The sequence below is a fragment of the Kitasatospora sp. NPDC001225 genome, assembly GCF_053597855.1.
In genome coordinates this window covers 1-55,513 of sequence record NZ_JBSFJC010000060.1, presented here as the reverse complement: position 1 = coordinate 55,513, position 55,513 = coordinate 1, and the positions used below count along the sequence as shown (strand labels likewise).

The following is a 55,513-nucleotide window of genomic DNA, read 5'->3' as shown; positions in this document are numbered from 1 at the left end:
CCGAGCGGCCGCCCTGATGAGGGCGGCCGCTCGGGCGGTCGGACAGCCGTCAGTCGGTCAGACGGTCAGCGTCTGGCCCGGGAAGATCAGGTCCGGGTCGGCGCCGATGGTGCGCAGGTTCTTCTGGTACAGGCTGTCCGTGTCGGTGCCGAACTTGGCCGCGATGTCGCTCAGGGTGTCACCGCTCCTGACGGTGTAGCCGCCCGCGGCGGTGTTCTTCGGCGCGACCGGCGCGGACTGCGCCGGCTTGGCCGAGGGCTGCCCCTTGGGCGCCTGCTGCGCGGCCGCCGGCTTGGCGGCGGGCTTGGCCGCGGGCTTGGCGGCCTTCGTGGCCGGCTTGGCGGCGGGCTTGGCCGCCTTGGCCGCCGTACCGCCCGAGGTGTCGGCGACGGCCGGGGCGCCGCCCTTGCCCAGGCCCGCCCTCTGCGAGCAGACGGGCCAGGCGCCCGCACCCTGCGAGGCGAGGACCTTCTCCGCGACGGCGATCTGCTGCGCCTTGGTCGCCTTGTTGGCCTGGGAGGCGTACGCGGTCCCGCCGTACGCGGCCCAGGTGGACGGGCTGAACTGCAGTCCTCCGTGGAAGCCGTTGCCGGTGCTGGTGCTCCAGTTCCCGCCGCTCTCGCACTGGGCGACGGCGTCCCAGGTCGAGGAGGTAGCGGCGGAGGCCGAGGTGGCCGTGACGAGGCCGGCCACCGGCAGGGCCGCGACGGCGGCGCCCGCGAGGACCGCCATCCGCACGCGGTGGCGCTTGGTGGTGGCGGTGGTGTCGGTGGCAGCGGCGGTCTCGTGACGGGGATTCATACAGTTCCTCTCGACAAGTCCCGGGTGGGCATGCGGAACCAGGCCCGGGACATGGGCCGGCAGTCTTTCGCTCACCTCACTCGACGGGCGGCCGGACACGTGTCGGACGTGTCGTGCCGCCCCGGTCACCTCCGCACGCCGACGGCCTGTTCGAGCCGGTCTCGTCGGCGGGCACCGCCCTCATGCCGCGGGTCAGTCGGCGGGCAGTGCGTCGGGGTGAACCCGGGTGGCGCTCGTTGCGCCGCCAATGAAGCTAGGGGGCATCACCCGGACGCAGCAAGCAATTCTTCGACGTCGCAGGTCAGTTGACTGTTACCGGCGGTACGGGTCAAAAAATCATGCCCGATTTGACCATTTTTGACCAGATTTCCAAGATCAAACGGTCAAATTCCGTGCCCTCACTCACACCTGTCCGCCCGAGAAAGCCGTCACACCATCCACGCGGAGGAACCGTCAGCTGACGCACCGTCACCACCGCACCCGGAGTTCCCGGTTCAGCGCCGCCGTCGAGTGGCATCCGTCACGCCCGACACGTACGGCGACCGCGCGAACACCCTCAGCGACGGCCGTCGAGCTCCGCGTCCCGCGCCAACAGCGCCGCCTGGACCCGGTTGTCGCAGCCCAGCTTGGCCAGGATCCGGCTGACGTAGGTCTTCACCGTCGCCTCGCTCATGTGGATCCGCGCCCCCGCGTCGGCGTTGGACAGACCCTCTCCGAGCAGGGCCAACACCTCCAGCTCGCGCGGGGTGAGCACCTCCAGCCGACGCCGCGCCGCGACGGCGCGGGCGGCCAGCGAGGCACTGCGCCCGGAGGCCAGCGAGTCGACGATGTGCCGGGTCGCAGCCGGCGAGAGGAAGGCGTTCCCGCCCGCCGCCGCCCGGACGGCCTGGATCAGCTCGTGCGGCGCGGTGTCCTTGAGCAGGAAGCCGGCACCGCCCTCGGTCACGGCGCGCAGGACGTTCTCGCGCTCCCCGAAGGTGGTGAGGATCAGCGCCCGCGCGCCGGGGGCGACCTTCGCCAGTTCCCCGAGCGCCGTCAGCCCGTCCATCACCGGCATCTGGATGTCCAGCAGCACCACGTCCACCCGGTGCGCCCGCGCGAGCTCCAGCGCCTCCCGCCCGTCGGCGGCCTCCGCGACCACCTCGATGTCCTCGGCGGAACCGAGGATCATCCTGATTCCGGCCCGGATCAGCGGCTCGTCGTCGGCGACGAGGACTCGGATCACGCTGGTCATTCCCCTCGAACGGTGCTGTGGGCTGCGGCACCCATCCTCACATCCCGGCAGGACCGTTCCGAACCACCCCGATCCGGACCACCGTGATCCGAAACCGGCCCGGCCCGCCCGGCCGGGGCACCCGCCCGCGCACGGGGGCACTCAACCGCTGATCACGTACTCCTGTTTCTCCACCAGTGCCCCGTCCCGGAAGCAGAATCGCGCCACGTGCTCCTCGTTCCAGCCGGCGCCGGGCGCCCCGTTCAGGGCGAACCAGCGGCAGTGCGCGCCCTCCGGGATCTCGGGCCCTGTCCCCTTATACGTGTCGGTGATGAAGTCGTTGCCGCGCGGCAGCGTCTGCAGCACCTCGGACTCGGCGGTGCCCACCCTGATCTGGTCGTACATCGGCTGCTGCACGGTCGCGTCGTTGGTGCCCTTGACGAAGGCGACCACGCCCCAGACCGCCAGGCCGAGCACGGTCACCGCGATCGCGACCACCCCGAGGGCGCAGCCCATCGCCGGACTGCGCCGCTTGCGCTCCGGCTCCTCGACGGGCGGCAGGCCGTCCAGCATCCAGTCCTCGGCCCCGTCCGCCGCCGCGTCCTGCTCCTCCCCTTCATAGGGGAGCACCGCCGCCAGCCGGAAGCCCTGCTCCGGCGTGGGCCCGGCGTGCACCATGCCGCCGACCAACCGGGCGCGCTCCCGCAGGCCGGTCAGTCCCTGACCGCCGCTGACGGCCGCGCCCACCCCGACGCGTGCCCCCACGAGCTCCGGCGCGCGGGCGTTGGTGACCTCCACCACCAGCGCGTCCGGCTCGTACCGCAGCGCGACGCCGATCGGCGCGCCTGGAGCGTGCTTGTGCGCGTTGGTGAGCGCCTCCTGCACGATCCGGTACGCCGCGTGGTCGACGGCGGCCGCCAGCGGACGCCGCTCCCCCTCCACGGTGAGGTCGATCCCGGCCCCCGCCGCCCGGGAGGACTCCACCAGCCCCTCGATCCCGTCCACCCCGCCCCGGGCCGGCGCCCCGGCACCCGCCCCGGTGGCCGCCGACCCGGCGGTGGGCACCCCGCCGGCCGCCGGGGCGGTGGCCGGCACCGCCGTCGACTCGTCGTGCAGCACCCCGACCACCTCGCGCAGCTCGCGCATCGCCGCGACCGCCGCCTGCCGCAGCACCCCGACCGCCTCGCGCTGCCGGTCGGTGAGCGTCCGGTCCACCTCCAGCGCGCCCGAGTGCACCGAGATCAGTGCCAGTTGGTGGCCCAGGCTGTCGTGCATGTCCTGGGCGATCCGGTGCCGCTCGCGCAGCCGCGCCTGGTGCACCACCATGACCCGCTCGCGCAGCAGCTGCTCGTTGCGCTCGCGCAGCGCGTCCAGCAGGGCGCGGCGCTGCGCCCGGTAGCGGCCGTAGAGCGCGGGCAGCACGGCCACCAACAGGAAGGCCCCGAACGACAGCGGCAGCAGCAGTTTCGGCGAGAACGAGGCGCCCTCCTTCAGCACGCCCGTCATGGTGAACAGCGCCCAGCCCGCCACGAAGGTGCCGACCAGCGACCAGACCCGGCGGATCCGCGCCCCGGCCGTCCAGCCCGCGCAGACCAGCATCGGGATCGGGCCGACCGCCCAGCCGGCGGCGGCCGCGACGACGACCAGCACGGTGGCCGGCAGTCCCTTGCGCAGCACCCACGCCACCGCGACCCCGACGCCGACGAGCACCGCCTGGCCGGTGTTGGAGAGCAGCTCCATCAGCGCGGCGAAGCCGCCCATCAACAGGGCGAGCAGTGCCTCGCCCACGACCCGCCGGGGCCGCCAGGGCCCCGGCAGCGCCGTCCGTACCACCGTGTTCCAGGCCCGTGCGATCGCTTCCACCCGTCGAGGCTATCGGTCCGGCCGGGTCGTCCGCCGTCCTCCTTCGTCGCCGCCCCCGCCGACGAAAGTCGCCTGGTCGGCCCCGTCCCGTGGCCTGCCCGCCCGGTCCGCACGGCGCGACCGCTCAGCCGAAGGACGTGAGCAGCAGCGCCACGTCGTCCACCCGGCGGGCGGAGCCGACCTCGCGCAGCAGCCGCTCGGCCGCCTGCTCCAGTCCCTCCCCCGCCACCGCCCGGGCCAGCGCGGCCCGCAGCCGGTCCACGCCCTGGTCGATCGCCACCGCCGGGTCCTCCACCAGCCCGTCGGTGTAGAGGGCGAGCACCGCCCCGCTGCCCAGCCGCAGGTCGCTGACCGGGTAGTCGGCCCGCTCGTCCACCCCGAGCAGCGGCCCGCCCGGGACGTACAGCGCCTCGGCCCGCCCGCCGGGGTGGCGCAGCACCGGCGGGAGGTGCCCGGCCCGGGCGATCCGGCCGAGCCCGACGGCCGGGGTGAGCCGGACCAGGCAGCAGCTGGCGAGCAGCCCGGGGTCGAGGTCGAGCAGCAGCCGGTTGGTGCGGGCGAGCACCTCGTCGGGCGGGTCGCCACCGGTGGCGAAGGCGCGCACGGCGCTGCGCAGCTGTCCCATCGTGGCGGCCGCGCCGACGCTGTGGCCCTCGACGTCGCCGATCACCAGGGTGACGTCCTCGCCCGTGACGATCGCGTCGTACCAGTCGCCGCCGATCTCCATGCCCTGGGTGCCGGGCAGGTAGCGGGCGGTGATCCGGATGCCGGGCACCTCGGGCAGCCGGTGCGGCAGCAGCGCCTGCTGCAGGCCGCGCGCAAGGGCGAACTCGGCGTCGTACAGCCGGGCGCGCTCCAGGGCCTGGGCGATGAAGCCGCCGAGCGCGGTGAGCAGGCCGCGCTCCTCCACGGTGAACGGGCGCGGCAGGTCGAAGCCGACGATGCAGGTGCCGACCGGACGGCCGGAGGCGATCAGCGGCAGGAAGGCCCAGGCGCCCATCTCGTCCAGGGCCAGGCCGGGGTAGGTGGCGGCGAGTTCGCGCACCGACTCGAAGAAGACCGGGGTGCCGGTGCGGAGCGTCTCCGCGCCGGGCACCCGGGTGTCCATCGGGATGCCCTCGAAGGCGTCCAGGAAGCCGTCCGGGTAGCCGGTCTGCGAGAGCAGGTGCAGGCGCTGCTCGCGCACCGCGTAGATGGCGAGCTCCTGGCCGCCGAAGGCCGGCAGGAGTTCCTCGGCCACCGCCCGGCAGACGTCCCGGACGGTGACCGCCTCGGTGAGCGCGCTGGCCAGTTGGAGCAGGTGGTGGGTGCCGCCCATCCCCGTGCGGGCGGCGGGCGGCGGCGGGACGGCGGCCGGCTCGGCGGCGCCGGGCGGGGCCTCGGCCGCGACCACCCGGGCGGTGACGCCGTGCGGGTCCGGGTAGAGCGAGAAGGCGAGCCAGCCGTCCGGCGGTCGGGCGGCCAGGAAGGCGGTGGGCCGCTGGGAGAGCTGGGCGGCGCGGTAGCGGTTCTCGTAGAAGGGGTCGGCGAGCCAGGGCAGCGCCTCCCACGGGGGGCGGTGGACCAGGTCCTCACGGCGGGCCCGGAGCAGCGGCTCGACGGCGCGGTTGGCGTAGCCGATCCGGCCGTCCTGGTCGAGCGCGAACACGCCCTCGGGCAGCCGGTCGACGGCGGCCGCGGCGGCGGTCAGGCTCCGGAGGTCCAGCACCGCGCCGACCAGGTGGGTCCGGCCGTCGGAGATCGCCCGGGGCACCCGGGCCCACAGCTCCACCGGGTACGGCAGGCCGTCCGGGCCGAGCACCCGGACCCGGGCGGCCAGCACCTCGCCGCGCTCCAGCGCGATCCGGGCGGCGGCCCGGAACCCGGGCAGGTCTCCGGGGGCGACGCGACGGCCCAGGGCGGCCACCGTGCCGTCGAACTCCCCGGGTCCGAAACCGAAGATCTCCAGGAACTGGGTGTCGGCGGCGAGCGACCCGGTGGCCACGTCCCAGTCGAACATCCCGACCCGGGTGGTCGGCACCGACGGCGGCGGCAGCTCCACCACGGCCGCCTCGCAGCCCGGCTCCACCGACTGCCCGGACTCCGCCAACCCGGCCAGGCCGTCGGCCAGTTGGGCGGCCGCCTCGGCCAGCCGCCGGGCCGCCGGCGCCGCCGGCCCCTCGTCCGAGGCCGGCCACAGCGCGGTCAGCACCCCGAACGTCTCCCCGCCGCGCCCCACCGGCTCGCAGGCGGAGACGAAGTCGTACGGCAGGCCGACCGCGAGCTGCGGGAAGCGCCGCATGGTGTCCTCGGCGTCGGTGAGGACGACGGCGCGCCCGGTCCGGAAGGCGACCGCGACCGGCAGCGGCCCCGCGGCGGCCACCCGCCGGAACGGGCCCATCACCGACAGCGGCACGCCCGCGATGGTGCGCAGCACCAGCGAGCGGCGGTCCCGCGAGCGCAGGTACACCAGCGAGCCGTACGCCCCGGTCGACTCCAGCACCCGGCGCGCGGCCAGGGCGAGCAGCTCGTCGCGCCGGTGGTCCGCCCGCCGGGCCGTCTCCCGGACGGACGGCGGGGCCGCCCGGCCGGTCTCCGCGCCGGCCCCGGGCTCCGGCGGCCGGTCCGGGCCCGGCCGCGCCCCAGGGGCCCCGCCGGTCGCGTGCGGATGGCGCATGCTCTTTTGCTACGCCCGGCCCGCACCGGTGTCAAGGCGAGCCCGCACCAGCCCCGGGCTGCCCCGGGGCCCGCCGTGCACCAGCATGGACGGCATGCCGAGCGAACCCCGCCGCACCACCGTGGTCAACCTCAAGGGCCACCGCGACGACCCCGGGTACCGCGACGTCGTCTACGTCGGCCGCGCCATGCACCGCGGCGGCTGGCACCTTGCCGAGTCCCCGCTGCACTGCCCGTACCGCCCCGGCCCGGACCTCACCCGCGAGGAGATGGTCGCCAAGTACCACGCCCACCTGTTCGCCCACCCCGACCTGCTCGCCCTCGTCCCACCCCTGCGCGGCCACCGCCTCGGCTGCTGGTGCGCCCCGCTCCCCTGCCACGCCGACGTCCTCGCCGACCTGGCCGACCACCCGCCTGCGTGATCCGCTTTCCCCACCTCTTCCACCATTTCGTATGCATAGCTGACTGTTCGATATTCTCCGGGCGGGTGGCGGCGTGGGGCCGCCGGTGGGGAAGCGAGAGCCGTATGCAGTCGTCGTCCGGGGGTCCCGCGAGCGGGACGGCGTGGCAGTGGGACGAGGAGACCGACGGCGGCGGGGCCCCCGAGGACGTGATCGCGGGCGGCGGGGAGCGCGCGCGGCCGAGCCGGCGCCGGCTGCTGCTCGGGGCCGGGGTGCTCGCGGCGGGCGGGGCCGCCTGGGCGTTCGGCCGTTCGGGTGTCGGCGGGGCCTTCCCCTCGCCCGGGCCGACCGGGCCGGTCCCGACCGCGCTGTCCGGGCCGACGCCGCTCTGGACGTACCGCGGCCCGGAGGCGATGACCCCGGAGCGCCTCACCGACCCGCCGAGCCACCCGGTCTACCTCTCCAGGAACGGCCTGCAGGTCCTCGACCACGAGAAGGGCACCGCCGCCCGGCTGCTGGTCTTCGACCCGCCGGCCGCCCGCAGCTGGCCCATCGACGGCGACGTGCTCGGCAAGGTGGTGGTCGGGCCCGACCACCTCTTCACGATCTACGAGGGCCACCTCGACGCCCGGCACTTCACCGACCCGGCCGGCGACTGGAGCCTGCCGCTGCCCGACGAGCTCCAGGGGCAGGTCCGCCTCGCCGGCTACGACCGCCAGGCCCCCGGCATCCTCTACGGCTACGCCTGGGGCCGCCCGCGGTCCGACGGCACCCGCACGGAGAACCGCCTCTTCGCGCTGCGGGTCACCGACCGCTCCCTGCTCTGGTCCGTCCGCACCGAGCAGACGGAGCAGCCGGTCACGCCCGCCACCCACATCGGAGGCGGCCTCCTCGCCTGCCTCCGCTTCCTCGGCGGCCGCGCCGAGGTGGTGGCCCGGGACGCCGCCACCGGCCGCGAGCTGTGGACCGCCCCCGGTGAGGAGGACCTGCGCTGGTGCGTCGCCGGCTCCGGGGGCTTCTTCGTCCCCGACGGCAACGGCGGCGTGCGCAGGCTGCTTCCCGCCGGCGAGCCGGGCTGGACCTACGCGCCCCACCGGGGCGAGTCCTGGCGGGCGCTGCCGCCCCTCGAACACGGCGGCCGGGTGTACGTCCCGTGGGACCAGGGCGTCGTCAGCTGCCTCGACCTGTCCTCCGGCGCGGAGCTCTGGTCCTGCCGGCTGCCGTTCCCGCTGGACCGCCGCAGCCGTCCGCTGGTCGCCAGGGACACGCTGTTCGTCCCGGGTACGGCGGCCGGCGGGGTCAGCGCGATCCACCCCGCGACCGGCGAGCTGGGGTGGACCTTCCACGACTCCGGTCCGGGGAAGGACGTCTGGACCCTCGCCACCGACGCGGCCCACCAGTTCGACGGCACCCGCCTCTACGCGGGCCACGACGACGTCCTGCACGCCCTCCCCCTGAACTGAGCGCCCCCACGACACGGCAGGACGGCCCGATGCAGGTACGCCCGATCTCCCCCGACAACCTGGCCGAGCTGCTCGCCGACCGCATCGCCGCCCTGCCCGACGCCCGCGGCCGGCGCCTGCGGGTGGCCGTGGACGGCGCGCCGGCCGCCCTCCCCGGGGCGCTCGCCGACGCGCTGGTGGAGCCGCTGCGGCTGCGCGGCCACCCGACGCTGCGGGTCTCGGCCGACGGCTTCCTGCGCCCGGCCTCGATCCGGCTGGAGTACGGCCACCAGGACGCGGACGCCTTCCACGACCTCTGGCTGGACGACGGCGCCCTGGCCCGCGAGGTGCTCGACCCGCTGGAGCCGGGCGGCAGCGGCCGCGTCCTGCCCTCCCTGCGCGACCCGGCCACCGACCGGTCGACCCGCGCCCCGTACACCGAACTCCCGCCCGGCGGCGTGCTGTTGCTGGACGGCGCGCTGCTGCTCGGCCGCTGGCTGCCGCTGGAGCTGACCGTCCACCTGGCGCTCGGCCCGGCCGCGCTGGCCCGCCGCACCCCGGCCGACCAGCAGTGGACGCTGCCCGCCTTCGCCCGCTACGAGGCGGAGACCGGGCCCGCCGCGACGGCCGACGTCACCGTCCGGGTGGACGACCCGCGCCACCCCGCGCTGGTCGAGCGGCCGTGACCTCCGGGGCCGGGCCGCGCTGGCAGTACGGGCACCAGAACACCGTCCGGTCGCGCGGCGGCGAGCCCTGGCGCCCGGTGACGACGGGGGTGACGCAGCGCGGGCAGGGCCGTCCGGCCCGGCCGTAGACCCAGTGGTGGTAGCCGGGCCGGGTGTCGCCGGTGGTGATGTGGCCGGGGCGCAGCTTGTTGGCCTCCAGCATCTGCCGGGCGCGCTCCACCAGCCGGTCGGGGTGCGGGAGTTCGCCGACCTCGGTCCACGGCGTCACGCCCGCGACGAAGCACAGCTCGTTCGCGTAGACGTTGCCGATCCCGGCGAGGTTGCGCTGGTCGAGCAGGGCCTCGACGACCGGGCGCCCCGGGCGGGCGAGGAGCCGGCGGACAGCCTCGACCGGGTCCCAGTCGGAGCCGAGCAGGTCGGGGCCGAGATGGCCGACGATCCGCCGTTCGTCGGCGGTGCGCAGCAGTTCCACGACGGGCAGCCGGTAGCCGACGGCGGTGCCCCGGTCGGTGCCGAGGACGGCGCGGATCTGCCACTCCGGGCCGCCGGTCCACCGCTCGCCGGGGCGGTAGACCACCCAGCGGCCGTCCATCCTCAAGTGGGTGTGCAGGGTGAGGCCGCCTTCGAAGCGGGCGAGCAGGTGCTTGCCGCGCGGGGCGACCTCCAGCACCCGGCGGCCGGTGAGGTCGGCGGTGGCGTGCGCGGGCACCCGCAGGTCGGCGCTGGTCAGCGGCTGTCCGGCGAGGGCCTCGTGCAAGTGGGCCGCCACGCGGTAGACGGAGTCACCTTCTGGCATGCCTCCATTCTGGTCCGCGCGGCGGCCCGCCGGGGCACCGCCCCCGGGTGCGCTACTCCGACTGCTCGGCGGCGCCGTGGGCCTCGCGCACCACGACCACCGGGCAGGGCGCGTGCTCGGTGAGGTGGCGGCTGACCGAACCGAGCAGCACGCCGGAGAAACCGCCCAGGCCGCGGCTGCCGACGACGAGCAGCGCGGCGCCCTTGGCGGCCTCCAGCAGCGCCTGGGCGGCGTTGCCGGGCATCACGCTCTCGGTGATCCGCACGCCGGCGTCGTCGCCGGCCACCTTGGCGACGGTCTCGCTGAGGGTCTTCCCGGCGAGCTCCTCGGGGTTGAAGGCCTCGACGGTCGGCACGCCCGCGCCGGCCCAGCCGTAGAAGGCCGGGTACTCCCAGGCGGCGATCGCGTGGACCGTCCCGCCGACGGCCCGCGCGTAGTCGATCGCCCAGCGCAGCGCCTGCTCCGAGGCGGGCGAGCCGTCCACGCCGACGACGATCCGGGGATTGGCACTCATGCCCTTGCTCCTTCGGTTGCTCCTGATCGGTCCCGACCCTCCGAACATAGATCAAATCGGACAAACGGTCGGTATCTGCCACGCCGGAAGCGGCCCGCCGCATTCAATTCCAGTGCGCGCGGCCCGCGACGCCTGCGAGGATCCCCGGATGCCGCACAAGCCCCGCCGCCGCACCGGCGGCTTCGCCGAGGTCCTGGCCGCCCTGCCGCCGAAGGAGGAGCACGAGTACTGGAACCTCGACGACCCGCTCGCGTCGGGCGGCTTCGTGGACGCCGGGGGGCGCTACTGGCGGCTGGCCCGCGGCCCGGTGGACCGGCGGCTGGCGAAGCGGCTGGCGGTCGACGCGGACGAGATGACGCTGGGCCTGTGGGGCCGGCTGCACGAGGCTTCCCCGGGCGTCTTCGTGCCCGCCCTGCTCACCCCCGAGGAGCGGCCGGCCGCCTGGCTGGACGCCTCCGCCCTGGAGTACCTGGCGTACGAGTTCCGGGCCTCCGGCGACCGGACGCTGCTCTACCTCGTGGTGCACTGCTGATCCGCTGTCACCGTCAACTCCGGTAGGCCGCCCAGATGTTGGCCATCCGCTGGACCTGTCCCGGGGTGAACCTGGTCATGCAGGAGTCGTAGCTGTAGTCCATGAAGTTGTGGATCGGGTCGAGCCCCGGGCCGGGGCAGGTGTCCCGGCCCTCGGGGCAGCCGGAGGCGGCGGTGCGTTCGGCCGGGGTGTCCTCCACGTAGTCGCCCGGGGCCCGGCAGCCGTTCTGAAAGGTGTGGAAGAGGCCGAGCCAGTGGCCGATCTCGTGGGTCGCGGTGTCGCCCTCGTCGTAGTGGACGGCGGAGCCGCCCGGCAGCGAGGCGTCGAGCACCACCACGCCGTCGTCGGTCGGGTGCGTCCGGTAGGCGTTCGGGAAGGTCGACCAGCCGAGCAGGGAGTCGCCGAGCCGGGCGGTGTAGAGGTTGAGGGTGCCCTGGTCGCCCTTGCGCAGGGCGGTCTTCATCGCCTGCTCGGCCGAGGAGCCCGGGGTCATGCCGGTGTACCAGGAGGCGTTGTCGCTCCAGTCGGTGCCGACCAGTTCGAAGTGGAACGGGCTCGGGACGTTGCCCTCGCCCTGGCCGCCGTAGCTCTCGTTGAGGTGGTCGATCTGGCCCGCGACGGCGGCCGCGTCCAGCCGCCCCTCGTCGCCGTCGTGGATCACGTGGAAGTAGACCGGGATCGCGGTCGGGGCGGCGGACCGGACCCGGCCGACGCCCAGTTCGGCGAGCCGCTGGGCGAGGTCCGCCTGCATCGCCCGGGCCTGCCGGGGACTGACCGCGTTCGGGTCCCGGTCCGGCCGGCTGCCGGCCGGCAGCCGCGCCGCGACACCGCCCGCACCGACGCCGTCGTCCGGACCGACGCCGTCGTCCGCGCACCGCTCCACCGCCGGAGCGACGGCGGCGCGGTGCGCGGCCGGTGCGGCGAACTGGCTCAGACCGGCCGCGGCGACCAGCGCGGCGGCGCAGGGGAACAGGCGTGGGGCACGCGAGCGCACCCGGGCAGTACGGCGCATCAGCGCTCCTGACAGGGGAGTTGACGGGGTGTAGGCCGCGCCCGTGGCCTGCTCCGGCCGGACCCGCCGGCGCCCGGCGCGGACCCGCCGAGACTACGACGCCGTGAAGTCGATCCCCCGCAGGGCGCGCGCGGCGGCCCGGTCGAGTACCACGGCCGACGCACAGCCGGCCGGCAGCCGTCCGGCCTCCAGGATCCGGCGGCGCAGCCGGGCGACGGCGGCCTGGTGCCGGGCGAAGGCGTAGCGCGAGACGCCGCGCCGGCGCCGCCGCTGCCCGTCCAGCGCCTCGGCCGGGTCGGCGTCGAGCAGCAGCAGGTGCACCCGGCGGCCCTGCCGGGCGGCGGCCCGCACCAGCCAGGCGCGCACCCAGGGCTGGGTGCCGCAGTCGTGCACCGCGAGCGGCCCGCCGTCCAGCACGGCCCGGCGCAACCGCAGGTAGTGGGCGAGCCGGGCCAGCGGGCGGTAGAGCGCGTACGGCAGGCGGCCGGGCAGCCGGGCCGCGTACTCCTCGCGGACCAGCTGGGAGTCGATCAGCGGGGCGCGGACACAGCGGCGCATCAGGGTGCTCTTGCCGCTGCCGGGCAGGCCGGTGACGACCAGCAGGTCCCCGGCCGGGTAGCGCAGGACCGCCGGCCCGGGCCCGCGCAGCTCGTGCCGGGCGCTCGGGTCGTGCGGCGCGTGCGATGCGGACGGGTCGTCCGGCGCGGGCAGGACGACCCGTTCCCCGGCGGTGCGCGGCGGCGGCACCCTCGGCGCCGCCGCCGTCCGCACCGTTCTCGTCCCACTCACCCGGTCTCCCCCCGCCGTTCCCCTTCGAGGAGCATCGCTCATTCCCAAGAACGAGTAAAGGGCGGAGGTCGGAGCGGGTACGGACGACCACGGCCGGGCCCGGAGCGTGGCGGCGTCGAGGCCCGGCGGCGGGTGTCAGCCCAGCTGCGGGGCGATCCGGGAGGCGATCAGCTCCAGGTGGTCGAGGTCGTCCAGGTCGAGGATCTGGAGGTAGAACCGCTCGCTGCCGACCGCCGCGTACCGGCCGATCTTCTCGACCACCTCGTCCGGGGTGCCGGCCAGGCCGTTCTCCTTCAGCTCGTCGACCTCGCGGCCGATCGCGGCGGCCCGGCGGGCGACCTCGGCGTCGTCGCGGCCGACGCAGGCCACCATGGCGTTGGAGTAGACCAGGTCGTCGGCGGAGCGCCCGGCCGCCTCGACGGCGGCGCGGACCCGGCCGAACTGGGCGGCGGTGTCGTCCACCGAGGCGAACGGCAGGTTGAACTCGTCGGCGAAGCGGGCGGCCAGGGCCGGGGTGCGCTTGGGGCCGAGGCCGCCGACCAGCACCGGGACGTGCTCCTGGGCGGGCTTGGGCAGGGCCGGCGAGTCGGTCAGCGTGTAGTACTCGCCGGCGAAGTCGAAGGTGTCGCCGAGCTTGGTGTTCCACAGCCCGGTGATGATCGCCAGCTGCTCCTCCAGCCGCCCGAACTTCTCCTTCGGGAAGGGGATGCCGTACGCGGTGTGCTCGGCCTCGTACCAGCCGGCACCGAGGCCGAACTCGACCCGGCCGCCGCTCATCGCGTCCACCTGGGCGACCTGGATCGCGGTGACGCCCGGCAGCCGGAAGGTGGCGGCGGTCATCAGGGTGCCCAGGCGGATGGTGCTGGTGTCGCGGGCGAGGCCGGCCAGGGTGATCCAGGCGTCGGTGGGCCCGGGCAGGCCGTCGACGTCGCCCATCTTCAGGTAGTGGTCGGAGCGGAAGAAGGCGCTGAAGGCCCCGAGCTCCTCGGCGGTGCGGGCGACCTTGAGGAGGGTGTCGTAACTCGCACCCTGCTGGGGTTCGGTGAAGACGCGGAGATCCATGCCGGCCATTCTGGTACGGACCGACCGGTGATCGGCACAGCGCGTCCGCCGCGCCACGGACCGTTTCCGATCCGGCCGGGTGGGGCGGCAGGGGTGGCCAAGGTCTCAGTACGGAACCGTCACGGGCGCCCGTTCCCGCTCGGAGGGTCGCCTACCGTGGACGGATGTTCGCGACCCCCGACGAGTCCTTCCGGCGCTCCCCCGACGAGCCGGCCGGCTGTCCGCTGCCCGGCATCGTGACGGCCTTCACGCCCCGGCTGGCCGAGTTCGCCTTCGAGCCCGGTTTCGTCGCGGCGGTCGACCAGCACGCGGCGATGCTGCGGGAGCTGCTGTACGCGCAGGGGCCGGAGCTCGCGCCCCGGCCCCTGGACCGTGAGGAGTTGTCGGACTACGCGCTGGGTTTCCTGGACGCGCTCGCCGAGATCGGCTGGCGGGAGCCGGTCGGCCACGACTACGCCGTGATCCGGCTCACCGCGATCTGCTGGCTGGTCCGTGAGCAGGGCCTGCTCGGGGTCTGACCCCCGGCAGGCCCTCCCGGACCGCCCGGTGCGGCGGGCTACCGGTTCTGGTCGCCCTCGATGCCCGGCGCGGGCGGGGTCCCCGGACCGGTCTGGGTGGTCGGCCGAACCGGCTGGTTGGACAGCGCGTCGGAGCGGCCGGCCTGGTAGGCGGTGCCGCGCAGCCGGGCGGTCTCCCGCTCGGCGCCGTCCAGCCACCGCTCCCAGCGCTGGCGCATCGGGATGATCAGGCCGCCGCCGACACCGACCACCAGCACACCGGCGATGGTGGCGAGCGCGGCGATCAGGACCGGCCCGGTGATCGAGGTGGCGATCCCGGCCTGGCCCAGCGCGGCGATCACGCCGAGGCCGACGATGAACGCCCAGACCAGGGTGGAGACCGTCCGGCCGTACGAGGCGCCGGAGAGCGTGCTGCCCACGATGTCGCGCACCGCGTTGGCGATGGCCATCGCGACCACCACGATCACCACGGCGACGATGCCGCGCGGCAGCCAGGCGACGATGCTGTGGATCATCGTGCTGATCGGGTTCGAGCCGAAGACGCCGAACGCCAACTGCAGGGCCATCAGCAGGACGATGTAGTAGACGACCTTGCAGATGATGCCGGTCATGTCGTACTTGGAACCCTGCAGGTGGGCGGCCACTCCGGACCGCTCCGCGACCCGTTCCGAGCCGACCCTGCGCAGCACCCGGTCGAGGATCTTGGCGATCGCCTTGGCCACGAACCAGCCGACGACCAGGATCGCCAGGAAGGCGATGAACTGCGGAATGACCTTGGCGATCTTCGACCAGGCCTCGGTGAAGCCCGACCCGAAATCGACGGACAGTGCGAGCTGCTGAGCCACGGAGTCCTCCACTCGGTGACACGGCGCCACGAGCGGGCGCTTCGGCCCCCCACCCTTCGTGGATAGCAGGCGCCCGCCCCGGCCGCGCGCGCCCGGTGTCCGGGATGGTCCCCTCGGGTGAATGCTCCGGCCGTCCGCACGCGTACAGTGGCGGTCCGGGGGGACGGGCCACGGGGCGGGACGGACGGGACGGTGCGGCAAGTGGGCGGTACGGCGGCGGAGCACGCGGTGGACCACCGGGCGCTGCACTGGCGGGTCCGACCGGAAGCGGCCCGGGCCGCCGTCCTGGTCCTGCACGGCGGCGAGGAGCACAACGTCGCCCGGCCCGGGCGCCTCAACCTCCCGCTGCTGCGGATGCACGGCTTCCTGCGCGCGCTCACCAGGGCGACCGCGCGGGACGGGGTCGCCATCGGCACCGTCCGCTACCGCCACCGCGGCTGGAACGGCGAACGGGCCGACGCCGCACGGGACGCGACCGCCGCGCTCGACGAACTCACCGCGCTGCTCGGGCCGGTGCCGACCGTCCTGGTCGGCCACTCGATGGGCGGGCGCGCCGCCCTCCAGGCCGGCGGACACCCCGCCGTCACCGGCCTGGTCGCCCTCGCACCGTGGTGCCCGCCCGAGGACCCGTGCGACCAACTCGCCGGGCGGGACGTCCTCCTGCTGCACGGCGACCGCGACACCGTCACCCCGCCCGCCGAAACCCGCGCCTTCGCCGCCCGCAGCCGCGCCGCGGGCGCCCGGGTCTGCGGCTACACCGTCACCGGCAGCGGCCACGCCATGCTCCAGCGCCTCCCCGACTGGCACCGCGCCACCACCCGCCTCACCACCGCCCTCCTCGGCCTCCACCCCTTCCCCGCCGAAACCGCCTCCGCCCTCGCCCTCCCACCCGCCTCCCGCGAAGCCCTCACCCTCCCCCTCCCACCCCAGCCCCGCCGCGCCCCGGCCCTCCCGGCCAACCCCTGAGGCACCGAGGCCCCGCGGGCGACGCGGCGGTGAACAAGCACATCGGCAACATCTTCGCCAAGCTGGACCTGCCGGTGGACGTGGACGGCCACCGGCGGGTCCTGGCGGTGCTGCGCTACCTGGGGGCGTGAGGGCCGCGGGGGCGGTGCGGCCGGCTCAGCCGGTGGGCGGCTTGGTGCCGTTGGGCCAGACGCAGGGGGACTCGAAGCTGACGACCAGCGTGGTGGGCCAGTTGTCGCCGTCCGAGATGGAGGCCTTGAAGCCGTTGTCCGGGTTGGTGAGGACGATCACGCCGGGCCTGCTGTCGGTGACCTTGAACCCGGCCACGACGAGGTGGCCGCGGAAGGTGTCGAAGATCGTGTCGTGGTGGTCGGCCGGGATGTCCCGCAGGAAGCGGTACGTCACGGCCTTGACCCGGCCGTCCGGTTCCGAGGGGGCGTCCTTCTTGAAGCACTTCTCCTCGGCGTCCCGGTCGACGACCGGCGAGATCGGCTTCGGGAAGGCGAGGAAGATCTCGGTGAAGTACGTGTCGGTCTTCTGCTTCGCCTGGGCGCTGGTCAGCGGGGCGTCGGCCGAACCGGAGCAGGAGGTGGCCGCCAGCAGGACGACGCCGGCCGACAGGGCCGACCGCACGGCGCGAGCACGGGGGAAAGCAACGGTCACCGCATGATCCTTGAGGGGTTGTGTGGGCTGCCGGGGTCGGGACTGATCCTAGACCGTGTGCCAGAGGGCGGCCGCGAAGACCGCCGTCACCCAGGTCCACAGGACGGAGAGGCCGAGGTGCGCGACCGTGCGCAGGCGGTCGCCGCGCCACAGGCGGGGCGAGAAGTAGGCGAACTCGAAGAGCCAGCGCAGGCCCCAGAAGAGTGTCTGGCCGGCCAGCAGGGCGGTGCCGAGCCGGCCGCCGGCGAGCAGGTCGGGGGCCAGGCAGAGCGGGAGCAGGCCGAGCAACGCGCAGGCGAGGCCGATGAAGAAGAGGTGGGCGTAGGAGACCTGGCGGGTCAGCAGGGTGGTGCCGGCGAGGTCGGCGGGCCAGCCGATGGCGCGGGGCAGGACGGCGTGGACCAGGCCGGCGGTCACGAGGGCGGCGCCGACCAGGCGCAACTGGGCCTCGAGGGTGAGGAGTCCGGGCGTACCGGTCAGTTCGGCCAGTACGGTCAGCTCGGTCAGTCCGGGCGTACCGGTCAGTTCGGCCAGTACGGTCAGCTCGGTCAGTCCGGTCGGCCCGGTCATGAGGCGGGCTTCCGGAGGGCGAAGGCGGTGACCAGGCCGGCGATCCGGCGTTCCGCGGCCGGGTGCAGGCCCGCCTCGGCGGCGTGCCGGAGCCAGGTGGCCCGGGGCAGGAAGTGCCAGGCGCCGGGGCCGTAGACGGCGGTGTTGGCGGCGTCCCGCAGGTGCTCGACCAGCAGCAGGGTGCCGCCGGGGCGCAGGGTGCGGGCGGCTTCGGCGAACAGGGCGGTGCGGTCGGCGGGCCGGCGCAGTTCGTGGGCGGCGAAGACGGCGAACACGGTGTCCAAGGTGCCCGTCGCGGCGGGCAGGGCGTCCGGCCGGGCCGGGATGCCGCCGGGGGCGGGCGGGGCGTGGCGGCGGGCGCGGCGGATCGAGCCGCTGGAGGTCAGCGCCGGGTCGTACAGGTCGGCGAGCCGTCCGCGGGCCCCGGGGTGGCGGGCGGCGAGCGGGCGGCCGGCCTCGTCCAGGCCGGTGCTGATCACCAGGTGGTCGCCGGGGCCGTCGGGCAGCAGGGCGGGCAGCCAGTCGTAGCTGTGGAGCCCGGAGCGGTCGTAGACGCACCAGGTGGCGAGGGTGCCGAGGGCGAGGTACCCGGCGGCGGTGGCGGCGGCCGCCCGGGCGAGCGCGGCGGCGGGGCCGGGCAGCCGGCGGGCCAGCACCCCGCCGGCGACGACCGTGAACGCGCCGGCGGCGTACATCGGCCAGTTGTAGCGGACGACCTCGCGCACACCCGACGGGCGGGGGCCGTCCGGGACGGGACCGGGGGCGGGAGCGGGGACGGAGGCGGCGGGGGCGGTCATCGGGCGGCTCCGGTGAGGGTGCGGCGCTCCCCGGCGTGCCAGCCGTAGTCGAGGCCGGCGACGTGGAAGGCGTTGGCGAGCACCGGCCGGCTGCCGGCCAGCGGGCCGTGGTCGAAGAAGGTGAGCCGGGGCACCTCGACGGCCACCGGGGCGGGTTCCCAGTGGGCGCGGGTGGCCTTGACCACGATCATCGACCGGGTCTGCGGCTCGTACTCGAAGGTGTAGGGCAGCGGGCCGGCGAAGCGGCGCGCGGCGCGGGCGTCCGCGAACGGGCTGCCCGGCGGAAGGGCGGCGGGGGCGCTGCCGAGGTCGGCGCGCACGTGCAGGTCGGCGCGGCCGTCGCCGCTGACCACCTTGAACTCCAGGGTCCCGTCGACCACCCGGGTGCCGATCCGGGCGTGCCGGTAGTGGTAGCGGGAGAAGGCGTTGCCGCCGAGCGCCATCATCCGGCTGTCGGTGTCGGAGCGCAGGATGCGCAGGCCGCGCATGGTGCGGCCGCCGGGGGTCGGGAAGCGGGTGAAGACCCGGTAGCCGGTCAGGATGAAGTCCCGGCCGAGGCGGGCGGGCAGGGCGGCCGGGCGCAGTGCCCGGGCGTCCACGACGGCGGCGGCCACGAAGCCGTGCTCGGTGCCGTCGGGGTCGGTGTAGGTGTCGAGGGCGAGGCCGGGCGGCACCAGCGGGGCGAGCAGGCGGGGCGGCAGGGCGTAGGTGAGGACGAGCGAGTGCGCGAAGCGGGTGCGCATCGCGAAGGGGTGGCGTTGCAGCAGGTGTCGCACGGTCGACTCCGTGGTCGGGTAGGGGGGTTCGGAGCGTGACGGGGCAGCACGGGACCGCCCTTCGCCGCGGGCCGCGGCGGGGTGTTCTCGCGCGTCCTCATCATGGCGCACGACTTTGAACGCGTTCAACTCGGGGGTTGGAGGGGTGGGCGGGGTACGCGAACGCCCGGGGCCCGCGCTGCGCGAGCGCGGGCCCCGGGCGTGGCGGAGGCGGGGTCAGGCCGGGTCGTCCTCGGGATCCGGGGCCGGGACGCGGCCGGCCAGCAGGGCGTGGCCGAGCGCGGTGGGGCGGTGGGTGACGGAGCGACCGGTGCGGTCCTTGGTGGTCAGCCCGGAGTCGGCCAGGACGGTGGCGTGCTCGCTCGCGGAGGCGGTGGAGATGTCGAGATGACCCGCCAGGTCCTTGGTGGAGCAGGGCCCGTGGGCCGCGATGGCCTCCAGGGCGGCGGCCCTGGTCTGGCCGAGCAGCGCGGTGAGGGTGCGACTGGGGGTCGGCTCGGGCTCGGCGCGCAAGGGACCACCGATCCGGGCGGGGTACAGGAGCACCGGCTGCTGGGCCGGGTCCTCGAAACGGGCGATGACGGGTCGGCGGGGGCCGAACACGCACGGCTGGAGCAGCAGCCCCCGGCCGTCCAGGCGCACGTCGTGCCGGCATCCGCCGGCCAGCGGGAAGCTCAGCACCGGGCGGCGCCAGGACACCGTCGGGTGCAGCGAGCCGAGCACCCGGTCCGGCTCGGCGATCCGGTGCCGGCGCCCGTGCTCGGTGGTGACGATGGTCTCGATCTGCCGCCGGTACGGGTCGATCGCCCGGGTCTGGTAGTCGGCGGTGACGTTGCCCAGCAGCCTGCGGGCCCGGCGGTCGCCGGCCGCGACGCCCCGGGCGAAGGCGCTCAACTGCCGCTCCCCGCCGACCGAGCGCAGGTGGTCGCGCAGCGGCGCCTCGGGCGCCTGGGCGGTGGCGCTCTCGGTGGCGCCCGGGTCGCGCCGCACCGCGAGGAACTCCGGGATCGCCGTGGGGGTGTAGAGGTCGAAGAGCAGCGCGGTGCGCGGGTTCCAGGAGGCCCGCAGCTGCTCGCGCCAGGCCTGGAAACGCGGGTCGCGCACCCCGCTGACCAGGGCGTGCACGCTCAGGGAGAGCTCCATCGACATGTCGGGGCGCTCCGCCACCCGGAGCCGCTCCAGGTCGTCCGTACCGAAGAAGATTCGCAGCACGGTCGCGATCGTCGCCCGGATGCGGCACCGCCGCAAGACCGTTCGGCGAGAACCGAATCCATTGCCGGGCGGGAGACCCGAGAGCCGGACCGGACACCCGGCGGGCGCCCGGCGGGCGGCCGTCCCGGGGGGCTTTCGCGCCCGGACGAACCACCCCGGCCCGCTCCCCGCTCCCCCCGCACGAGTGGTTTCGTCCCCCGCCTCGGCCCCGGAGACGGTCGGTGGACGGATGATCGCTTCCGGGGCCGTACCGGGCGGCCAGGGAAGGACGGTTCGGGACGATGGGCACGACGCGGCGTTCGCTGCTGGGCGCGGCGCTGGGCGCCCCGCTACTGGGGTGGCTCACCGGGACGGCGGCCGGTGCCGTTGACGGCGGCACCGACCGCACCGGGAGTCTGGGCACGCTCTCCGACGGCTGGGTGGAGGTGCGCTGGACCCCGGAGGCACAGGCCCAGCTGGACCGCTTCCACGCGATGGTGGACGTCGTCGCCCCGGCGCGCATGGTGCTGGACCAACGGGGCCCGGCGGTCCACCTGCCGATCCGCTCCGCCGTGGGCGACCCGTCCCTCGCCAACCCGCCGAAGGCGCACGGCGACGGGGCGCTGGACGGCGGGGTCTCCGTCCGCACCTCCAAGGGCGACTACCGGGTGGTCAACCTGTCCGGCGCGATCAAGGACGGCCTGGGCTCGGGCCGGTGCGAGGTGAGCGGGGCGGAGATGGGGCACCGCTCGGCCTTCCGCTGCGGCCTCACCGAGGGCAAGCTGACGGCCGATCCGGTGCCGGCCGGGAAGCCGATGAAGGTCCGGCTCAGCGGGGTGCCGCTGCGCCCCACCCAGGAGGCGGTGGACGCGTACACCGCCAACTTCGGCGCGCACCCGGTCACCGTGGACACGGTGCTCGCCTACGTCACGGCCCAGGGGACGTACACCCCTCCTCCGGCCGCCCAGGAGCAGAAGCCGTAGCGGGCCGGTCGTTGCGGGGCGTCCGGGACTGGGCGGGCACGCCGCCGCCGAAGCGCCGCTCGCGCACCGCGTACGCCCGGACCGCCCCGCGCAGCCGGGCCAGGTCGTAGTCCGGCCACGGCGTGGGGTCGAACAGCAGCTCGGCGTAGGCGAGCTGCCAGGGCAGGAAGTTGCTGATCCGCTGCTCCCCGGAGGTGCGGATCAGCAGGTCCACGTCCGGGAGGTCGGGGGCGTACAGGTGCCGGGCGAGGTCGGCCGGGCCGATCACCTCCGGGCTGATCCGGCCCGCCACCGCCTCGGCGGCCAGGCTCCGTGCCGCGGCGGCCAGTTCCTCCCGTCCGCCGTAGTCCACGCAGACCGTCAGGGTCAGCGTGCCGTTGTTCGACGTCAGGCTCTCCACCAGCGCGATCGAGGAGGCGAGCGACTCCTCCACCCGGTCCCGCCGGCCGCACCAGCGGATCCGCACGCCAAGCGCGTGCAGGCCCTCCGCGCTGCGGGTGAGGCCGTCGGCCAGCGAGTCGAACAGCGCGGTCAGTTCCTCGGGCGGGCGGTCCCAGTTCTCGGTGGAGAAGGCGTACAGGCTCAGGTGGCGGATGCCCAGCCGCAGCGCCGCGTTGACCAGGCGCAGCGCGGCCCGCTGCCCGGCCCGGTGGCCGTGCTGCGCGGGCAGCCGACGGGCCTCGGCCCAGCGGCGGTTACCGTCCATGATCACGGCGACGTGGGCGGGCGCGCCCTCGGGAGGCGTGGGCCGGGCGCGGCGGTGGGGCGTGGTGCCGTCGGAGCTCAGCGGGGTGAGGCCCTCGGTCAGGACACGTGAGCGCAACAGGGTCACTTCGTCGTACTGGAGCTGGGCGCCGAGCAGCAGGGTGTGCAGGAACGGGCGGCAGCCGGGGGCGGCGAGCCAGGTGGCGGGCAGGGCCTGCTCCAGCAGGCGGTGCAGGTGCCTCTGCTGGCTCTCGACCAGCTCGTCCAGGGCGGCGCGGCGGTCGGGTCGGCGGTCGGGTCGGCGGTCGTCCTGACTCTTGTCCCGGCCGAAGTCGGCGACGGTCAGGCCGAGTCGGCGCAGGTCGTCCCGCGGCAGGTAGCAGCGGCCGGCCGCGAGGTCGAGCGGGAGGTCCTCCAGGATGTCCGCCAGCTGGCAGGCCTCCCCCAGCGCGGACATCGCGCCCGCCGCCCGCGGGCCCCGCGCGCCCAGCAGCGGGGCCCACAGCTCGGTGACCGTCCCCGCGACGCCCCGCAGGTGGCGGCGCTGGTCCGCGTGGGTCTCGAAGGCGGGCGGGCGGGCGCCGTCGGCCCGGGTGGCGTCCAGGAACTCCTCGACCAGCGCCCGGTCCAGCTCCCAGCGCCGCACGGTGTCGACGAAGGCCCGGCGCAGCGGGTGGTCGCTGCGGCCGGCCGCGAGGTCGGCCAGGGTGTCGGCCCGCCAGCGGGCGAACCGGCGCTCGCGCTCGGCGGGGTCGGCGGCGCCCTGGGTGTCCTCGTCACCGTGGGAGTCGGAGTCGGAGTCGGCAGCGGCGTCGTCGGCGATCCGGTCGGACCGGGAGGCGAAGCCGTTGACGGCGTGGAAGTACGGCCGCACCTCGGGCGGCAGCGTGTCGCTGATCGCCCGCAGCGGGGCCTGGTGGGCGGCCACCTCCCGCTCGCAGAGCCGGTACGACTCCGCCAGCTCCGGCGGACCGCCCACCGCTGCCGCCCCGTTCGCCGCCATGCCCGTTCCCCGCCCCTCTCCGCCACCGCGCACCGTGCGCCGCTGTTCGCCGTGCACCGCTGTTCGCCGTGCACCGTCTGGTCAACGAGGCGGCGGCGGATCGGTGGCGATCCCAGCGGACCCACGGCCCTCGGCCCCGGCTCCGCGCACGGTCCGGTCCGGCCTGGCCTGGCCTGGCCTGGTCCGGCCTCAGCCGAGGTCGGCCGGGGACTCCACCACCACGCCGTACAGGTCGCCGATCGTCGCCAGCGCCGCGCGGTGGACCTGGGCGGCCGTCAGCCCGGTGCCCGCCGAGTCCAGCGGGCGGGTGGCGCAGGCGGCGGCCACGACGGTCGGGCGGTTGCCGCGCAGGAAGGCGCCGGCCGTCGTGAAGGCCACGCACATGTGGGTCATGAACCCGGCGACGACGACGTCCCGGCGGCCGGCGGCGTCGAGCAGTTCGCCCAGCTCGGTGCCGACGAAGGCGTCCGGGGCCTGCTTGACCACCACCCGCTCGCCCTCGGCCGGGGCCACGCTCGGGTGGATCCGCCCGATCTCGGCCCGGATGTCGTACGGGGTGCCCTCGCCGCCGTCGTTGATCACGTGGATCACGGGGGCGCCGGCGTCCCGGGCCCGGGCGAGCAGGTCGGCACCGGCGTCGAGCGCCTCCTGCCAGCCCTCCAGTTCCATCACGCCGCGCACGTAGGTGTTCTGGTAGTCGATCATGATCAGGGTCGAGTCGCCGAGCGCGGCGGGCTGCTCGTCGAGGCCGTTGAGGGTGCGCAGGGTCGTCGTGGGCATGGGGTGCCGCCTTCACGGTCGGGAGTCGGGGATCTCGCAGGTCACACCTGGTGCGGCCGGCTTCGAAAACGCTACGGGCGGCGCTCGAGTGTCGGCAATGTCGCCTAACATGCAGATTCCGACATCGACGGGGAAGAGCGCCCCGGGGAACGAGGGGGCAGACAGTGGCCGCACCGGCTGCGCAACGGCTGATCGTCATCGTGCTGTTCGAGGGCGTCGACCTGCTCGACGTGACCGGCCCGCCCGAGGTGTTCTCCCTGGTCCGCCGGGAGACCGACGACGCGACCGGCTACCGGGTCGTCCTCGCCGCCGAGACGGCGGCGCCGGTCACCACCTCGGCGGGCGTGCGCATCCTGCCCGACCTCACCTTCGACGAGGCCGCCCGGAGCCGGATCGACACCCTGCTGGTGCCCGGCTCGGTCGAGGTGGACGAACGCCGCCGGGTCCGCGCGCTCACCGACCCGGCGGTGGTCGACCGGGTCCGTACGCTGGCCGCCCGATCGCGCCGGGTGGCGAGCGTCTGCGTCGGCGCGCACCTGCTCGCCGCCGCCGGGCTGCTGGACGGGCGGCGCGCCACCACCCACTGGTCCACGGCCGGCCAACTCGCCGAGGAGCACCCGGAGATCGAGGTCGACCCGGACCCGATCTTCATCCGCGAGGGCGAGGTCTGGACGGGCGCGGGCATCAGCGCCTGCCTGGACCTGTCGCTCGCCCTGGTCGCCGAGGACTTCGGTGAGGAGCTGGCCCTGAGGGTCGCCCGCCAGCTCGTCATGTACCTCAAACGCCCCAGCGGCCAGAGCCAGTTCAGCGTCCCACTGGAGCCCGTGTCGACCACCCGGCGGATCGAGGAGCTGCGCCACCACATCCTGCGCAACCTCTCCGGACGGCTCACCGTCCCGGACCTCGCGGCCCACGCCCACGTCAGCGAACGGCAGTTGACCCGGATCTTCAAGACGGAACTGGGCACCACCCCGAGCGCCTACGTCGAATCGGCCCGGGTCGAACTGGCCCGCCACCGGCTGGAGTCCACCGACGCGACGCTCGAACGCATCGCCACCGCCTGCGGGTTCGGCACCGTCGACACCCTGGTGCGCGCCTTCCGCCGCCGCCTCGGGACGACGCCGACCGACTACCGGCAGCGCTTCCGGACGGCTGCCGCACCCACCGCGATCCCCACCACTGCCAGGGCGACCGTCACGGCAGCCGGACGGTGAACTCCGTACGGCCGGGCCGGCTCGCCACCGTCACCGTGCCGCCGTGCGCCCCGACCACGGCCCGGACGATCGCCAGGCCGAGCCCGGTCGAGCCGGTGGCACGGGAGCGGGCCCGGTCGCCCCGGACGAAGCGCTCGAAGACCTGGTCTGCCAGCTCCGGCGCGATCCCCGGGCCGTCGTCCGTGACGCTCAACTCGACCTGGCTGTCCGCCCGTTCGAGCCACAGCTCGACCTCGGTGCCGGGCGGGGTGTGGCTCCGGGCGTTGGCCAGCAGGTTGGCCACCACCTGGCTCAGCCGGTGCCCGTCCCCGCGCACCAGCACCGGCTCCTCGGGCAGGACGAGCCGCCAGCGGTGCTCCGGTCCGGCGGCACGGGCGTCGGCCACCGCGTCGAGGGCGGTCCGGGTCAGGTCCACCTCCTCCTCGGCCAGCGGGCGGCCGGCGTCCAGCCGGGCGAGCAGCAGCAGGTCCTCGACGATCGCCCCCATCCGCAGCGCCTCGGCATCGATCCGCTCCAGCGAGTGCCGCACCTCGGGCGGCACCGGCCCGGGGTGGCGCAGCGCCAGCTCGGCGTGGCCGCGGACCGCCGCGACCGGGGTGCGCAACTCGTGGCTGGCGTCGGCGGCGAAGCCGCGCAGCCGCTCCTCCACCGCGTGGCGGCGGGCGAGTGCGCCGCCGACGTGCCCGAGCATCCGGTTGAGCGCGGCGCCGACCCGGCCGACCTCGGTGCGCGGGTCGTCGTCGGGCACGCGCTCGGCGAGCATCACCTCACCGCTGGCGAGCGGCAGCGCGCTGACCCGCTCGGCCATGCCCACCACCCGCCGCAGCGGGCGCAGCGAGACGCCGACCCAGGCGGCCCCGGCAGCACCGGCTGCGGCGACGGAGATCGCGAAGACGGTGAGCTCCAGGGTCGCCAGCCGCTCGACGGTGTCCTCGGCCGGGCGCAGCGGCAGGCCGCTGACCAGCACGTCGCCGTCCCGCCCGGTGACCGCGCGGACCCGGTAGCGGCCCAGGGCCCGGCCGAGGTCGAGGGTGCGGGCCGGGCCGTCGACGGGCAGGGCGGCCAGCGCGTGCTGCTGGTCGGGGGTGAAGGCGACCCGGTCGTCCTCGTCGCCGGGGCTGTCCACGTCGTCGGCGTCCCCGTCGACCACGCCCGCGGCGGTGACCCGGCCGCCGAGCAGCCGTACGCCGAGGGTGCCGGGGGTCTGGGCCCGGGTGTCGGGGCCGGCGCCCTGGGCGGTGTGCTCCAGGCTCGCGGCGTAGCGTCCGCCGGACTCGGTGAGCTGCTGGTCCAGCCGGTCGACCAGGAAGTGGCGCAGCGCGGCGGTGGTGGCGAGGCCGACGGCGGCGCAGGTGACGACGAGCAGCACCAGCAGTCCGGCGATCAGCCGGGCCCGCAGGGTGCGGGGCACCAGCCGGGCGACGCGGGACCCCAGGCGCTTCGGGTCGCGGGACTTTTGGCGCTTCGCGTCGCGGGCCTGCGCGCCGCTCACGTCGCGGCCTTGATCAGGTAGCCCGCGCCGCGCACCGTGTGGATCATCGGACTGCGCCCGGCGTCCACCTTCTTGCGCAGGTAGCTGATGTACAGCTCCACGATGTGCGCCTGCCCGCCGAAGTCGTACGACCAGACGGCGTCCAGGATCTGCGCCTTGCTGAGCACCTGCCGGGGGTGGCGCATCAGGTGGGCGAGCAGCGCGTACTCCGTGGGGCTGAGCTCGACCGCCTCCCCGCCCCGGGTGACCTCGCGGGCCCGGTCGTCCAGCACCAGGTCGCCGAGCACCAGGGCGTGCGGGGGCGGCTGCCCAGGCACGGCGGGCGGGGCGGCCCGGCGCAGCAGGCCGCGCAGTCGGACCACCACCTCGGCCAGACTGAACGGCTTGGTCACGTAGTCGTCGCCGCCGGCCGCGATGCCGGCGATCCGCTCCTCGACGGCGTCCCGGGCGGTGAGGAAGAGCACCCGCGCCTCGGGCTGCCCGGCGTGGATGCGGCGCAGCACCTCCAGGCCGTCGAGGTCGGGCAGCATCACGTCCAGCACCACGGCGTGCGGCCGCCAGGCCGCGGCGGCCTCGACGGCGGCCAGGCCGGTGGTCGCGCCGCGCGCCTGCCAGCCCTCGTAGCGGACGGCCCCGCACACCACCTCGACCAGGTCCGGTTCGTCGTCGACGACCAGGACCCGCCAGTCCGGGCGGCCGGCGGTCTCGTCCATGGGGGGCTCCCTCGGGCTCGTGCTGCGCGGTGCTCATCCTGACCCGCCCCGATGAGAAAGCGCTGAGACCCCGGAAAGTGGTTCGTAGGCCATCACACTGCCATTGACCTGCATGAACGCCTTCACAGCGGGTCCCGCAAGCCGGCCGACTCAGAGCCGGCTCAGAGCTTGCGCTGCGATCGTGGGCGGCCCGGCGGCCCTCGCCGCCGGGCGCTGAGGAGGTTCCCGATGAGCACTGCCGCCGCACCGACGTCGCGGCCCGGGCCCCGGCCGGCACCCGACCGCCCGAGGCACCGGGCGGCGCCGCGACCGCCGTTCGCCCTCGACCCGCGCGTGGCGCTCGGCCTGGTCGCCGTGGGCGCGCTCGGCGTGCTCGCGCTGTGGTGGACGGGCACCCCGGCGGTGGTCGGCGCGGCCGGCTGGCTGACCGGCGCCGGCCGGATCACCGGACTGCTGGCCGGCTACGCCGCGCCGGTGCTGCTCCTGCTGATGGCCCGGCTGCCGCCGGTGGAGCGCGGGGTCGGGGCGGACCGGCTGGCACGCTGGCACGCCTTCGGCGGGCGGTGGATGGTGGCCCTGGTCTCGGTGCACGTGCTGACGGTCGTCTGGGGCAACGCGCTGACCGACGGGCGCGGGATGGTCGGCGAGGGCGTGGAGATCGTCTTCCACTACCCCGAGATGGTCAAGGCCGCCCTGGGCACCCTGCTGCTGCTCGGCACCGGCGCCGTCTCCGCCCGGATCGCGCGACGCCGCCTCCCGTACGAGACCTGGTACTACCTGCACCTGGCGACCTACCTCGCGGTGGCGCTGGCCTTCTCCCACCAGCTCGCCACCGGCGCCGACCTGGGCGGCGGCCCCGGCCGGGCCGCCTGGTACGCGCTCTACTTCGGGACGGCGGCGCTGCTCGGCTGGTTCCGGCTGCTGCGGCCGTGGCTGCTCGACCGGCGGCACGGCCTGACCGTCGCCGAGGTACGGCCGGAGGGCCCCGGCGTGGTGTCGCTCTTCCTGACCGGGCGGCGGCTGGACGGACTCCGCGCCGAGCCGGGCCAGTTCTTCCGGCTCCAGTTCCAGGCCCCCGGGCTGCGCTGGGCCGCCAACCCGTACTCGCTGTCCGCGCCGCCCCACCCGAGCTTCCTGCGCTTCACGGTCAAGGACCTCGGCGGGCACAGTGCCGCCGTGGCCGCCCTGCGCCCGGGGACCAGGGTGCGCGCCGAGGGCCCGTACGGGGCGTTCACCGGGCGGCGGCTGCGGCGGCGCCGGGTGCTGCTGCTCGGCGCCGGGGTGGGGATCACCCCGCTGCGCGCCCTGTTCGAGACGCTGCCGGGCGAGCTGACCCTGGTCCAGCGGGCCCGGCGGCCGCAGGACGTGCTGTTCCGGGCGGAACTGGCGGATGTCGCCCGGCGGCGCGGTGCGGCGGTGCACGAGCTGCTCGGCTCGCGCGAGCAGGTCGGCGACCTCGGGGCCGCGCTGGCCCGGCTGGTCCCGGACCTCGCCGAGCACGAGGTCTACCTGTGCGGCCCGGAGGCGATGGCCGAGGAGGCCGTGCGCGCGCTGCGGGCCGCGGGGGTGCGGCGGGGGCGCATCCACCACGAGAGCTTTTCGTTCTGAGCCCGTCCGCTCACTGAGTCCTTCCGCCCGCCGAGTCCTTCCGCCCGCTGAGCCCGTTCGCCCGCCGAGTCCTTCCGCCCGCTGAGCCCGTTCGTTCGCCGACTCCGTCCGCCCGCTGAGCCCGTTCGGCTCGCCAAGCACCTGAGGAGCGTTGATTTCCATGCGCCGAGCCGTCGTCACCAGCGCCGCCACCGCGGCCGGGGTGGTGCTGCTGCTGTCCCTCAAGCCGCACGAGGCGGCCGGGCCCGCCCCGGTGATCGGCTCGGGGGCGGGTACCGGTTCCGGTTCCGGCACCGGTTCCGACGTTTCGCAGCCGTCAGAGGCCCCAGCACCCTCCTCTTCCGCCTCCGCCGCGGGCACGGGCGCCACCCGGAAGGTCAGCGGCGACACCGTCAACACCCGGTACGGGCCGGTCCAGGTGCAGGTCACCCTGGCCGGCAGCCGGATCACCGCCGTCGACGTGGTCAAGTACCCGAACTCCGAGCGGCGCGACCGCGAGATCAACAGCTCCGCGCTGCCCGTGCTCAACCAGGAGGCGATATCCGCGCAGAGCGCCGCCATCGACGTGGTCAGCGGCGCGACGTACACCAGCGACGGCTACGTCCGCTCCCTGCAGAGCGCCCTCGACCGGGCCAAGGGCTGAGGCGCCCCGTGCTGCGCCACGCCGAGCCCGTGATGGGCACCGTCTTCTCGATCGCCGTCCGCGACCCCGGCCCCGGCACCGCCGCCGCGCTGGAGCGGATCGCCGAACGGCTGCACCGGATCGACGCGGTGTTCTCCACCTACCGGCCGGACAGCGACATCAGCCGCCTCGACCGGGGCGAACTCGCCCTGGACGACTGCGATCCGGAGGTCCGCGCCGTGCTGGCGGCCTGCCGCGACGTGGCCGCCGAGACGGACGGCCACTTCAGCGAGCGGCCGGGCGGGCGGCTGGACCCGAGCGGCTGGGTCAAGGGGTGGGCGGTCGAGCAGGCGGCCGGCCTGCTGCGCTCCTCCGGCGCCCGGCAGTACTGCGTCAGCGGCGGCGGGGACGTGCAGACCGCCGGCGGCCCGTGGCGGATCGGCATCGCCGACCCCCGGCAGCCGGGACTGCTGGCCGCCGTCCTCGCCGGTGACGACCTCGCCGTGGCCACCTCCGGCACCGCCGAGCGCGGCGCGCACATCCTCGACCCGCACACCGGCCGCCCGACCCGGGGCCTGGCCTCGCTCACCCTGGTCGGCGCCCCGGGCACCGGCATCGCCCGCACCGACGCCTGGGCCACCGCCGCGTTCGCCATGGGCCCGGACCGCGCCCTCGCCTGGGCCGCCCGCCGACCCGGCATCGAGGCCCTGGCCGTCCTGCCGGACGGCTCGAAGCGCTGGACGCCGGGCCTGCCCGGGCACCTCCCGGCGAGCGGTCCGGCGGACTGGCGGGCCGCCGTCGGCTGACCGCGGCCGCCCCGAGAACGCTCGTTCCGCATGCGGAACGCCCGTTCCCGGGAATGCCCGTTCTCGGGAACGGGCGTTCTCGGGAACGGGCGTTCTCGGGAATGCCCGTTCCGGCCTACGCCCGCTCCTGCTGCGCCGCCCGCCAGGCCTCCCAGGCGACCAGCGGCGCGAGGTACGACCAGCGCCGCGAGCCGTCCGGGCAGGTGCCGCCCTCGACCAGCTCGGAGACCGTACGGCGGGTGAAGGGCACCCAGACGGCCATGTCGTGCTCGAAGGTGCTGTGGCAGGCCTCGCGGCGGCGGTCGATCCCGGCCGCGTCGAGCCGGGACCGGACGGTGGCCACCAGCGTGTAGCAGGAGGCCGGCTCGCTCCAGCCCAGCCAGGTGATCACGGCCGGCCCGACGTCGTCCGGCAGCAGCCCCAGCTCCTCCTCCAGCGCCCGCCGGACCAGCCCGTAGAAGTCCTCGGCGGCGCCGGGCTCGTCGCGGTACTTCATCGTCTCGTTGATCCCGACCGTCCACTGCGCCGGGAAGGTGTTGACCGCCAGCGAGCGGCGGAGCAGCAGCAGCCGGCCCAGCCGGTCCCGCACCGCGACGCAGGCGCTGACCATCGTGGGCGGGGCGACGGCCACGAAGCTCGTCAGTCCCTCGTCCAGGGCCGCGCGCAGCAGCCGGGCCGCCGCCGGATCCTCCCGGCCCAGCCGGGTGGTGGCCATGCACTCCGCGTAGTCGCTCTCGGCGATGTCCACCTCGCAGACCCGCGCGCCGCCGTGCTCACCGTGATCGACCGTCAGCCGCGAGATGTACGCCGTCCGGCCCGCCGCACCGGCCGCCCGCTGGCGCGCCACCTCCTCGGCCCACCCGGCCGCGTCCAGCGCGTGCGGGCGCTCCACCCGCCCGCGGTGCGCCGTCACCAGCGTGCCCGGCACCAGCGGCCGGGCCGCGGACCAGGTGATCAGCGGCGCCAGCCCGTCCGCCCGCACGTCGTGCCCCCGGGCCGCCGCCGTCAGGCTCGCCCGCCGGACCCGCGGCACCGGCACCCGGGAGCCGAGCCGGGACCCGCCGAACTTGGCGAAGTCGTACACCAGATTGGTCACCACGCCGAGCAGCAGGGCTCCACCGATCCCCAGCAGCCACTCCATCCCGGTTCCCCCACTTCCGCGATCGATCCGCCCATTGTGGAGGCGCCCCGCGCGGCGGCGGAAGGGCCTTCACCCTCGAGGCGGCCTGCGGAGCGATTCCAGGGCGGTCCCGGGGCCGGTGCTAGGGTGATCGAAAAGTCGACTCGGAGCTCGGAGGCACTGAACAGTCGTGCGGACGCCGAGGATTGACGGGTCCACGGCCCGGCCGACCGTCCGCCCGGGCCGCCCGGGCCCGCGCGCCTTCGCCCGGTCCGCGGCTCGCCGCTTCCCCGCCGCCGCCCGCTACCTCCTGCTCTGCCTCGGCACCGGTCTGGCCGCGCTGGTCGGGCTCTGCCTGCTGCTCGTCGTCCTCGCCCTCTGCCTGGTCGGCGTGGGACTGCCGCTCCTCCCGCCGGCCCTGCGACTGCTGCGCCGCTCCGCCGACTTCCACCGACGCCGGGTCGGCGCCCGGCTCGGCGGCGAGCGGCTGCGCACGCCGTACGGCGACCGGCTGTCCCTACGCGACCCGGCCGTCGGCAAGGACCTGCTCTGGCTGCTCGCCCACGGCACGGCCGGGACGGCCCTGTGCGCCGGCGCCCTCACCCTGTGCAGCCACGCCTTCAACTGGCTGACGGCGCCGGTGTGGTGGCAGCTGTTGCCGGACGAGCGCGGGAAGATCATCCTGCTGACCGTCGACTCCTGGCCGATGGCCGCCGCCGCGGCGCTGGGCGGCGTCGGCTACGCCGCCGTCGCCCTGGTCGCACTGCCGCCGCTCGCCGACCTGCACGCCCGGGCCTCCGGCCGACTGCTGGTCGCCCGGCCCCGCGTCTCGCTCGCCCACCGCGTCCGGGAGCTGACCACCAGCCGGTCCGAGGCGCTGGACGCCCATGCCGCCGAACTGCGCCGGATCGAACGGGACTTGCACGACGGCGCCCAGGCCAACCTGGTGGCCGTCTCGCTCCGGCTCGGCATGATCCGCCGCGCGCTCGACCAACGCCCCGAACAGGCAGCCGCGTTGGTGGACTCCACCCAACTCGTCGCCGAACAGGCCCTGGAGTCGCTGCGCACCCTGGTGCGCGGCATCCACCCGCCGCTGCTCGCCGACCGCGGCCTGGCCGAGGCCGTACGGTCGCTCGCCGCCCGCTGCGCCGTGCCGACCCGGGTCGAGCTGCACAACTCCGAGGCATCCGCAGGCCGTTCCGCCGATCAGTCCGCCGACCCGCCGCCGCGCGCACCGGCCGCCGCCGAGGCCGCCGCCTACTTCGTGGTCTCCGAGGCGCTCGCCAACGTCGCCCGGCACAGCGGCGCCCGCGGCGCCCTGGTCCGGCTGCGGATCACCGCCGCCGCCATCGCCGTCCGGGTCGAGGACGACGGCCGGGGCGGCGCCGTCGAGGGCGCCGGAAGCGGGCTGCCCGGCCTGCGCCGCCGGGCCGCCGCGTTCGACGGCACCACCCGCCTGTCCAGCCCGCCCGGGGGCCCGACCATCCTGGAAGTGGAGATCCCGTGCGGATCCTGATCGCCGAGGACAACGCCCTGCTCCGCGAGGGCCTGGTCCTGCTGCTGCACAGCGAGGGACACGAGGTGTGCGCGACCGTCGAGCACGGCGACGACCTGCTGCCCGCCCTGCTCGACCACCGCCCCGACGTCGCCGTGGTCGACGTCCGGCTGCCCCCGGACTTCCGGGACGAGGGCCTGCGCGCCGCCGTCGAGGCCCGCCGCCGACTGCCCGCGCTGCCCGTCCTGATCCTCTCCCAGTACGTCGAACGCGCCTACGCCGCCGAGCTGCTCGCCGACAGCGCCACCGGCGTCGGCTACCTCCTCAAGGACCGGGTCGGCCGCGCCGAGGAGTTCCTCCAGGCGCTGCGGCGGGTCGCCGAGGGCGGCACCGCGATGGACCCGGAGGTCATCTCCCAGCTGATGGCCCACCGCACCGGCCCCGACCCGCTGGCCGCCCTCACCCCGCGCGAGCGCGAGGTGCTCGCCCTGATGGCCGAGGGCCACAACAACCCGACCATCGCCCGGCTCCTCTTCCTCGCCGAGAGCTCGGTGAACAAGCACATCGGCAGCATCTTCGGCAAGCTCGGCATGCCCACCCCCGACACCGGCCACCGCCGGGTCCGTGCCGTCCTCACCTACCTGCGCACGCTCACCGATTGACGTGTTCAGCCCTCGGCGGCCGCCAGCCGCAACTGCTCCTCCTCGACGATCAGCGCCGCCAGCGACTGCTCCGACACGTCCACCGCCTCCGGCGTCGACTCCGCCACCTCACTGCGCCGCGCGTACTCGTCGAACAGCCGGCCCTTCGCCCGCAGCAGGTCCAGCACCCGCTGGTCGACGCTGTCCGCGGCGAGCAGCCGGTGCACCCGTACCCGGCGGACCTGCCCCATCCGGCGCGAGCGGGCCACCGCCTGCTCCTCCAGGGTCGGTTTGACCTGCGGCTCGCACAGGATCACCACCGAGGCCGCCTGGATGTTCAGCCCCACGCCCCCGGCCTGGATCTGGCAGAGCAGCACCGCGTGCCCGGGCGCGGCGCTGAAGCCGTCCACCACGTCCTGCCGCCGCGCCGACTCCAGCGAGCCGTCGATCGGCCCGAACGCCCGCTGGTCCAGGGCGGTTTGGACGGCCGCCAGGACGTCCCGGAAGAACGAGAAGACCACCACCTTCAGCCCGCCGTCCGCCGCCTCCCGGACGATCTCCAGCAGCCGCTTCAGCTTGGCCGACTCCACCGGGTCCGCGTAACCGGCGCGGCGCATCGCCGGGAAGTTGCCCGCCGCGACGGCCGACCGGTAGGCGGCGAGGTCGGCGGGCGAGAACTCCTCCCACTCGTCCACGTGCACCACCTCGGGCAGCTCGGTGAGCACGTCCTGCTGGTTGCGGCGCAGGTAGGCCGGGGCGACGGCCTTGCGGAAGGCCGCCGGCCCGGCGGCCGCCGAACCCTGCCGGACCAGCGGCACCAGCGCGGGCTGGAGGTACTCCACCAGGGTGCGGAACTCCTCCACCCGGTTCTCCATCGGCGTCCCGGTGAGGAACAGCACCCGCTCCACGCGCTCCGCCCAGGCCGCCACCGCCCGGGAGCGCTGCGCGGCACGGTTCTTGACGAAGTGCGCCTCGTCCACCACGACCATCCCGACCGCGGCCGACTCCGCCACCTCCGACGCCTCCAGGCGGCGCAGCCCGTCGAAGGTCACCACCGCGACCCCGCCGTCCCGGAGCCACTCGGCGAGCGCCGCCTCCCGCTCCGGGCCGTGCACCCGGAACGCCCGCAGGGTGCTGCGCGACTCGACCTCCCGGATCCAGTTGATCAGGACGCTGGCCGGGCAGACCACCAGGAAGTGGGTGCTCCCCCGGGCCCGCAGGTGCGCCAGCACGGCGATCGCCTGCACCGTCTTGCCGAGGCCCATCTCGTCCCCGATGATCACCCGCCGCTGGGCGAGCGCGAACCGCGCCCCGAACGCCTGGTAGCCGCGCAGCGAGACCCGGCAGTGGGCGTCGTCCAGCGGCTCGGCCCGCACCCGGTCCGACAGGTCCTCCGGCAGGAACCCCTCGGCGGCGGCGAGTTCGACCCCGGCCTCCTCGACGATCCCGCCGAGCACGCCGTAGTAGTCGGCCGAGCGGAGCTCGAAGTCCGTCCACGCCTCGACCGGGTCGAGCGGCGGACGCAGCAGGTCGACCGAGGCCTGGGCGAACAGCACCGGGACCTCCCGCGCCGCGAACCCGACCAGCGCCTCCGCCAGGGACTCGACCGCCGCCTGCGCCCGCGCCCGCCGCTCCCGCCCGGCGAACAGCCCGCGCAGCACCCCCCGGGCCGGCCCCGCGGCCGCCACCAGCGGCTCGACCTCGGCCAGGACCCGCTCCGCGGTCTCCCGGGCCCGCCGCGCCTCCGGCCCCGCGGCCACCAGCCGCTGGAGCGCCACGACCAGCGCGGAGCTCATCGCGTCCTGCCGCTCGACGTCCAGCCGCACCGCCACCGTCTGCTCGACCGCCCGGGCGATCTGCCCGGCCGCGGCCAGCGCCTGCGCCGCCGTCTGCGCCCCGACCCCCGGGATCAGCCGCAGCGTGTAGCCGGAGGCCTCCACCACCTGCCGCACCGTCCCCAGCCCGGCCGCCTCCAGCGCCCCGACCCGCAGCCGCCCCTCCGTCACGTCCCGGAGCCGCGCCACCGGGATGGCCCCCAACTCCTCCCGCACCAGCCGGTCCCGCACCCCGACGTACGCCACCCGCACCTGCTCCACGGCCCCCCGGTGGTCCGCCACCACCGCCCCGGCCGCCGCCCGCAACCCCTCCGCCTCGGCCAGGACCACCCCGACCCGCCGCCGCTCCCCCACCACCCGACCCCCGCCTCACTCCGCACACCCAGGACGGCACCATGATCCCACCCACCACTCCCCGCCGTCCTGGCCCACGACCGACCGGCGGCCCCGGTGGACACCAACCCCCTCCACCGAAGCCGCCGGCCCCCGCACCTACGGCTCGGGCGTCACCGCGGAACCCGAATCGCCGCGACCGCCCCGTCCTGCTTCAGCGAGACCGGCCGCCGCCGCTTCCTGAAGTCCCACGACTCCTCGGACCACTCCGACCGCGACGCGTGTGCCCTGCGCCGGCCTTGCTACCGGGCACGGCCGGGGTGCGTGTCGGCGAGGTCGTTCAGGGCCGCGTTGACCACCTGCCAGCAGATGGCCAGGGTGTCGCGGTCCGGCCGGTGGCTCTCGCGAGCCTCGGCCTTGGGGTGGACGAAGTTCCGGTACTCGCGCAGCTCGTGGCTGAACTTCTCGATGTCCGCGCCGATCCACCCGACCCCGTGACACGCCACGATCAGATCGTGGAGGTTGATGCGGTCCTCCGACTTGCGGCCCAGAAGGGAGGGGTCCCGTTCCACGACGGTCTGGACCAGCACACCCTCCATCAACGAGCCGAGCATGATGATCGCCGCGACGTGGGCGCCGTTGGCGTAGCAGGTGCGGGCCTCGTCCAGGCGCCACTGGAGCAGTTCCGCCATGGCCTCGTCGGCGATGAGGTCAGCCATGACGACCTTCAGCTCGGCGGAGCCGTAGTGCGTCGGGTGCGCCAGCGCCGGGTCGCACGACACCAGCCGGGGGCTGCCGCCGGGGTTCTCCAGCCGGTACCCCTCGTGGATGAGGAAGGTGTTGACCGCCGCCACGACCTCGGTGAGCAGGCCGGGCTCCTCGAGGTACTCACGCGGATCGGCCAGCCTGAGCAGCACCTTCTCGATCTCCCCGGGCTGGTCGCGCCGGGCCATCAGCAGTTCGGCCGCCCACTCCCTGCGGTACTGGCCGTCGTACTCGGGCACCTCCTGCCAGCCGGCCCGCTTGAGGAAGGCCGCGATCTCGAAGCCGCGGCGGTAGAGGAGGTCGTCGTCGCCCGCGACGACGCGGGCGAGTTCCTCCAGGGTGTTCTCGTCCAGCGTGCGGTCGTCCTGCCGGCTGTGCGTCTGGGTCATGCCGTTCCTCCGGTCGAATCGGTGTCAGGGGCGGGGGCGGATTCGGCACCGTCCCCGTCGTCGGGGCCCTGTCGCCCCGGCGGCTCGTGGTTCTCCGCGCCTTCGTCGGGCAGTTCGTCGCCCTCCGGCAGTTCCAGTGGCGTCCACGGCCGCGTGTCTTTCGGCGGCGGGGAGGGCCGGGAGTAGTTCGCCGGGCGGATGCCCCGCCGGTCGAGTTCCTCCCACAGGCCCACCAGGGCCTCGTCCGGGTCGAACCTGAACTCGCTCTCCCGGATGCGCCAGAACCGCCAGCCGACCCGTTGGAGTTCACGGTCGCGCTGCTGGTCGTGCCGGATCTGGTCGAGGGTCGAGTGGTAGTAGTCGCCGTCGCACTCCACGCCCAGGCGGCCGCGCGCGCCGATCACCACCAGGTCGATGCGCTTGCTGCCCGCCGGGTACTGGGGCACCACGTGGTAGCCGCGCTCCTTGAGCCGCAGGTAGACCTGCTGTTCGAAGAGGGAGTCGAAGGGCGGGCGCCGGACGTCGGGCAGCACGGCGCCGAGGTCGGCCGCCTCCGCCAGTGCGGCCGGCGGGTTCTGCATGTAGCCCAGGAGGTTGAGCCGCAGGTCCCCGGGTTTGAGCTGGTCCGGCGGCACCGAGTAGAAGAGCCGCATCTGGTCCTGGGCGCGGCTGGCCGCCACGTTGTAGGCCTGCTGCTCGCTGCGCATGCCGCCGGCGATCTTCCGCACCCGGTCGACCACCATCGACAGCAGGATGACGTGCCGCTCGTCGCCCTGGAACTGGGCCGGGGTTCCCACCCGGATGCGGTGGCGCTCCCGGACCGGGGCCGGCAGTCGCTGTTCGATCAGCTGCTCCAGCAGTTTGACCTGGCCGAAGCCCTGGAGCACGATCACGCCCATGGTCTTGTGCTCGTACGCCGGGTCCGCGGCCAGCTCGGCGAGGCAGTCCACGATCGCCTCCGCTTCCTTCGGGTTGCGGATCCGTCCGTCGCGTCCCTCGGTGACCCCGCCCTCGACGTAGTGCGTCAGCAGCGGGTCGAGCCGTTCACCGCCGTACTGCCGCAACGGGATGAGGCCCGGCGGGGTGTAGAAGGTCTCCGAGGACCAGCCGATGATCTCGGGCATGCAGCGGAAGTGCTCCTGCAGGCGAATGGTGGACGGGAAGAACGTCGACAGCAGCTGGTACAGGTTGGAGTGCGGCATGTACAACTGGCGCAGGTGGGCGGGGACTTCCGGCAGGTGCGCGGACAGCCGGTCCTGGATCTGCTGGGTGCGGCCCAGCCCGGTGACCGGTGGCGTGCACTGCTTGTCGTCGCCGACCACGATGATCCTCGGCGCGAGCCAGAGCAGGAACAGCGCGTCCATGCCGGCCTGACTGGCCTCGTCGACGATCACCACGTCGAAGGCGTCCTGCCTGGGCTTGATCATCTCCGCCACCCGCGCGATGGGCATCACCCAGGCCGGCACCGCTCCCTGGGCGACCTGCATCGCGCTGTGGGCGGCCGCCTTGAAGTGGGAGGCGCTCTTGCCCTTGCCCTTGCCGTACGACGCCATGTGCGTGCGGTAGGCCTGGAGTGCCGAGCGCTGCTCCTGGGTCATCCGCACCAGGCAGTGCAGCCGGCCGTGTGCGGCGGCCAGGTCTCCCGTGAGCTCCTCCAACTTTGCCTCGTGCTCGGTGAGTTCACCGTCGAGGCGCTGTTCCCGGCCGGGCGCGCGTTCGTCGTCGATGAACTCGGACGCCTTCGCCCAGGCCCAGGCGTCCCGGAGCCGGGCGAGCCGCTCGTCCCAGGCCGGGTCCTCGGCCTCCGCTTCGAGCCGGCCGGCGAGCGCGGGCGACGCGCTGCGCAGTCCGTCGAGCAACTCCACGCAGCGACGCCGCCGTTGGTCCCGTTGCTGCGCTGCCGCGAGCGCTTCGAGCTCCTTGGTGTACCGGTCGACGTCGCGGTCGCGCAGGGCCTGCGCCATGGCGAGCGCCTCGACCGGCGCGGCCACGCCGTCCTCCCCGCCGCGCAGGAGCCGGTCCCATCGGCCGAGCCGCTCCGCGGCCTCCTCCGCGCGCTGCCTGCCGGCCAGGGCCGCGACGGCCTCGGCGAAGTCCTGCCACGCCTGCGGCCGGGTCAGGTCGAGGTAGACCCCGTGGTGGACCAGGAGTTCGTCGACCTGCTCACGGATCCGGCCGAATTCATCGACCTCCGCGAGGTGTCGGTAGCGCTCGGACAGCGAGGCCAGTCGCACCTCCAGCGGCGCTTCCGGCACTGCCGCACCCACCTGCTCCCAGCGGGCCGCCACGGCGGCGAGGGCCGCGTGCGCGTGCAGATGGGCCAGCACGGCGCCGAGATCGTCGGCGGAGGCCGGCACCTTGCCGTCCACCGTGCAACTGCCGAGGAGTTCCTCGGCCTCCCGCTGCGCCCTGAACGCGAACCGGGTCCGCAGCCTGCGGCCCGCCGACAGCTGCTCCATCAGGGCCGGGATCGTGGCCGCCATCCGGCGGGCGCGATCGGGGACCAGGAGGTCCGGGAGGACCACCGTGCGCAGACCGACCCGGTCGAGGCCCTCGGCCACCTCGGGGAGCACGCGCGCGACGTCGGCGACACGCCGCCAGAGATCGGGGTGGCGCCGGGCCAGCCGGTCCGTCAGCGCGCGCTCCACCCAGCCCTCGTCGCCCCAGCGCGCGGCCTCCCGGTGAACACCCAGACGGTGCAGTCGGTTTCGGCCGGAGCCCAGCAGCTCGGTCAGCCGGTCCGTGGTGGAGGTCTCCAGGGCGGCCAGGACGTTGCGCACCTCGATCGCCGCCGGTGAGAGACCGTTGACGCTCAGCTGGCTCACCGCGAGGGCCGCCGCGACCTGGCCGGACGTCGGCAGCGTCTCCGCCGCCGGGAACACCCCGGACTCCGTCCACTGCCCGGCGCCGTCCCGCAGCAGCGCGAGCAGCTCCTCCGCCTGGACGGGCGAGAGCGGCGGTGCCTCCGGCGCCCGGTTCGGCAGCCTGCCGATCCAGCCCAGCCGCACCGCCTCGTCCTGCACCTTCCGCACGATCGCGGCGAGCGTCCCCGAGTAGCCCGGTGCGACCTCCGGGTGCTGGTAGACCTCCGCCTCCCGCAACGAGACCACCTGCTCGGTCAGCAGCTTGATCCGGCTGCGCACCTCGTACCGGCGCTGGGTCAGCCGCTGGATCTCGTCCCGCAACTGGTCGGTGTCGCCCGCCGCCACCCGATCGCTCAGCGCGTTGATGGTGCGTTCCAGTTCGCTGGCACCGTCCTGGCTGGTGGTGCTGAGCAGCAACACGCACAAGTCCCGGACAGCCGGCGGGAGTTTGTCCCGGAGAACGGTCAGCGGCTGGTCCTTGGCGCTGGTCACGAGCACCCGCTGGCCCTGGGCCAGGAGCGCGGACACCAGGTTGGCGATGGTGTGCGTCTTTCCGGTGCCGGGCGGGCCCTGCACCACCACGCCGGTGTCCCGCTGCAGCCGCTGGAGTACGGAACGCTGCTGGGCATTGGTCTTGCCGGGGAACAGCGGCTCGTCGCCGAAGAGCGCCGGCGCCTGCCGCCCGCCCCAGTTCTGCCGGTCCTCGGGGTTCAGCGATATCACCAACTGCGCCAGCCCGAGCGGGGCCCGGCGTTCGGACACCACGCTCTCCGCGATGCGGTCGTAGAACCTCAACACCTCGTTGCGGTCCCTGGGCCGCTTCAGCAGGGCGGGCGCGAAGGTCAGCCTGGCGCCCTCATCCGGTCCCGCCGGCGGACGCCAGTTGGTGCTGAACGCCACCGGCCTGGGCAGGACCAGGTCCAGCCACTGCGAGAGGCACTCCAGCGCCTCCTCGCTCAACAGGTGGAAGGGCAGCGCGGAGAGCTCCTCGTTGAACGCCGCCGCACGCTCCGGCACCCAGCCGTCGTCCGCGTCCAGGAAGTCCCGGTCCTCCAGCCGGACCGCTCCGCTCTCCGTGAGGCGCACGGTGATCTGCGCGGTCCGCCGATCGACGTGGGTCTCCACCCGCCGTGAGAGCACGTGCCGGTGGATCACCCCGCCGTTCGGTTCCCGCCAGCTCAACAGGCCTGCGGCGAGCACGAGTTCCTGCTGGTCGTCCTGCCGCGCCAACTGCTGGTGCCAGTGGTAGACCTTCTCGTAGAGCTGACGCTGCGACCGCTCGGACCGCTCCCGCTCGGCCCAGATCCGCCAGCGCGCGAGCCACGGCCCGTACGCCCGCAGGACCTCCGCGGCCTCCTTCCGCGCGACGACCGCCTCGTCGCCCTGCCACCCGTCGGCTCCGCCCGCCGCCGGCTCCCCGGTCCGGTACGGACCCTCCTCCGCGAGCGGCGGGTCCTCGGCATCGGCGTCCTGGCACAGCCGCTCGTCGACCCACCCCTCCAGCACCGGCGGCAGTTCCGGCGCCGCGGCCTGCGGAACGTGGTCCAGGATCAACAACGGACGGTCGTCGTCCCCGGACGGCCGGGGCACCTTCGCCGGCAGGTCGGCCAGCCAGAGCGGCCCCCAGGAACGCGTGTCCCGGAGCCGCTGATGGCTGCTCTGCACGACCTCGCGCAGGAATCCGACCAGCGCGGCGGTCTGACCGATGACATCGGGGTCACCCGCATGTCGTCGTGGAACGCTCACCATTCTCCCTTCAGTCGGTGACGAACGTTCCAGCATGGGGGCGGCCTCGGGGACCGGAAGCCGGTCGGGCCAGAGTGGCCGAATTCCCGCCGACCGATGGCCGACTTTCACTCGGCGGAAATTCGGATGGCCATTTCAACGGCACCGGAAAGCGAACGTATTTCCTGTCATCGAACACCTGAAGAGCCGCCCGACCAGGCGGTTTCGGGCATGGAAAATCCCCCGGCGATGCCGGGGGATTGACGAGGAATAGGAACTGTCGGCGACGGTTTTCGTCGCCGCGGACAACCGTCGCGCTAGGCGCGGATGCGGCGGAAGACGGCGATCAGGAGGGCCGCGGCAAGGGCCAGGAGGATGCCGGCTTCGACGAGTTGGATGGGGGTGAGGTGGGCGGCCGGGTGGAAGCGGAGCCAGGAGGCGCTGGCCGTGTTGCAGGTGGTGTTGAGGGCGCAGGAGTCGGTGGTGACGCGGGTGCCGTCGGGGAAGATGACGCCCTGGTCGATGAGCCAGGCGTTGGTGGGCTGGGCGGTGCCCACGGGGGCCACCTGTTCCACGACCGGGTAGAAGAGCGGGCGGGCCCAGACGACCAGGCCGTGGGCGGTGGCGACGAGGGCGCCGGTGGCGAACATCGCGGGGAGGGTGCGGCGGACGAGTTGGCCGACCAGGACGCCGAGGGCCAGGGCGAACAGGGACCAGGCGACCGGGGCGAGGCCGATGGCCGGGTAGGTGAAGAACTGGAACGGCGGGTCGAAGGCGTCCGGACCGTGTGCGATGTCCGTCCACCACACCCAGGTCATCAGGACGGCGATCACGCCGCTGACGGCCAGGACGGCGAGGCCGGGGACGGCGAGGCGGACGGCCAGCCAGCGGGCCGGGCTGACGGACTGGGCGCGGATCAGCCGGATGGTGCCGCGTTCGTACTCCTGGGCCAGCAGCGGGGCGCCGATGAACACGCCGATCAGCAGCGGGAGGACGGTGACGGCGGGCTGGAGGACCTCCAGGTACCAGAAGTTGGGGCGGTTGATCGGTGCGAGGAGGGCCCAGCACTCGGAGTCGGACCAGGAGTCGGGGTAGTAGCAGCCGGTCCGCCGCAGGACGCCGATGATGTGGCGGAGGGCTACGTGGATCCAGACGAGGTCCGCCACCGCGAGGACGAGCAGCACGCCCAGGGTCCAGAGAAGGAAGCGGTTCTGACGGAGCGTCAACCAGATGAGCCCGCGCAGGGCGGGGGTGGCGGGCCGCCGGTCGGCGGGTGCGGAGGTGGGGGCCCGGTCGGGCAGGAGGTCGGTGCTCATGCGGCCACCCCGTTCGGGTCGGGCTTCACGTGGTTCGGGTTGTCGGCGGAGGTGTCGGCAGAGGCCCGGAGGTAGCCGAGCAGCAGGTCCTCCAGGCTCGGACGTTCGCTCTCCCAGTCGCCGTCCACCGGCTCGTCGGTGCGGACCAGGGCGACGGCCCGGCGGCCGCTGACGCGCTGCTCGACCACCGTCTCGGCGGCCAGGGAGGAACCCTGGGCGGCCGGCCCGGTGAGCAGTCGGTGCCCGTCGAGGATCTCCTCCAGGTCACCGGCCAGCCGGACGCGTCCGCGCTGGACGAGGAGCAGGTGGTCGATGACGCCGTCCAGCTCGGGGAGGATGTGCGAGGACAGTACGATCCCGGCGCCGCGCTCGGCGGCGACCGACATCAGCGTGCCCATCAGCTGGTGCCGGGCGAGCGGGTCGAGGTCGGCCATCGGTTCGTCGAGCAGCAGCAGGTCGGGGAGCTTACCGAGGGCGAGGGCGAGGCAGACCCGGGTGCGCTGGCCGCCGGAGAGCGAGCCGATCCGCGCCTTGGGGTTCAACTCGCCCTGCTCTGCGATCTGTTGGGCCACAGCCTCGTCCCACACCGGGTTGAGCTCGCGGCCCATCCGCAGCGTCTCGGCGACGGTGAGGCCCGGGTAGAGCGGCTTGTCCTGCGGCACGTAGGCGACCCGGGCGCGCAGCTCGGGCGCACCGGCGGTGGCGCCGAACACCCGCACTCCGCCCTCGGTGGGCGCGAGTTGGCCGGCGGCGAGGGAGAGCAGGGTGCTCTTGCCCGCGCCGTTGGGGCCCACCACGCCGCAGATCCGCCCGGCCGGGACGGTGACGTCGCAGCCGCGCAGCGCCCAGCCGCCGCGGTACCTCCTGCCGAGGCCTTCGGCCTCCAGGGCCGGCGCCGTCGCGGGCGCCGTGGTCGTCGGGTCGTCCACCCGGTCCCCCCACTGTTCTCGGTTCGGTGTTGCCGGGGAGCCGCAGGCCCCGGTGTCGGGGTTTCGGGCCCCCCGATGTCGGAGCCCCGCTTTCGGCCCCCGGTGTCGGAGCCTCAGACCCCGTCGTCGGAGCCGGGGACCCCGGTGTCGAAGCGCTGCTCCAGGACGGAGGCCATCAGCGCGGTGATGTCCTCGCGCTCCAGTCCGGCCTCCCGGGCCTGGTCCACCCACCCGACCAGGCCCGCCCGCAGCGGCCCGTCCGCCGCCGCCTCCGGCCGGGCGAGCGAGCGCCGGACGAAGGTGCCGAGCCCCGGGCGGGGTTCGACCAGGCCTTCGCGTTCGAGCTCGCGATAGGCCTTCAGCACGGTGTTGGGGTTGATCGCGGTCAGTTCGACCACCTCTCGGGCGGTCGGCAGCTTGTCTCCGGGCTGGAGCAGTCCGAGCCGCAGGGCCTGCTTGGTCTGCTGCACGATCTGCTGGTAGGTGGAGACGCCGCTGCGCCGCTCGATGCGGTACTCGATCACCGGCGATTCAGCCTTTCACTAGTTCAATAGTGGAATGGTGGCGCACGGCGCCGCGCGGGTCAAGCCGGACCCGGGGGTGTCCGGTCTGGAGCTGTCCGGTCTGGGGTTGTCCGGTGCTCGGGGGTCGTCCGGCCCGGGAGGCGGCTCAGGGGCGTTGCAGCAGGAGCAGGCCGTCCTGCTCGACCAGCGGCCGGTAGCCGCGCTCCCGGTAGACGGCCAGCATCCGGGCGGTGTCGGCGGTGGCGCACGGGGCCTGCACGCTCGGGTCGCGCAGGTCGACGGCCACCCACTGCGGGCCAGGGCCCTCCGGCGTCCGGCACACCAGGGTGACCTCCGTCCGGCGGGTGAGCTGGGCCGCCAGCCGGTTGGAGGCGGCCACGGTGGCGTCGTCGGGTATCCGGTGGAGCAGCGCCCGGATCTCGGTGAGCCGGGGCGAGGTGCGCCAGGCCTCGGGCATCACCACCTCGTGCAGCGGGTAGAGCGGCAACGTCACGGCGGCCACCAGGGCGCTGACGGCGAGCCCGCGCCTGGCCCGGCGCACCTCGACGCGGCGGCGCGCGTCACCCCTGCGACCCGCGTCGACCCGGCGCAGGACGTCCACCAGGGCCGCGAACGCGATCGGCATCAGCACCGCGCTGTAGTGGTAACTGACGCCCCAGTAGTGCGAGTTGGAGGAGAAAAGCCGCCAGGCGAGGGTGGGCACGCAGAGCAGCAGGAGCGGTGAGCGCACACCGATGAAGCCGGCGGTGGCGGCGAGCAGGAACAGCAGCAGCCACTTGACCGGCGGCCAGCCGAGCCGCAGTGGCAGTTCCCAGAGCGAGGCCTGCCCGCCCTGCCCGCCGCCGTCCAGCTGCCGCCAGTAGTCGAAGCCCCCGCTCGGGTTGAACGCCGGGAGCACGACGAGCACGGTGAGCGCGGTCGCGGCGAGCCCGAAGGCGGCGAGGGCGAGTCCGGGCAGTGGACTGCCGTGCCGCTCCCGCCGGGCCTGCCAGGCGATCAGGACCCCGACGGCGGCCACCGTCAGCCCGAGGTCCTCCTTGACCAGCAGCAGCGGCAGCGACCAGAGCGCGGCGGCGAGCGGCCGGCGCCGGCCGAGTGCGGTGGCGGCGAAGGCGATCAGCGGGACGGCGAAGGCGATCTCGTGGAAGTCGTCGGCCGCCGCCCGGACGATCCCCCAGGAGGCCCCGGTGGCGCAGCCGACGAGCAGCGCCACCCGCGGCCCGGCCACCTCGTGGGCCCAGCGGGTCAGCGGGACGACGGCCAGCGCCATCAGCAGCGCCTGGGCGACGACGAGGGTGAGCGGGCTCGGGAAGGCCCGGTAGGCGGGGGCGAGGACCGCGATCAGCGGGTGGAAGTGGTCCCCGAGCAGGTGGTAGCCGGGGCCCTTGAGCGGCACGATCGGCGCCTGCCCGTGGGCGTACGCCCGGACGGCCTGCTCGAAGATGCCCAGGTCGTAGGCCTTGGTGAGGCCGCGCCGATGCCGGTTGACGGCGACGCAGGCGTACAGCGCGGCGAACCCGGCCGCCAGGCCCCACGCGAGCGGGGCGGGGCGGCGGGCGCGGGGCGGTACGGACGGAAGAGCGGCCGTACTCGGAACGGCCCGGGACACGGAGGCGGGAGCGGGCATCGGCAAAGTACCCTTTCACTATTCGATTAGTGGAAGGGTGGTGGAACCCCGAGCCTCCGTCAAACCCGGCCGAGCGACGCCGACCGGGCCCCCGGGCTGCCCTCAGAAGCCCGCAACCAACGCCCACGGCCAGCGCCCGCATCCAACGCCCGCGACCAGAACCCCTCAGCCGAAGGGCCCGCCCCGGCTCACTCCCCCCACTCGGAGCCCTTGATCACCTCCACGAAGTCGCCGCGCTCGAAGCCGGGCACGAAGTGCGCGAGCACGTCCGCCTTGACGTTGCCGAAGGTCGTGTCCGGGCGGCCCTTGATGCCGTCGGTGAACGCGGCCAGGATGCGGTTCTTGAAGTCGGGCCGCGGATGGGCCGCGACCACGGCGGCCCGCTGCTCCGCGGAGATCGCGTGGTAGCCGATCCCCAGCACGTCCAGTTCCACGCCGCGGGTGACCAGGGCGATCTCCGGCGCCATGTGCAGCGGGATCTCCGGGGTGGTGTGCAGGGCGATGGCGGTCCAGACCCGCTGCGCCGGCTCGCCGGTGATGCCGTGGGCCGCCAGGAAGCGGCGGGCCTCGTCGGCACCGTCGATCTCGAACCGCTGGTCGGTCCGGGCGAAGCGGCCGGTGAGGCCGAGGTCGTGGAACATCGCGCCCACGTACAGCAGCTCCGGGTCGAACTCCAGCCCCTGTTCGGCGCCGCGCAGCGCCCCGAACAGGAACACCCGGCGCGAGTGGTCGAACAGCAGGGGCGAGGCCGCCTCCCGCACCAGTTCGGTCGCCTCCCGGGCCAGGGCGCTGTCCGGGACGCGCACGCCCGCGATCATCTCGTTCGTCATGGTTCCTCCGCGTTCATTCGTTTCGGGGGCTGTTCGGTCGACTCCTCCACCCTCGCCCGGTGGCGTACGCTGCCGCCATGTCGGTACGGACAGCCGGACCTCGGATTCGGACATGACGCGCCTGGTCGCCTTCCTCGTGTTCGACGGGGTGACGCTGCTCGACGTCAGCGGTCCGCTGGAGGTGTTCCACCAGGCCGGCCGGCTCGGCCACCCGTACCGGACCGTCCTGGTCTCCCCGGGCGGCGGCACCGTCACCGCCTCCAACGGCGTGGCCCTGGCGGACACCGCCGCACCGGAGGACGTCCAGGGAGCACTCGGCCCCCGGGAACCCCTCGACACCCTGGTCGTCGCCGGCGCCGACCACCTGGCCGCCCGGGGCCCGGACGCACCCCTGCTCGCCGCCGCGGAGGGCCTCGCCGGGCGGGCGCGGCGGGTCGCCTCGGTGTGCAGCGGCGCCTTCGTGCTCGCCGCGCTGGGGCTGCTCGACGGCCGCCGGGCCACCACCCACTGGCGCCACGCCACCGCCCTCGCGCTCCGCCACCCCGGGGTGCGGGTCGAACCCGACGCCCTGCACGTCCGGGACGGCCGCTACCACACCAGCGCCGGCATCAGCGCGGGCATCGACCTCGCCCTCGCCCTGGTCGAGCACGACCACGGCGCCGAGGCCGCCCGCGCCATCGCCCGCGAGCTGGTCGTCTTCGTGCAGCGCCCGGGCGGCCAGTCGCAGTTCTCCACCGCCCTGGCCACCCCGCCCGCCCGCAGCGGCCTGCTGCGCGCGCTCACCGACGCCGTCCTCGCCGACCCGGGCGCCGACCACAACCTGCCCGCGATGGCCGCCGCGGCCGCCGTCAGCACCCGCCACCTGACCCGGCTCTTCCAAGCCGAGCTGAACACCACCCCGGCCCGCTGGGTCGAGCGCGTCCGCCTCGACCGCGCCCAACAGCTGCTCCTCGACGGCCACGGCATCACCGCCGCCGCCCGGCTCAGCGGCCTGGGCAGCGACGAGACCCTGCGCCGCGCCTTCGCCCGCCGGCTGGGCACCACGCCCACCGAGTTCCGCAACCGCTTCACCACCACGGCCGCCCCGAACGCCCCGAGCCCCTGACGCCCCCCGCGACGGCGGCCCGGCCCCTCCCGGGGAAGTCCCGCGACCGGACGCTTGACCTTGACGCTACGTCAGGGTTGCAGGCTTGCCGCATGACGAACGAGAGCACCTCCAGCACTCCGCTCCACCCCCCGGTCGGCGGCTTCCAGGAGATCGACGGCCGCCGCCTCTACCTGCACCGCCAGGGCACGGGCGGGCCCGCGGTCGTCCTCCTGCCCGGCGCGAGCGCCATCGGCCTGGACTACTTCGGCGTCCAGCAAGGGGCCTCGCGGTTCACCACCGCCGTGGTGTACGACCGCGGCGGCACCGGCTTCAGCGACGACGCCGCGCTGCCGCGCACCGCCGCCGAGGTGGCGACCGAACTGCACGAACTGCTGCACGCCCAGGGCGTCCCCGGCCCGTACGTCCTGGTCGCGCACTCGCTCGGCGGCGCCTACGCCCACGGCTTCGCCCAGCGCTACCCGCAGGACGTGGCCGGGCTGGTCTGGCTGGACGCCTTCCACCGGGACTGGGACGACTACATGCCCGCCGAGGCGAGCCTGGCCGCCAGCGTGCGGCTGTCGCCCACCGAGGAGCAGCTGCGGCAGGCGCTCCCGGGCATCCGGCAGATGGCCGCGGAACTGCTCGTGGACTTCCCGCCGGACGTCCGGGACGCGGTGGTCGAGTACCACGTGAGCGAGCGCTGGATCCACGCCGGCATCGCCGAGCGCGCCTCGATGGCCGACCTGGCCGTCGAGCTGCGGGCCGGGGCGGACCTGCCCGACGTCCCGCTGATCGCGCTCACCCCGCTGGGCGTCGACCCCGGCCAGCAGGCGCTGATGTCCGAGGAGGCCCTGCGGGCGATGCACGACGGCAAGACGCGGCTGTACGCGGCCATGGTGGACGCCGTCTCGGACGGGGAGCAGCGTATCCTCCCCGACACCGGCCACAGCCAGTTCGTCTTCGAGCGGGCCGACGCCGTGGTCCAGGCGATCCGCGACGTCGTGGACCGGGCGGGCCGCGCCTAGACTTCGACCCCAGCCCCTGGCACCACCCCGGCCGCAGGCCGTCAACACGACAGGAGCGCAACGGTGCTGACGATCAGTCAACTCGCCGCGACCGCCGGCGTGACCGTACGTACCGTGCGCCACTACCACCAGGTGGGACTGCTGCCCGAGCCCGAACGCGACGGCTCCGGCTACCGCCGCTACAGCGCGCAGGCGGCGGTCGACCTCATCCGGATCAGGACGCTCGCCGACGCCGGCGTGCCGCTGGCCCGGATCGACGAAATGCTGCGGGCACGGCCCGAGGAGTTCGCCGCCGCCGTCGCCGAGCTCGACGCCGAACTGGAGCGCCGGATCGAGCAGCTCGCCGAGCACCGCCGCCGGATCGCCGACCTGGCGAGCGGCGAACGGCTCGCCCTGCCGCCCGAGGTGGTCGCCATCCTGGACCGGATGCGCGCGCTCGGGGTCGGCGAACAGTCGGTACGGCTCGAACGCGACACCTGGATCCTGCACCAGGCCCTGGACCCGGAGGCCATGCGCCGGGGCATTCAGGAGAAGAACGCAAGCTTCGACGACCCCGAGACGACGCGGCTGTTCCTGCTCTGCGACCAGTCGCTCGACTGGGCACCGGACGATCCGCGCGTGGACCGGCTGATCGACGACCTGGACGCGTGGGAGGTCGCCCACGGGCGGGACAGCAGCCGGCCCGGGAACCAGGCGGTGATCTTCTCCCGGCTCGCCGAGGCCTCGCCGACCTGGCAGCGCATCCTCGGCGAGATCGCGCACCGCGCCAGACAGCGCCACGCCGCCGACTAGCACCGGGCCCCGGGCCGCACCGAACCGCAGGGCGACGCGCCGGACCGCCGGCCCCGCGCGGAAGCGTTGACGTCGGATTCACGCCAGCCCAACCCCCGGTCGGATTGGTGGACTTCGGGTGACACACCCACCACCCACCGACGGGACCTCCGGCATGCCGACCGGCACCACCCTCAGCTCGACCCAGCCCACCCCGAAGCCGCCCACCCCGAAGTCCCGCCCCCGCAACGGCGGCGGCACCCTCGCCGTCCTCGCCGTGACGACCGGCGTCTTCTCCATCGTCACCACCGAGATCCTCCCGATCGGCCTGCTGACCCCGATCGGCGCCACCTTCCGGATCTCCGACGGCACGGCCGGGCTGATGATGACCCTGCCGGGCATCGTCGCCGCGGTGGCCGCCCCCGTGGTGACCGTCGCGACCAGGCGTGCGGACCGGCGGACGATGCTCTGCGCGCTGCTGCTGGTCCTGACCCTGGCGGACCTGCTCAGCGCCCTGGCCCCCGCCTACTGGGCGGTGTTGGCCGCCCGGGTCGCCCTCGGTCTGGTCATCGGGGCGTTCTGGTCGATCGGTTCCGGGCTCGCCCCGCGCCTCGTCCCGGAGCACCGGCAGGCCCGGGCCAACACGCTGATCTTCTCCGCCGTCCCGCTCGGCTCGGTGCTCGGCGTGCCGGCGGGGGTGTTCCTCGGCTCCGTGGCCGGCTGGCGGGCGGCCTTCCTGGCGATGGCGGCGCTGACCGTGCTCGCGCTGGCCGCCCTCCTGCGGTCGCTGCCGCCGCTGCCCCCGCTGACCGCCACCGGGCTGGGCGTGCTGCGCGGACTGCTGGCCGGCCGGGGCACCCGGACCGGGATCGCGGTGACCTTCCTGATCGTGCCGGCCCACTTCGGCAGCTACACCTACGTCACCCCGTTCCTCACCGGCACCACCCACGCCGGCCCCGGCCTGGTCACCGCCCTGCTGCTGGGCTACGGCGCCGCCGGACTGCTCGGCAACGTCCTGGCCGGCGGCCGGGCGGCCGGGGCACTGCGTCCGGTGTTCGGCACGGCGGCCGTGCTGCTCGCCGCCGCGGCCCTGCTGCTGCCGCTGCTGGGCACCGGCGGTCCGGGCGCCGCCGTCCTGCTGGCCCTCTGGGGCGTGGCGTACGGCGCCGTCCCGGTCTGTTCGCTCAGCTGGTTCCTCGCCGCCGCCCCGCACGCCCCGGAGGGTGCCGGGGTGGTCTTCACCTCGGCGTTCCAGGCCGGCTTCTCGATCGGCGCGCTGACCGGCGGGCTGGTGGTGGACCACTCCTCCCCCGCCACGGTCATGCTGCTCGGCGGGGCGGTCGCCCTGCTCGCCGCGGCCACCGTGTGGCGGTACGGCCACCGGGTGCGTCCCGAGCCGACACCCTGAACACCCGCGCCCCGACCCTGGCCGTCGGCACGGTTCGTGGCGAGAATGCCGGGGTGCCGTCGACCCGCCCGCCCGTCCTGCGGGGTGGGCGGGCGGCGCCGGCCGGGACGGTCCCGGGCGGGTGCGGACGGAAGGACGGCCGGCGGATGGTCGACCAGCAGAGTGACCCGGCGTTCCAGGGGCGGTTCGGCGACTACCAGACCGAGATCTACCTGCGCGGGCTCGGCGGCGTCCTGCCGACACTGCCGATGGCCTTCGCCGAGCTGGAGGCGCGGGCGGGCGCGGCGCTGCCGCCCTCGGTGCTCTCCTACGTCGCGGGCGGCGCGGGCGACGAGGCCACCCAGCGCGCGAACGTCGCCGCCTTCGGGCGGTGGGGCCTGGTGCCGCGGATGATGGTCGGCGCGAGCACGCGGGACCTGTCGGTGGAGCTGTTCGGCCAGCGGCTGCCGACCCCGCTGTTCATGGCGCCGATCGGGGTGATCGGCCTGTGCGCGCAGGACGGGCACGGGGACCTGGCCACCGCCCGGGCCGCCGCCCGGACCGGCGTCCCGATGGTCGCCTCCACCCTGACGGTCGATCCGCTGGAGCAGGTGGCCGCCGAGTTCGGCGACACCCCCGGCTTCTTCCAGCTCTACACCCCCACCGACCGGGCACTGGCGGAGAGCCTGGTCCACCGGGCGGAGGCCGCGGGCTACCGGGGCATCGTCGTCACCCTGGACACCTGGGTCACCGGCTGGCGCCCGCGCGACCTGGCCACCGCCAACTTCCCGCAGCTGCGCGGCCACTGCCTGGCCAACTACACCTCCGACCCGGTGTTCCGCGCCCGCCTCGCCAGGGCGCCGGAGGAGGACGTGCGGGCGGCCGTCCTGGAGTGGGCCGGCGTCTTCGGCAACCCGCTGACCTGGGACGACCTTCCCTGGCTGCGCTCGCTCACCGACCTGCCGATCCTCCTCAAGGGCATCTGCCACCCCGAGGACGTGCGCCGCGCCAGGGACGGTGGCGTCGACGGCGTCTACTGCTCCAACCACGGCGGCCGCCAGGCCAACGGCGGCCTGGCCGCCCTCGACGTGCTCCCCGACGTGGTCGCGGCCGCCGACGGACTGCCCGTCCTCTTCGACTCGGGCGTCCGCTCGGGCACCGACGTCGTCAAGGCGCTCGCCCTCGGCGCCACCGCCGTCGGCGTGGGCCGCCCGTACGCCTACGGCCTGGCGCTGGAGGGCACCAACGGCATCGTCCACGTGCTGCGGTCACTGCTCGCCGAGGCCGACCTCCTGATGGCCGTCGACGGCTACCCCACCCTCGACTCGCTCCGTGCGGACGGCGCGCTGCGCCGGACCTGACGCCGGGTGAAGTCCCGGTGTCCAACGGTGCCCGACCGCGACCTGCGGGGCTTGCCGGGACATTCGGGACGGCCCTACGCTCGAAGGCACAAATCGGTTCCGTACGTTCCCGTACGCTGGGAGGTCCGCCATCATCCGCGTCCTGCTGACCGCCTTCGAACCGTTCGGCCGCGATCCCCTGAGTTCGTCCCTGGAGGCGGGCCGGCTGGTCGCCGCCGGTCCGCCGGCCGGAGTGGCCCTGGAGTTCGCCGGGCTGCCCTGGGTGTACGGCGACTCGATCGCCGAACTGCGCCGGGCGGTGGCCCGGTTCGAGCCGGACCTGGTCATCGCCACCGGCCAGGGCGGCAACCGCCCGGACCTCACGGTCGAGCGGGTGGCGGTCAACCTCGACGACGCCGTCCGCGCTCCCGACCGGAAGGGCAACCAGCCGGTCGACCAGCCGGTCGTGCCGGAGGGCCCGGCCGCCTACTTCTCCTCGCTGCCGGTCAAGGCCTGCGTGGCGGCGGTCCAGCTGGCCGGGATCCCGGCCACCGTCTCGCACACCGCCGGCACCCACCTCTGCAACCACGTCTTCTACGGGCTGGCGCACCTGATCGCCACCGAACGCCCGGAGCTGCGCGGAGGGTTCGCGCGTCTGCCGTACCTGCCGAGCCAGGTGTCCGGCCGGGACACGAGCGCGTCGATGTCGGCGGAGACGGCGGCCGAGGGGGTGCGCATCCTGATCCGCAGCGCCGTGGCCGCCCTCCACTCGCCGCCCGTCGGCACGGTGGCCGGCCCGCGCCGACGGACCTGGCTGCCCCGCCGGGGCGGCTGACCGCCCGGGCCCTCGTCGACCGGACCGGTCGACGAGGGCCCGTCAGCGCGGGCCGGTTCCGTCCACGGAGGCCCGTCCGGTCAGCGCGGGCCGGGGTCGCTGGTGCCGGGGCGGCCGTTCTCCAGGTGTCCGGCCCAGCGGCGGCGGAAGGCCGGGCCGTCCGCGGTCGCGACCGTGACGTCGTACCAGCGGCGGTCGGCGGGCAGCTCGAAGGTGAACCGGGCCGAGGCGCCGGGGCGGAGGGAGCGGCTCTGCTTCGAGCCCTTCGCGTAGGCGTTCTCGGCGGTGACCGTCCGGGCCACCGGCCCGTGGTTGGCGACCGTGACGCGCACCTGGTTCTTCGACGGGTCGAAGCGCGCCACCAGCCCGGCCCGGGCCGTGCCCTCGAACTCCTGCACCGAGCCGTTCGGGCCGTGGGCGGCCAGGTGGTAGTCGCCGGCGCCGGTCAGCGGCCAGAAGTCGGCGAAGGTGTCGCCGGCCGAGACGGTGTAGCGGCGCGGGGCGGCCGTCGGCGCCGTCCGGTCGTAGACGTAGAGCCACGCGCCGACCGAGCCCCGGTTCTCCAGTTCGAGCCGGAACTGCCCGGCGGTGTCCGTCTCCTCCTCGTTGACCCGCAGGTCGTACGGGAGGGCGCGGGCGGGCCGGGTGCCCGGCTCCTGGGTGGGCATCCGCTGCGGCAGCGGCACCTGGTAGGGCTTGCCCTGCGAGGCGATCGGCGCGGGCACCGGGATCCGGACGCGCCGCGCGTCGGTGCCCCGGAAGTCGAGCGCCGAGGTGAGGTCGCCGCAGACCGACCGGCGCCAGGCGCTGATGTTGGGCTCCTCGATGCCGAACCGGGCCTCCAGGAACCGCAGCACCGAGGTGTGGTCGAAGGTCTCCGAGCAGACCCAACCACCGCGCGACCACGGGGAGATGACCATCAGCGGCACCCGCGGTCCGAGGCCGATCGGCTGGAGGCCGCCCGGGTCGGCGCCGGGGACCAGCGGGCTCATCTCGCCCGGGTACTTCGAGAGGTCCAGCAGCTCATCGCCGAGGCTCGCCTCCAGGTCGGCGGAGACCATGCCCGGGCCGCCCGGACGGCTGGCGACCGGCGGCATCGGCGGGACGACGTGGTCGAACAGGCCGTCGTTCTCGTCGTAGTTGATGAGGAAGACGGTCCGCCCCCAGACCTCGGGGTTCGCGGTGAGCGCGTCCAGCACGAGGTTGATGTAGTAAGCGCCGTCGGTGGGCGTCGCGGAGGGGTGCTCGCTGTACTTGTACGGCGGGACGATCCAGGAGACCTGCGGCAGCCGGCCCTGCTCGACGTCGGCCCGGAACTCCTTGAGCGTGTGGTCGGTGGCACCCTTCTCCACCAGCGGACCCGACGCGCCCTCGGCCACCTGGTACCGCTCGAAGAACATCAGCGAGTTGTCGGTGTAGTTGTCCGTCGGCGTGCCCGGCTCGCCCGAACCGCCCTGGTAGAGCTTCCAGCTGACCCCGGCCGACTCCAGGCGCTCGGGGTACGTCGTCCAGGTGTAGCCGTTGGTGTCGTTGCGCTCCCACAGGCCGGGCCCGTTGGGCCGGCGGCCGTACGCGTTGCGCGGGTCGCTGGTGCCGGTCCAGAGGTAGATCCGGTTGGGGGCGGTGTCGGCGTGGACGGAGCAGAAGTACGCGTCGCAGACGGTGAAGGCCTCGGCCAGCGCGAAGTGGTACGGCAGGTCCTGGCGCTTGAGGTGGCCCATCGTCATGACGTCCTGCTTCTGGTTCACCCACTGGTCGTGGCGCCCCTCGTTCCAGGCGAGGTGACCGCTGCTCCAGCCGTGGTCGGTACCGGCCTGGTACTCGGTGGTGTTCCGGGGGTCGATGTACCAGGGCAGCACCTCCTGCTCGGAGGCCGGCAGGCCGCGGTCGTGGTAGCGGCCGGTCTTCACGGCGGCGGCGGGCTGGTGCCAGTTCGGCCGGCCGTTCGGCAGCAGCGTGGGCCGGGGGTCGTCGAACCCGCGGACACCGCGCAGGGTACCGAAGTAGTGGTCGAAGGAACGGTTCTCCTGCATCAGGATGACGACGTGCTCGACGTCCTCGATCGAACGGGTCCTGCCGATCGCGGGCAGCGCCATGGCCTTGGCAACCGCGGGCGGAAAGGCGGCGAGGCCGGCGGCGGCCGCGGAGGCGCCGCCCAGTTGGAGGAAACGGCGCCGGTCGATGGAGGCCACGTGGTGTCCTTCGCGTCGTGAGTGCATGGTCGGACGAGAAGGCTCGACCATAGGGGCCCACGAACCGTCATGTACACGGTCCTCCAGCGAACGCCGCATGATCATTCGACCAACACCCCGACAACGCGAAGAACCCCCATCCGGGACCCGGATGGGGGTTCTTCTGAAGAATTGTTCGGCGGCGTCCTACTCTCCCACAGGGTCCCCCCTGCAGTACCATCGGCGCTGTAAGGCTTAGCTTCCGGGTTCGGAATGTAACCGGGCGTTTCCCTCACGCTATGACCACCGAAACACTATGAAACTGTCAACCGCACACCCGACAAATTTCGGGCGGGTCGTTGTTTCAGAACAACACAGTGGACGCGAGCAACTGAGGACAAGCCCTCGGCCTATTAGTACCGGTCAACTCCACCCCTCACAGGGCTTCCATATCCGGCCTATCAACCCAGTCGTCTACTGGGAGCC

Annotated in this window: 48 protein-coding genes and 2 rRNA genes; 19 read left to right on the top strand and 31 right to left on the bottom strand. The window is 74.7% G+C overall.

Features of this window, described 5'->3' with window-relative positions:
• Nucleotides 1-57: 57 nt before the first annotated feature.
• The 4 genes from ACWDCZ_RS21495 to ACWDCZ_RS21480 all read right to left on the bottom strand — a co-directional run bounded on the left by ACWDCZ_RS21495 (nucleotide 58) and on the right by ACWDCZ_RS21480 (nucleotide 6,533).
• A complete protein-coding gene (locus tag ACWDCZ_RS21495; protein WP_375875726.1) occupies nucleotides 58-801 on the bottom strand; it encodes a LysM peptidoglycan-binding domain-containing protein in 744 nt (247 codons plus the stop codon).
• A gap of 556 nt (nucleotides 802-1,357) precedes the next feature.
• A complete protein-coding gene (locus ACWDCZ_RS21490; protein WP_049652130.1) occupies nucleotides 1,358-2,026 on the bottom strand; it encodes a response regulator transcription factor in 669 nt (222 codons plus the stop codon).
• 150 nt (nucleotides 2,027-2,176) lie between these two features.
• On the bottom strand, nucleotides 2,177-3,877 hold the full coding sequence (locus ACWDCZ_RS21485; protein ID WP_449816673.1) for a sensor histidine kinase: 1,701 nt from the start codon (nucleotides 3,875-3,877) through the stop codon (nucleotides 2,177-2,179).
• Nucleotides 3,878-4,001: 124 nt separating this feature from the next.
• Nucleotides 4,002-6,533 (bottom strand): SpoIIE family protein phosphatase, encoded by a 2,532-nt coding sequence (locus tag ACWDCZ_RS21480; protein WP_449816672.1) that lies wholly within the window; start codon nucleotides 6,531-6,533, stop codon nucleotides 4,002-4,004.
• Between the two features lie 94 nt (nucleotides 6,534-6,627).
• On the opposite strand from ACWDCZ_RS21480, the gene ACWDCZ_RS21475 reads away from it, so the two are divergent.
• The 3 genes from ACWDCZ_RS21475 to ACWDCZ_RS21465 all read left to right on the top strand — a co-directional run bounded on the left by ACWDCZ_RS21475 (nucleotide 6,628) and on the right by ACWDCZ_RS21465 (nucleotide 9,061).
• Entirely contained in the window at nucleotides 6,628-6,954 is a 327-nt protein-coding gene (locus ACWDCZ_RS21475) for a DUF4326 domain-containing protein (RefSeq protein ID WP_449816671.1), read from the top strand.
• A gap of 104 nt (nucleotides 6,955-7,058) precedes the next feature.
• Complete coding sequence (locus tag ACWDCZ_RS21470; RefSeq protein WP_117492878.1) at nucleotides 7,059-8,396, top strand: outer membrane protein assembly factor BamB family protein; 1,338 nt, start codon at nucleotides 7,059-7,061, stop codon at nucleotides 8,394-8,396.
• A 29-nt stretch (nucleotides 8,397-8,425) separates the two neighbouring features.
• Nucleotides 8,426-9,061 carry a nucleoside/nucleotide kinase family protein gene (locus ACWDCZ_RS21465; RefSeq protein WP_117492877.1) on the top strand — a complete coding sequence of 212 codons (636 nt, stop codon included), beginning with the start codon at nucleotides 8,426-8,428 and terminating at the stop codon, nucleotides 9,059-9,061.
• Here the strand turns inward: ACWDCZ_RS21465 and ACWDCZ_RS21460 are convergent.
• Together ACWDCZ_RS21460 and ACWDCZ_RS21455 are read right to left on the bottom strand one after the other, a co-directional pair.
• Nucleotides 9,009-9,857 carry a DNA-formamidopyrimidine glycosylase family protein gene (locus ACWDCZ_RS21460; protein WP_449816670.1) on the bottom strand — a complete coding sequence of 283 codons (849 nt, stop codon included), beginning with the start codon at nucleotides 9,855-9,857 and terminating at the stop codon, nucleotides 9,009-9,011. The genes ACWDCZ_RS21465 and ACWDCZ_RS21460 overlap by 53 nt on opposite strands.
• A 52-nt stretch (nucleotides 9,858-9,909) precedes the next feature.
• Nucleotides 9,910-10,371: a universal stress protein gene (locus tag ACWDCZ_RS21455; protein WP_049659205.1), complete on the bottom strand. Its 462-nt coding sequence runs from the start codon at nucleotides 10,369-10,371 to the stop codon at nucleotides 9,910-9,912.
• A gap of 148 nt (nucleotides 10,372-10,519) precedes the next feature.
• Here ACWDCZ_RS21455 and ACWDCZ_RS21450 point away from each other — a divergent pair, with 148 nt between their 5' ends.
• The gene (locus ACWDCZ_RS21450) at nucleotides 10,520-10,903 is read left to right on the top strand and encodes a hypothetical protein (RefSeq protein WP_049659206.1); all 384 of its coding nucleotides are present in this window, start codon (nucleotides 10,520-10,522) and stop codon (nucleotides 10,901-10,903) included.
• Between the two features lie 13 nt (nucleotides 10,904-10,916).
• Here the strand turns inward: ACWDCZ_RS21450 and ACWDCZ_RS21445 are convergent, their stop codons facing one another.
• The 3 genes from ACWDCZ_RS21445 to ACWDCZ_RS21435 all read right to left on the bottom strand — a co-directional run bounded on the left by ACWDCZ_RS21445 (nucleotide 10,917) and on the right by ACWDCZ_RS21435 (nucleotide 13,766).
• Nucleotides 10,917-11,915: a zinc metalloprotease gene (locus tag ACWDCZ_RS21445; RefSeq protein ID WP_449816669.1), complete on the bottom strand. Its 999-nt coding sequence runs from the start codon at nucleotides 11,913-11,915 to the stop codon at nucleotides 10,917-10,919.
• Between the two features lie 93 nt (nucleotides 11,916-12,008).
• Entirely contained in the window at nucleotides 12,009-12,704 is a 696-nt protein-coding gene (locus ACWDCZ_RS21440; protein ID WP_449816668.1) for an AAA family ATPase, read from the bottom strand.
• A gap of 135 nt (nucleotides 12,705-12,839) precedes the next feature.
• Entirely contained in the window at nucleotides 12,840-13,766 is a 927-nt protein-coding gene (locus tag ACWDCZ_RS21435; RefSeq protein WP_049659071.1) for an LLM class F420-dependent oxidoreductase, read from the bottom strand.
• A gap of 164 nt (nucleotides 13,767-13,930) precedes the next feature.
• Here ACWDCZ_RS21435 and ACWDCZ_RS21430 point away from each other — a divergent pair, with 164 nt between their 5' ends.
• On the top strand, nucleotides 13,931-14,284 hold the full coding sequence (locus ACWDCZ_RS21430; RefSeq protein ID WP_049659067.1) for a DUF6401 family natural product biosynthesis protein: 354 nt from the start codon (nucleotides 13,931-13,933) through the stop codon (nucleotides 14,282-14,284).
• Between the two features lie 38 nt (nucleotides 14,285-14,322).
• On the opposite strand, the gene ACWDCZ_RS21425 is transcribed toward ACWDCZ_RS21430, so the two are convergent.
• Nucleotides 14,323-15,129, bottom strand: coding sequence for a mechanosensitive ion channel family protein (locus tag ACWDCZ_RS21425; protein ID WP_049659068.1), 807 nt, complete (start codon nucleotides 15,127-15,129; stop codon nucleotides 14,323-14,325).
• Nucleotides 15,130-15,330: 201 nt separating this feature from the next.
• Here ACWDCZ_RS21425 and ACWDCZ_RS21420 point away from each other — a divergent pair, with 201 nt between their 5' ends.
• Nucleotides 15,331-16,095 carry an alpha/beta hydrolase gene (locus ACWDCZ_RS21420; protein WP_449816667.1) on the top strand — a complete coding sequence of 255 codons (765 nt, stop codon included), beginning with the start codon at nucleotides 15,331-15,333 and terminating at the stop codon, nucleotides 16,093-16,095.
• Between the two features lie 156 nt (nucleotides 16,096-16,251).
• Here ACWDCZ_RS21420 and ACWDCZ_RS21415 read toward each other — a convergent pair whose 3' ends face one another.
• The 5 genes from ACWDCZ_RS21415 to ACWDCZ_RS21395 form a co-directional block, all read right to left on the bottom strand.
• Nucleotides 16,252-16,758 carry a hypothetical protein gene (locus ACWDCZ_RS21415; protein ID WP_449816666.1) on the bottom strand — a complete coding sequence of 169 codons (507 nt, stop codon included), beginning with the start codon at nucleotides 16,756-16,758 and terminating at the stop codon, nucleotides 16,252-16,254.
• Nucleotides 16,759-16,806: 48 nt separating this feature from the next.
• Nucleotides 16,807-17,328 (bottom strand): hypothetical protein, encoded by a 522-nt coding sequence (locus tag ACWDCZ_RS21410; protein WP_449816665.1) that lies wholly within the window; start codon nucleotides 17,326-17,328, stop codon nucleotides 16,807-16,809.
• The gene (locus ACWDCZ_RS21405; protein ID WP_449816664.1) at nucleotides 17,325-18,125 is read right to left on the bottom strand and encodes a class I SAM-dependent methyltransferase; all 801 of its coding nucleotides are present in this window, start codon (nucleotides 18,123-18,125) and stop codon (nucleotides 17,325-17,327) included. The genes ACWDCZ_RS21410 and ACWDCZ_RS21405 overlap by 4 nt, the downstream gene beginning before the upstream one ends.
• Nucleotides 18,122-18,901 carry a DUF2071 domain-containing protein gene (locus ACWDCZ_RS21400; RefSeq protein ID WP_220450150.1) on the bottom strand — a complete coding sequence of 260 codons (780 nt, stop codon included), beginning with the start codon at nucleotides 18,899-18,901 and terminating at the stop codon, nucleotides 18,122-18,124. Before ACWDCZ_RS21400 ends, ACWDCZ_RS21405 begins: the two co-directional genes overlap by 4 nt.
• Nucleotides 18,902-19,117: 216 nt before the next feature.
• Complete coding sequence (locus tag ACWDCZ_RS21395; RefSeq protein ID WP_449816663.1) at nucleotides 19,118-20,113, bottom strand: hypothetical protein; 996 nt, start codon at nucleotides 20,111-20,113, stop codon at nucleotides 19,118-19,120.
• A gap of 281 nt (nucleotides 20,114-20,394) precedes the next feature.
• Between ACWDCZ_RS21395 and ACWDCZ_RS21390 the strand changes: the two genes are divergently transcribed.
• Nucleotides 20,395-21,075 (top strand): hypothetical protein, encoded by a 681-nt coding sequence (locus tag ACWDCZ_RS21390; protein WP_181970893.1) that lies wholly within the window; start codon nucleotides 20,395-20,397, stop codon nucleotides 21,073-21,075.
• Here ACWDCZ_RS21390 and uppS read toward each other — a convergent pair.
• Nucleotides 21,020-22,783, bottom strand: a complete 1,764-nt coding sequence (gene uppS, locus ACWDCZ_RS21385; RefSeq protein WP_449816662.1) for a polyprenyl diphosphate synthase — start codon at nucleotides 22,781-22,783, stop codon at nucleotides 21,020-21,022. The two genes, ACWDCZ_RS21390 and uppS, sit on opposite strands and share 56 nt — an antisense overlap.
• A 189-nt stretch (nucleotides 22,784-22,972) precedes the next feature.
• Nucleotides 22,973-23,563, bottom strand: a complete 591-nt coding sequence (locus ACWDCZ_RS21380) for a cysteine hydrolase family protein (protein WP_449816661.1) — start codon at nucleotides 23,561-23,563, stop codon at nucleotides 22,973-22,975.
• A gap of 164 nt (nucleotides 23,564-23,727) precedes the next feature.
• On the opposite strand from ACWDCZ_RS21380, the gene ACWDCZ_RS21375 reads away from it, so the two are divergent.
• Nucleotides 23,728-24,777 (top strand): GlxA family transcriptional regulator, encoded by a 1,050-nt coding sequence (locus ACWDCZ_RS21375; protein ID WP_449816660.1) that lies wholly within the window; start codon nucleotides 23,728-23,730, stop codon nucleotides 24,775-24,777.
• Here the strand turns inward: ACWDCZ_RS21375 and ACWDCZ_RS21370 are convergent.
• Nucleotides 24,758-26,212 (bottom strand): sensor histidine kinase, encoded by a 1,455-nt coding sequence (locus tag ACWDCZ_RS21370; RefSeq protein WP_449816675.1) that lies wholly within the window; start codon nucleotides 26,210-26,212, stop codon nucleotides 24,758-24,760. The two genes, ACWDCZ_RS21375 and ACWDCZ_RS21370, sit on opposite strands and share 20 nt — an antisense overlap.
• A gap of 53 nt (nucleotides 26,213-26,265) precedes the next feature.
• Nucleotides 26,266-26,982 (bottom strand): response regulator transcription factor, encoded by a 717-nt coding sequence (locus tag ACWDCZ_RS21365; RefSeq protein ID WP_380741528.1) that lies wholly within the window; start codon nucleotides 26,980-26,982, stop codon nucleotides 26,266-26,268.
• A gap of 228 nt (nucleotides 26,983-27,210) precedes the next feature.
• On the opposite strand from ACWDCZ_RS21365, the gene ACWDCZ_RS21360 reads away from it, so the two are divergent.
• The 3 genes from ACWDCZ_RS21360 to ACWDCZ_RS21350 all read left to right on the top strand — a co-directional run bounded on the left by ACWDCZ_RS21360 (nucleotide 27,211) and on the right by ACWDCZ_RS21350 (nucleotide 30,018).
• Complete coding sequence (locus ACWDCZ_RS21360; RefSeq protein ID WP_449816659.1) at nucleotides 27,211-28,590, top strand: ferredoxin reductase family protein; 1,380 nt, start codon at nucleotides 27,211-27,213, stop codon at nucleotides 28,588-28,590.
• 160 nt (nucleotides 28,591-28,750) lie between these two features.
• Nucleotides 28,751-29,233 (top strand): FMN-binding protein, encoded by a 483-nt coding sequence (locus tag ACWDCZ_RS21355; protein ID WP_449816658.1) that lies wholly within the window; start codon nucleotides 28,751-28,753, stop codon nucleotides 29,231-29,233.
• Nucleotides 29,234-29,265: 32 nt separating this feature from the next.
• Entirely contained in the window at nucleotides 29,266-30,018 is a 753-nt protein-coding gene (locus tag ACWDCZ_RS21350; protein ID WP_449816674.1) for an FAD:protein FMN transferase, read from the top strand.
• Nucleotides 30,019-30,133: 115 nt separating this feature from the next.
• Here ACWDCZ_RS21350 and ACWDCZ_RS21345 read toward each other — a convergent pair whose 3' ends face one another.
• Complete coding sequence (locus ACWDCZ_RS21345) at nucleotides 30,134-31,159, bottom strand: hypothetical protein (RefSeq protein ID WP_449816657.1); 1,026 nt, start codon at nucleotides 31,157-31,159, stop codon at nucleotides 30,134-30,136.
• 169 nt (nucleotides 31,160-31,328) lie between these two features.
• On the opposite strand from ACWDCZ_RS21345, the gene ACWDCZ_RS21340 reads away from it, so the two are divergent.
• Both ACWDCZ_RS21340 and ACWDCZ_RS21335 read left to right on the top strand, forming a co-directional pair.
• Nucleotides 31,329-32,654: a sensor domain-containing protein gene (locus ACWDCZ_RS21340; protein ID WP_449816656.1), complete on the top strand. Its 1,326-nt coding sequence runs from the start codon at nucleotides 31,329-31,331 to the stop codon at nucleotides 32,652-32,654.
• On the top strand, nucleotides 32,642-33,295 hold the full coding sequence (locus ACWDCZ_RS21335) for a response regulator transcription factor (protein WP_117492863.1): 654 nt from the start codon (nucleotides 32,642-32,644) through the stop codon (nucleotides 33,293-33,295). The genes ACWDCZ_RS21340 and ACWDCZ_RS21335 overlap by 13 nt, the downstream gene beginning before the upstream one ends.
• Before the next feature lie 5 nt (nucleotides 33,296-33,300).
• Here the strand turns inward: ACWDCZ_RS21335 and ACWDCZ_RS21330 are convergent, their stop codons facing one another.
• The 8 genes from ACWDCZ_RS21330 to ACWDCZ_RS21295 all read right to left on the bottom strand — a co-directional run bounded on the left by ACWDCZ_RS21330 (nucleotide 33,301) and on the right by ACWDCZ_RS21295 (nucleotide 46,411).
• A complete protein-coding gene (locus ACWDCZ_RS21330; RefSeq protein WP_449816655.1) occupies nucleotides 33,301-35,466 on the bottom strand; it encodes a DEAD/DEAH box helicase in 2,166 nt (721 codons plus the stop codon).
• Nucleotides 35,467-35,744: 278 nt separating this feature from the next.
• Nucleotides 35,745-36,596: a hypothetical protein gene (locus tag ACWDCZ_RS21325; RefSeq protein WP_449816654.1), complete on the bottom strand. Its 852-nt coding sequence runs from the start codon at nucleotides 36,594-36,596 to the stop codon at nucleotides 35,745-35,747.
• Entirely contained in the window at nucleotides 36,593-41,209 is a 4,617-nt protein-coding gene (locus tag ACWDCZ_RS21320; RefSeq protein WP_449816653.1) for an AAA domain-containing protein, read from the bottom strand. Before ACWDCZ_RS21320 ends, ACWDCZ_RS21325 begins: the two co-directional genes overlap by 4 nt.
• Nucleotides 41,210-41,502: 293 nt before the next feature.
• A complete protein-coding gene (locus tag ACWDCZ_RS21315) occupies nucleotides 41,503-42,501 on the bottom strand; it encodes a hypothetical protein (protein WP_449816652.1) in 999 nt (332 codons plus the stop codon).
• Nucleotides 42,498-43,430, bottom strand: a complete 933-nt coding sequence (locus ACWDCZ_RS21310; RefSeq protein WP_449816650.1) for an ABC transporter ATP-binding protein — start codon at nucleotides 43,428-43,430, stop codon at nucleotides 42,498-42,500. Before ACWDCZ_RS21310 ends, ACWDCZ_RS21315 begins: the two co-directional genes overlap by 4 nt.
• 113 nt (nucleotides 43,431-43,543) lie before the next feature.
• Nucleotides 43,544-43,954 carry a GntR family transcriptional regulator gene (locus ACWDCZ_RS21305; protein ID WP_449816649.1) on the bottom strand — a complete coding sequence of 137 codons (411 nt, stop codon included), beginning with the start codon at nucleotides 43,952-43,954 and terminating at the stop codon, nucleotides 43,544-43,546.
• A gap of 145 nt (nucleotides 43,955-44,099) precedes the next feature.
• Entirely contained in the window at nucleotides 44,100-45,581 is a 1,482-nt protein-coding gene (locus ACWDCZ_RS21300; protein ID WP_449816648.1) for a DUF2079 domain-containing protein, read from the bottom strand.
• A 188-nt stretch (nucleotides 45,582-45,769) separates the two neighbouring features.
• Complete coding sequence (locus tag ACWDCZ_RS21295) at nucleotides 45,770-46,411, bottom strand: HD domain-containing protein (protein WP_449816647.1); 642 nt, start codon at nucleotides 46,409-46,411, stop codon at nucleotides 45,770-45,772.
• Nucleotides 46,412-46,523: 112 nt separating this feature from the next.
• Here ACWDCZ_RS21295 and ACWDCZ_RS21290 point away from each other — a divergent pair, with 112 nt between their 5' ends.
• The 6 genes from ACWDCZ_RS21290 (at nucleotide 46,524) to pcp (ending at nucleotide 52,856) form a co-directional block, all read left to right on the top strand.
• Complete coding sequence (locus tag ACWDCZ_RS21290) at nucleotides 46,524-47,516, top strand: GlxA family transcriptional regulator (RefSeq protein WP_449816646.1); 993 nt, start codon at nucleotides 46,524-46,526, stop codon at nucleotides 47,514-47,516.
• A gap of 92 nt (nucleotides 47,517-47,608) precedes the next feature.
• Nucleotides 47,609-48,523 (top strand): alpha/beta fold hydrolase, encoded by a 915-nt coding sequence (locus tag ACWDCZ_RS21285; RefSeq protein ID WP_449816645.1) that lies wholly within the window; start codon nucleotides 47,609-47,611, stop codon nucleotides 48,521-48,523.
• 63 nt (nucleotides 48,524-48,586) lie between these two features.
• Entirely contained in the window at nucleotides 48,587-49,315 is a 729-nt protein-coding gene (locus tag ACWDCZ_RS21280; protein WP_449813677.1) for a MerR family transcriptional regulator, read from the top strand.
• Between the two features lie 154 nt (nucleotides 49,316-49,469).
• A complete protein-coding gene (locus tag ACWDCZ_RS21275) occupies nucleotides 49,470-50,702 on the top strand; it encodes an MFS transporter (protein ID WP_380776122.1) in 1,233 nt (410 codons plus the stop codon).
• A 146-nt stretch (nucleotides 50,703-50,848) separates the two neighbouring features.
• Nucleotides 50,849-52,042 (top strand): alpha-hydroxy-acid oxidizing protein, encoded by a 1,194-nt coding sequence (locus ACWDCZ_RS21270; RefSeq protein ID WP_449816644.1) that lies wholly within the window; start codon nucleotides 50,849-50,851, stop codon nucleotides 52,040-52,042.
• Nucleotides 52,043-52,172: 130 nt separating this feature from the next.
• Nucleotides 52,173-52,856 (top strand): pyroglutamyl-peptidase I, encoded by a 684-nt coding sequence (pcp, locus tag ACWDCZ_RS21265; protein ID WP_079272827.1) that lies wholly within the window; start codon nucleotides 52,173-52,175, stop codon nucleotides 52,854-52,856.
• 80 nt (nucleotides 52,857-52,936) lie between these two features.
• Here pcp and ACWDCZ_RS21260 read toward each other — a convergent pair whose 3' ends face one another.
• The 3 genes from ACWDCZ_RS21260 to ACWDCZ_RS21250 form a co-directional block, all read right to left on the bottom strand.
• Nucleotides 52,937-55,048, bottom strand: a complete 2,112-nt coding sequence (locus tag ACWDCZ_RS21260; protein WP_117492851.1) for a phosphocholine-specific phospholipase C — start codon at nucleotides 55,046-55,048, stop codon at nucleotides 52,937-52,939.
• Between the two features lie 173 nt (nucleotides 55,049-55,221).
• Nucleotides 55,222-55,338 (bottom strand): 5S ribosomal RNA (gene rrf / locus ACWDCZ_RS21255).
• An 82-nt stretch (nucleotides 55,339-55,420) separates the two neighbouring features.
• Nucleotides 55,421-55,513: ribosomal RNA gene (locus ACWDCZ_RS21250) — 23S ribosomal RNA — on the bottom strand; the annotation flags it as partial.

Excerpts from the sequence above, each read along its gene's own strand:
- ACWDCZ_RS21365 (WP_380741528.1), bottom strand. The coding sequence starts at position 26,982 with ATGGACGAGACCGCCGGCCGCCCGGACTGGCGGGTCCTGGTCGTCGAC.
- ACWDCZ_RS21350 (WP_449816674.1), top strand. The coding sequence starts at position 29,266 with ATGGGCACCGTCTTCTCGATCGCCGTCCGCGACCCCGGCCCCGGCACC.
- ACWDCZ_RS21410 (WP_449816665.1), bottom strand. The coding sequence starts at position 17,328 with ATGACCGGGCCGACCGGACTGACCGAGCTGACCGTACTGGCCGAACTG.
- ACWDCZ_RS21320 (WP_449816653.1), bottom strand. The coding sequence starts at position 41,209 with ATGGTGAGCGTTCCACGACGACATGCGGGTGACCCCGATGTCATCGGT.
- ACWDCZ_RS21475 (WP_449816671.1), top strand. The coding sequence starts at position 6,628 with ATGCCGAGCGAACCCCGCCGCACCACCGTGGTCAACCTCAAGGGCCAC.
- ACWDCZ_RS21270 (WP_449816644.1), top strand. The coding sequence starts at position 50,849 with ATGGTCGACCAGCAGAGTGACCCGGCGTTCCAGGGGCGGTTCGGCGAC.
- ACWDCZ_RS21295 (WP_449816647.1), bottom strand. The coding sequence starts at position 46,411 with ATGACGAACGAGATGATCGCGGGCGTGCGCGTCCCGGACAGCGCCCTG.
- ACWDCZ_RS21470 (WP_117492878.1), top strand. The coding sequence starts at position 7,059 with ATGCAGTCGTCGTCCGGGGGTCCCGCGAGCGGGACGGCGTGGCAGTGG.
- ACWDCZ_RS21450 (WP_049659206.1), top strand. The coding sequence starts at position 10,520 with ATGCCGCACAAGCCCCGCCGCCGCACCGGCGGCTTCGCCGAGGTCCTG.
- ACWDCZ_RS21285 (WP_449816645.1), top strand. The coding sequence starts at position 47,609 with ATGACGAACGAGAGCACCTCCAGCACTCCGCTCCACCCCCCGGTCGGC.
- uppS (WP_449816662.1), bottom strand. The coding sequence starts at position 22,783 with ATGGCGGCGAACGGGGCGGCAGCGGTGGGCGGTCCGCCGGAGCTGGCG.
- ACWDCZ_RS21360 (WP_449816659.1), top strand. The coding sequence starts at position 27,211 with ATGAGCACTGCCGCCGCACCGACGTCGCGGCCCGGGCCCCGGCCGGCA.
- ACWDCZ_RS21315 (WP_449816652.1), bottom strand. The coding sequence starts at position 42,501 with ATGAGCACCGACCTCCTGCCCGACCGGGCCCCCACCTCCGCACCCGCC.
- ACWDCZ_RS21405 (WP_449816664.1), bottom strand. The coding sequence starts at position 18,125 with ATGACCGCCCCCGCCGCCTCCGTCCCCGCTCCCGCCCCCGGTCCCGTC.
- ACWDCZ_RS21495 (WP_375875726.1), bottom strand. The coding sequence starts at position 801 with ATGAATCCCCGTCACGAGACCGCCGCTGCCACCGACACCACCGCCACC.
- ACWDCZ_RS21430 (WP_049659067.1), top strand. The coding sequence starts at position 13,931 with ATGTTCGCGACCCCCGACGAGTCCTTCCGGCGCTCCCCCGACGAGCCG.
- ACWDCZ_RS21455 (WP_049659205.1), bottom strand. The coding sequence starts at position 10,371 with ATGAGTGCCAATCCCCGGATCGTCGTCGGCGTGGACGGCTCGCCCGCC.
- ACWDCZ_RS21290 (WP_449816646.1), top strand. The coding sequence starts at position 46,524 with ATGACGCGCCTGGTCGCCTTCCTCGTGTTCGACGGGGTGACGCTGCTC.
- ACWDCZ_RS21390 (WP_181970893.1), top strand. The coding sequence starts at position 20,395 with ATGGGCACGACGCGGCGTTCGCTGCTGGGCGCGGCGCTGGGCGCCCCG.
- ACWDCZ_RS21465 (WP_117492877.1), top strand. The coding sequence starts at position 8,426 with ATGCAGGTACGCCCGATCTCCCCCGACAACCTGGCCGAGCTGCTCGCC.
- ACWDCZ_RS21460 (WP_449816670.1), bottom strand. The coding sequence starts at position 9,857 with ATGCCAGAAGGTGACTCCGTCTACCGCGTGGCGGCCCACTTGCACGAG.
- ACWDCZ_RS21380 (WP_449816661.1), bottom strand. The coding sequence starts at position 23,563 with ATGCCCACGACGACCCTGCGCACCCTCAACGGCCTCGACGAGCAGCCC.
- ACWDCZ_RS21355 (WP_449816658.1), top strand. The coding sequence starts at position 28,751 with ATGCGCCGAGCCGTCGTCACCAGCGCCGCCACCGCGGCCGGGGTGGTG.
- ACWDCZ_RS21435 (WP_049659071.1), bottom strand. The coding sequence starts at position 13,766 with ATGGATCTCCGCGTCTTCACCGAACCCCAGCAGGGTGCGAGTTACGAC.
- ACWDCZ_RS21300 (WP_449816648.1), bottom strand. The coding sequence starts at position 45,581 with ATGCCCGCTCCCGCCTCCGTGTCCCGGGCCGTTCCGAGTACGGCCGCT.
- ACWDCZ_RS21445 (WP_449816669.1), bottom strand. The coding sequence starts at position 11,915 with ATGCGCCGTACTGCCCGGGTGCGCTCGCGTGCCCCACGCCTGTTCCCC.
- ACWDCZ_RS21480 (WP_449816672.1), bottom strand. The coding sequence starts at position 6,533 with ATGCGCCATCCGCACGCGACCGGCGGGGCCCCTGGGGCGCGGCCGGGC.
- ACWDCZ_RS21345 (WP_449816657.1), bottom strand. The coding sequence starts at position 31,159 with ATGGAGTGGCTGCTGGGGATCGGTGGAGCCCTGCTGCTCGGCGTGGTG.
- ACWDCZ_RS21275 (WP_380776122.1), top strand. The coding sequence starts at position 49,470 with ATGCCGACCGGCACCACCCTCAGCTCGACCCAGCCCACCCCGAAGCCG.
- ACWDCZ_RS21325 (WP_449816654.1), bottom strand. The coding sequence starts at position 36,596 with ATGACCCAGACGCACAGCCGGCAGGACGACCGCACGCTGGACGAGAAC.